Raw genomic sequence first — 57,671 nt, 5'->3', positions numbered from 1 at the left:
AAGGTAAGATCAACGGATAGTTCAGCGCCTTTAACTCATTGATGCGTGAGTATTCTTGACCATTACCAAGTAGGTTGGCTGGCAGTTTATGTTCTTTGAGTAAATGGGCTGCACGTAATTGGTCGTTGAGATTTTTGGTTTCAAAGATAATTTGCTTATCGGCTAAATTATCTAAACGCTCAAAGGCAATATTAAATTCGACTTGATTGTTTATTGCGCCATTGGCAGGTTTGTTTTTATTTTGGTTATACCAATTTGCATCGGCAAAGGTTTGCCTAATAAGTGCAATGCTGCCCATTAATGATGAGGGATAATCTTGTTCAGACGAACCTTTATCAAATGCCATAAAAGGTTGACTGCGGGCGCGATAAATCACTTCATTAGCCGTTTTGTCTGCTAATGAAAGGCTGACACCCGTCCCACGGAAGATACCGTCGAGTTTGCTACTTTGCACACTGGTGAAACCATTATTAATCCACTCTTTTGCGCGTTCTTTATTGGGGTAAATGTAATTAAACCATTCTTTTTCAGAATGAATTGCACCATTTTCCGCATTACCACCGATACGCTTTATATCATAGACGGGGCGAGTGAGCTTAAGTTTGGGATATTCGAACTCAATCCCATAATCAGTAAAAGGATCGATAAATCCGGGATAAATTGTATAACCACTCAAATCGATTCTAAATGCGCCAGCGGGAATGTCGTTGTGCTCAATAATGGCTTTAATTCGATTATTTTCAATTAATAAAGTGGCATCGCTTAAACGCTTTCCCGGGGCAATAATTAATTCAGCATGGGTAAATGCAGTGAGTTTACTGGATGTTGTTCCAGTATTGAGTTGGGCAAATGTTGTTTGTGATACTAAGCTAGCGATTATGCTGCAGCTTATCATTATCTTATTGTTTATCTGCATTATTTTATTCAATCGAGTGAGGGTGAACAAAGAGTAACTGAAAGCAGATGTAAATACTAAGGCTGAATTGTAACGTAATTTGAGCGGGAGTGAGGTGCGGAATTAACGGCTGTCGTTTAAGTTTGAAACGGTTGATGGATATAAAAAAGCTCGCAACTAATGCGAGCTTTTATGCAAACTAGTGTTGGCAATTAGCGCCATCACACTTGGTTGGATTAGATTAAGAAATCTTCCATAGAACGACCTTTGTTGATCTCGTTCTTAAATACGGTAGGCATACGGCCTTGGCCAGTCCATTGAACCATTTCACCGTCAACTTCAATTTGGTATTTGGCTGGACGAGGAGCGCGTTTCTTCGCAGCAGCTTTAACAGCTACGCCACCTAAGTCATCAATTGATAAACCAACGGCTTCCATTTGTTGACGGATTTCTTCAATCTTAGCATTACGAGCTGCCATGGCTTGTTCTTCTTCCTCAGCCATAGACTCGCGTTCTACTAAAATTTTATCTAATTTGTCGGCTAAATCACGTAACTCTTCAACGCTAAGTTCTTTTACTGCAGCTTTAAAACGACGGCCGTGAGTTAATATCTCTAAAAATTCGCTCATATCTATTTTCGTCCCACTCTATTTTTAATACAGGATAATGGTGAACAACACCTAAATGATAGAAACTAATATAGCTCGAATCAAATAAAATTATGCGTTTTAAGGAAATTAAATATTATTTATTTTTTGAACTTTTCTTATTCTCTCAAATAAGTGTCCAAAAAAGTGGCCGTTGCAGCGGATTAAAAAATACAAACAGGCGTTTGACTTTGGTTGACGTTAACGTTAACAGGACGTAAAGTTGCTCTATCCTGCATTGGTATTAACCAATGTTTTGTCCATGTACATGAAAGTGTAGGAAGGAAACCCTATGAAAGTATTGGTGCCCGTTAAGCGCGTTGTTGATGCCAATGTGAAGGTCAGGGTCAAAGCTGACAATACAAGTGTTGACACTGCAAACCTAAAAATGGCGTTGAACCCTTTTTGTGAAATCGCAGTAGAAGAAGCGGTTCGTTTAAAAGAAGCGGGTAGCGCTACTGAAGTGGTTGTTGTCAGTATTGGTAATAAAGCCGTGCAAGAACAACTGCGTACCGCGCTTGCATTAGGCGCAGATCGTGCAATTCATATCGATACTGAAGAAGAGCTCGTGCCAGTGTCTATCGCCAAATTGCTCAAAGCGGTACAAGACAAAGAACAAGCAGAGCTGGTGATTTTTGGTAAGCAATCCATCGATGGTGATAATAACCAAACTGGCCAAATGTTTGCCGCGTTAATGGATATGCCACAGGCGACCTTTGCTTCAGAAATCAAATTAGAAGCGAATACATTACAAGTCACCCGTGAAATTGACGGCGGCATGCAAACTCTCAAGCTGCCTTTACCTGCTGTCGTGACCGCTGATCTACGTTTGAACGAACCCCGTTACGCTTCACTACCTAACATAATGAAAGCCAAGCGTAAGCCATTAGAAGTATTTACTGTGGCAGACTTAGGCGTGACGTTAAAGAGTCACCAAACGATTGTGAAGGTCACTCCGCCAGCTGAACGTAAAGCGGGCATCATGGTAGCGTCGGTAGCTGAGCTAGTTGAAAAGTTAAAAAATGAAGCGAAGGTGATCTAATGGCCATTTTAGTATTAGCTGAACATGATAATGCTGCACTGAAACTCGATACGGCAAAAATTGTTACCGCCGCCCGTGCCATAGGCGATGAAGTACATGTCTTAGTTGCGGGTCACCAATGTGGCGCGGTTGTCCAAGCGGCGCAGGCACTACAAGGTGTTAGCCAAGTACTCGTTGCTGATGCCAGCGTGTATGAAGCGCATTTAGCGGAAAATTTTGCCAAATTGCTGGTGGACTTAGCGCCAAACTATGGTCACATTCTGGCCTCGGCTTCAAGTTTAGGTAAGGACACGCTTCCGCGCGTTGCGGCATTATTAGATGTCGCGCAAATCTCAGAAGTCATTACTGTTGTCAATGCAGATACCTTCGTGCGCCCTGTGTATGCGGGTAACGCCTTAGCGACAGTGCAAAGCCATGATGCCATTAAAGTGATGACAGTGCGCGCCAGTGCGTTTGACGCTGCGCCAGAAGGTAACAGTGCGGCTGTGACGACACTCGATAAAGTGTTTGAAGCGAGAACTCAGTTTGTTTCTCAATCGCTGACAGTTTCTGCCCGTCCAGAGTTAGGCAATGCTGGCATTATCGTATCTGGCGGCCGAGGCATGGGCAGTGGTGAAAACTTCGGCATGTTAGAGCAACTTGCTGACAAGCTCGGTGCAGCAGTTGGCGCATCACGCGCCGCAGTTGACGCAGGTTTTGTGCCTAACGATTTACAAGTGGGTCAAACCGGTAAAATCGTTGCGCCAAACTTGTATATTGCCGTCGGTATTTCTGGCGCGATTCAGCATTTAGCCGGCATGAAAGACGCTAAAGTCATCGTTGCAATCAACAAAGATCCTGAAGCGCCGATTTTTCAAGTTGCCGATTATGGACTCGTTGCAGATCTGTTTGAGGCGGTTCCTGAGCTGATTACAAGTCTCAGTTGATTTTATCTGTGATCTAGGTCACATTAAGTGGCTTTGCGGTAGCATCTGCTAAGCCGCTTATGTTTTTATGTGCCTCACGCCCGTGCAAGGGCGTTCTTAGAAGTAGAGGCGCGCCAAATATTAGTAGTGATCAGTAGGGTGATTCCGTTGATCGATTGCGAAAGGATTTGGTGCCGAAGTGGTTCGATTTATCACGATCAACTGCTGGGGTTGTACCTAATAGGTGCAGCACTGCCATAGTATTTTCCGATATGGATATTGGGAATAGTTACTATGGAGCGCTACTGATAGGACAGGTGACCTTGGGTATCTATTGCCTTTTCCCACCAGTTCAGTCGCCCTCCATTCGTATTTAACGAAGATAATAATCAATGACTGTTATGAATTATGCCGATTCGGCACTTTCCTTGTTGCCGCCTGCGGTGGCTATCGTGTTGGCGATCTTGACTCGCCGTGTACTGCTTTCTTTGGGGTTAGGTATTTTAATTGGTGCTTTATTGCTCAATCAATTTTCACCTTTAGCAACGGGTGAGTTTGTATTTAATGGCGTTAAAGGGCTTTTTTGGACTGATAAAGGTCTAAATTCGTGGAACTTATATATTCTCGGTTTCTTAATTGTACTTGGAATGATCACAGCGTTAATTACCGTAAGTGGCAGCGCGCGGGCTTTTGCCGATTGGGCTCGTTTACATATACGTAATAAACGTGACGCTAAACTATTGACCATGTTTTTAGGTTGCGTAGTTTTTATTGATGATTATTTCAATAGTTTAGTTGTTGGTTCGGTCGCTCGACCTGTTACCGATCGTTATTATGTTTCCCGCGCTAAGTTAGCTTATTTATTAGATTCTACTGCGGCGCCTGTGTGCGTTATATCTCCAGTTTCGAGCTGGGGCGCTTATATTATCGCACTCATTGGCGGGATATTAACTGCCCATGGTTTTGCTGATACGGGTCATTTGAGTATTTTTATTCAAATGATCCCGATGAACTTTTACGCAATCTTCTCCTTGTTATTATTACTTTTTGTTGTCTTTATGGGACTAGATGTTGGGCCAATGCGTGAGCATGAGCTCAATGCCCAACGTGGTAATTTATACGATGAGTCTAAAGGATTACCGCCTGGGGCGAACACGGATTTACCTGAAGCCGAAACCGGTAAGATTTTAGGTCTATTTCTGCCGATTACCGTGTTGGTATTTGCAACCCTCTATTTTATGATTAACAGTGGCGCTCAAGTACTCGCGGCGGAAGGGATTGAATTTAATATTATTTCTGCTTTTGAGAAAACCGATGTCAGTTCATCACTTTTCTTTGGTGCATTAATTGGTCTAGCGGTTTCGCTGATATTGAATTTAGTGCAAGGCGTTGAGAAATTGATGATAGTCAAAGGTATAGTGCAGGGTGCTCGCTCTATGCTGCCGGCGATTTACATCCTGTTATTTGCTTGGACAATCGCAGGTGTGATTGGTCAACTCGAAACCGGTAAGTTTATGGCGAGTTTAGCAACAGGAAATATTCCGTTCGCGTTTTTACCCGCCTTAATGTTTGTGCTAGCAGGTATTACCGCGTTCTCAACCGGTACTAGCTGGGGTACGTTCGGGATCATGTTGCCGATTGCTGCTGATATGGCGATGGGAAGTCACACTGGCATGATGTTGCCTATGCTTGCCTCTGTGCTGGCGGGTGCTGTATTTGGCGATCATTGCTCGCCGATTTCTGACACGACTATCTTGTCGTCTACGGGCGCCAGTTGCCACCACATCGACCATGTGGTGACTCAGCTACCTTATGCACTTATTGCGGCGTTTATTAGCTTAGTGGGTTATGTGGCACTTGGATTTACCGAGTCTGTTGTCGCGGGTTTAGTGGCTTGTAGTGTGGCATTTGTGATCAGTATTATCGTACTTAAAATCAAATCTAAAGGCACAATTAGCTAGACGTTAATTGAAACCTTTCGCTGCAAACGTTCACGACAAATAAGTCAAAATAAATCAGCCAGCATTATGCTGGCTGATTTATTTGGTTAAGGCTGAGTTTGTCTTTATCTTTATCTTTAGCCTATCGCATTAAGGCTACCAACTCTTAGCTTAACGTGCTTGATCTAGACCGCGGCGTTTAAGTAAGCCTTCTGTGGTTGGTTCTTGTCCGCGGAAGTTTTTGTAGGCGTCCATTGGCGCTATGCTATTACCCACTTCACGGATCGTTTTGCGGTACTTCATGCCGATTTCACGATTGAGCCCGCCTTGGGTTTGTACATAGGCAAACGCATCCGCCGCTAAAATCTCACTCCACATATAAGCGTAATAACTTGCCGAGTAACCGCCGGGGAAGGCGTGGGCAAAATAGGTCGACTTATAACGCGGAGGTACGGCACTGATGTTTAAGCCGTGCTTTTTCAGGGCATTGGCTTCAAAGGTTGGTACATCTTGCAGCGGGGTATCTGGGCTTAATGAATGCCATTCCATGTCTACTAATGCAGCGGCCATGTATTCCAGTGTGTCAAAGCCTTGGTTGAAACTGCCAGATTTCAGTAGTTTTTGCAGCAGTTCATCGGGAATGGGTTTGCCCGTTTCGTAGTGTTTCGCGTAGTTCGCTAACACTTTTGGATGGGCTGCCCAATCTTCTTCAAACGTCGATGGAAATTCGACAAAGTCGCGTGAAACCGAGGTGCCCGCCAGACTTGGATAATTCACTTTAGAGAACATGCCGTGGGTGCCGTGACCCATTTCATGGAACATAGTGGTGACTTCGTTATAGCTGACGAATGTGGGTTGACCTTCGGGCGCTTTTTTTATGTTCATCACGTTGACGACCACGGGTTTAGTGCCTTCGAGGAAGGATTGACCGACGAACGAACTCATCCAAGCGCCACCACGCTTACCTTCTCGGGCAAAATAGTCGGCGTAGAAAATGGCCATGCTTGAGCCATCGGCATCAAACATTTCGTAGGCTTTCACATCGGGATGGTAAACCGGTAAATCTGGGCGTGGTTTTAGGGTGACGCCATAGAGTTCTTTGAGTGTGTAGAATACGCCGTCTTCGAGAACGCGGTTAAATTCGAAGTATGGGCGAATGCTATTGGCATCGAGGGCGTATTTTTCTTGGCGAACTTTTTCTGCGTAAAATTCCCAGTCCCACGGTGCCAGTTCAAATTTCCCACCGGTTTTAGTGATCATCGCTTGAATGTCGGCCGCTTCTTTCTCTGTGTTAGCAACTACCGCAGGCACCATTGAGCCAAACATGCTGTAAACCGCTTCGGGTGTTTTGGCCATTTGCGGTGCTAATCGATAACTTGCCCAGTTTTCATAGCCTAATAGTGTTGCGCGCTCGGCTCTGAGTTTCGCTAAACGAGATACGAGTGACGCAGTTTCGTTTTCACCAGTTAAGCCACGGTTCGCTGAGGCTTCCCAAATGCGCTGGCGTAGCTCACGGTTTTCCAGTGATGCCAACACAGGTTGGCGAGTGGTGTTGGTGATGTTAATCAGATACTTGCCATCGTGACCTGCCGCCTTGGCATCGTTTGCGGCTGAAGTGATTTCACCGTCGGTTAATCCTGCAAGTTCACTTTTTGAATCCACCACAACGGCGATTTCTTTGGTTAAGCGTAATAAACGCTGAGAGAACTCATTCGTTAGTGTTGATTGTTCTTCATTTAACGCGCGGATTTTAACTTTTTGTTCATCTGTAAGTTTAGCCCCAGCCATGATAAAGCGTTGGTGATATACCTCAACCAAACGTACGGCTTCTGGGGTTAACCCTAAGTTGGCGCGGTCGTTATAGACGGCTTCGATACGGGCAAATAGCGCTAGGTTTAAGTTGATATTATCTGAGTGGGCCGCCATTTTGGGCGCCATTTCGCCTTGGATTTTACGCAGTTCTGGATTGCTGTTTGACCCTGCTAAATTATAAAACACGCTTGATGCACGGTTGAGTAGGGCGCCGCTTTTCTCCATAGCCACAATCGTATTATCGAAGGTTGCTGCTGCCGGATTATTGGCTATTGCGAGAATTTCTTGATACTGCTCTGCCATGCCTTGCTCTAGTGCTGGCGTGAAGTGCTCATTCTTAATGAGGCTAAAATCGGGTGCTTGATATTGCAGGTTACTGGCTTGGAACAGCGGGTTTTGGGTTTGTACCGAGATAACGTTAGGTGCTTTAGTTTCTGTGCTGCTGCAACCTGCCATGAATCCGGCGGTGAGAGTGGCGCCGATGGCGATGGCAATAAAACTTTTACGCATAATTGAGTGACTTCCTTTGAATTGTTGTTTTTTTAGGACTGTAACGTTAGTAACTTAAATAGGACTGAAAATGGCTTGTTATCGGGAATGTCTAAGTAAAAAAGGAGCCTCGCATTAGCGAGACTCCTTTGGCTATTTCCTTGCAGGGAAAATAGGTACCGCTTTTTACTTACTTCTTAATCACGCGATGATGAGATGATTAATTAGCGAGTAAACTTGTGGTATTTATCAATACCAGAACTTCTACCTGTGTCATGACATACTGCACAGGATTCAGAGGTCGGTTGTTTAAACCAGTCAGCAACCTTTGGTATGCTGATTTCACCACCGTTGCTTGCCATATGCGCCTTAGCTGAATCGCTAGTGTGGCAGGCATAACAGTTAGCGGTGACTGGGCTTGTCATTTTGCTACCTGGCTCAGCGATGTATTGATTTGGCACTTTGCTTAAATCAATCGCTTTTTCATGACAGGCAACGCAGCTAGTAGAGGCTTCAATCGCGCCTGCACCGTTAGCGGTTTGCGCTTGAGTTCCATCAGCTTTAACTTCACCGACTTTAGCGCCATTACCCCAGTGCCAGCTATGCACCATAGGACCAAAACCTGCGCCTAAGGCTGCTGAAGTACGTTCCATGCCGTTGTCATGGCAGGCGATACAAGCTTTACCACCTTCATCGAAGGCACCATTTTTGTGGAACGCAGTGGCATCGTTGTGACAAGTAGTACAGCTGTTAGTACTCGCTATCTCACGACGTTCGAAGCCAGAGACCTTTTGAGTGGTGACAGGGTTAACGACATCTGAGTAAGCCGTAAAGGATATGCCCATAGAACCATCATAACCTGTCGCTCTTAGGTTGCCATTACTTTGGTAGCGTTGCTTACCATCATATTCCATCCAACCAGCGGTACTGAATGTCACGCGGGCAGAATAAACATAGTTAGCATTCACTGCGCTGATATCCGTCAGTAAATGACAGATATTTTTAGTGCCGTCAGTGTTGTAACCATAGTAGTAGTTAGTACGGTTACCTGGACGACCCACTAAGCTGCCATTTTCATAGGAATGTAAATAAGCGCCCGCATAAACTACGGGTTTCTTAGCGTCATATACTAGCGGGCTAGAATAGTTAAAGTTGTCTTTAATGCTAAAGACGTTACCATCGGTGTCTTTCACTGTCAGCGTTGTACACCAGCCTGGGGCGGTTACTGCAGCCGCAGCACCTGTTGGTGCATAGTGGTCTGTCTTGGTAGAAATATCATCTACTTTAACAGGTGTTGATAGACTCAATTTATACTTAGCGCGAATCGCTTGGCGTTCGGTTATACCCGCTTTGCTTTCGTGCATAATGCGCAGATCCGCACCATTACTTGGGATAATAGCCCCTGGTACGCCACCACTGTCATGGCAATCAATACAACCGGGTCCAGCTACGTTGATGTTTTTAGGTGCTTCAACGTGACAAGATGTACAGTTTTGTACTGAAAAGTCTTTAGTAAAATCTTGGTGATTGATATGACCAATTTTAGATAGGGTGTTTGTCGCATAGCCACCCGTAGAGAAACCTTCAGCATTGACAACTGCGCGGCTAACTGAACCGTGACACACTAAACAGCCTTCCACGAAGGTGACTTCACTGTCCATGCCAGTAGCGACATAGCTTGCATGACGACGAGGGCTTGTTGAGTAGTCGATATGGCAAGAGTAACAACTATCAGTTGTGGTTGAATGGGTGCCTTCAGGTTTGTTAACGACCAGAGGTTTAGAGGTCGCAATACCATTATTACCACCGACACGTAACCAAACGATACCTTCAGTGCTTGGATTAACCCCTTTCATTGGTACTTTAAATTGGTAATGACCATCAGCTAAAGCGGTCAATTCAGCGCCGACGGTTGCTTGAGTTGCTTCACCGCCAATATGGACGTTATCTGCAACACCATTTTTATCAGCTTCGGTGCGGTTAGTGATGAAGCCTTTATCTGTTAGTGCAGCCACTTTGGCTTGAGCATTTAACAGTCCGTTGATTAGGTTATTGTTTTCATCTGTAATTTCAAATTCGTAAGTGATACTGCCTTCGCCAAAGCTATAGTTGATCACTTTGACGTTAGTCATAGTAGAACTGGTGACAGGGGGCGGTGTTCCAGGCTCACCGGGTGTTCCAGGTTCACCAGGTGTTCCAGGGATACCGGGCGTTCCTGGTGCTCCATCTACACCATCTTTACCATCATCGCCGCAGCCAACAAGGGCGCCAGTTAGTGCTAAGGCAACTAAATATGCCAGTTTTCTAGAGGTGAAAATTCTCATCATAATCTCCATTTGATCCAATATGCGAATAAAGGACGGAGTGGAGCACTAAAGTTTGCAGGGTAGATTAGTGCTTTGACCGTTGGTCTCAATTTGCAAGCTATCGAATACTTTTCTTTTTTTAATTGAGCACGTTTTGTCTCGAATGAAATATTACTGTTAAATTTGTGTTTGTTTTTTGAGCGCAAGCCCATTTATACCTATTGCTTTGGAGGTAGATCGCACTTTTTAAATTTAACTTTTACTAATTTTTCCTTATGAAACAACATTTAAGTTTCAGTTAAGCTTTCATTAACAATTGAACGGCATCGGGGCGTTTTTTATGTTTTTTGCAGGGAGGAGTATTAAATGAAGTGGACTAGAAATATTTCAGAAGGCGATTGGGGATTAAAATGATTGATAAGTTGGTGTCATTGCAGAATTTCATGATAAAAGCTTAGCGGCTGCTAGTGTTCTGATGTGAAGCGCAATGTTAGACTAGCGCTCAATTTGGCTCTGGTAGCAGACGCGTAAGCGCTAACGTTTTTTAAAGGGTATAAGTCTTGGCTCAATTGTATTTTTATTATTCGGCAATGAACGCGGGTAAATCCACTTCCCTATTACAGTCATCCTATAACTACCGTGAACGCGGTATGAATACTTTGGTCATGACAGCCTCCATAGACGACAGATATGGCAAAGGTAAAGTGGCCTCGCGTATTGGCATTGAAACCGAAGCACAGGTATTTAGTAGCCAAGATGATTTGACTCAAATGATTAGCGATGTGCATCAAGCCACGCCATTAAGCTGTGTGCTGGTGGATGAGTGTCAGTTTTTGAGTAAAGAACAGGTTAAGCAGCTGACGCATGTGGTCGATAATATTGATATTCCTGTACTCTGCTATGGCCTAAGAACGGACTTTCAAGGCGAACTTTTTAGCGGCAGTCATTATTTATTAGCTTGGGCCGATAAATTAGTTGAGTTGAAGACTATTTGTCATTGTGGGCGTAAGGCTAACATGGTGGTGCGTCTTGATGGTGAAGGCAAGGTGATGCGCGAGGGTGAGCAAGTGGCGATTGGCGGTAACGAAAGTTACGAGTCTGTCTGTCGCAAACATTTTCGTGAATTTATCTGGGATGCGCATGAATATGTGGGATGAGGCTTCGTTAATCGCGTGTGATTATTGAGCGACTCATTCTTTTTATGCGACTTAAATTAGTTCGTTTTGTTTTTAAGTCATACTGTCTGTTGCCTTAATCGCTGAAAATACCTTGATATCAACAAATTAATATTTGGCAAAATGTACTATCAGCTTAACATGAGTATTGATTAGTGGCGGTTGTGGGTAACAGGCACCCTTCTTTACAGTGAAGTTAGGTTTGATAAAGTGTGGAACATAATGGGTACTAAGACTAATTAATAGAGCCGGATAATGGCTAGATGAGTTTGATATCTTGCTTTACTGAGTGGCAACGGATTTGCTGAGTTGCATGAAAGATGAATATTTTAGTGTTTTTTTGGAGCTGTTTTGCCTAATTCCACATCTGAGATGAAGTTCGAAAATTATCGTCCTCGTCCACCACAACCTGAGCCTAAAGCTAAGGTTAAGCCGCCGCGTAAAGCCAGATCAAAGGGCAGGGTCTGGTTCTTATTTTTCATTCTGATTTGCTGCGCTGCATTGCTGATTGGACTTGAGGTTAAAACTTCGTTTTATCAAGCAAAATTCATCAATCAATATGCTAAGACGCTCACCTATGAATTAGAAAGCTCACCGAGCCAAGCGGTTATTTATCCTAGTTATGGTCCTTTTGATGAGCGCCATGGCTACAGTAAGTTACCTCAGTATATTGATAGGTTATTGCAACGGAATTTTCAGGTAACGCAACAAGTGGCGTTTTCGCCAGCGTTGCAGGAATACGCTCAACTTGGATTTTTTCCGCCTTACCACGAAAAGGCGCAATCTGGATTGACGCTGCTCGATTGCCGCAATACTGATTTATACGAATTTGCCTATCCTAAACGGGTTTATCAGGACGACGATAAGATCCCCAATGAAATCGTTAATACTTTACTGTTTATTGAAAACCGCGAGTTATGGACGACGGAAGAGAAACTCAATCCTGTGATCGACTGGCCACGCTTTGTGGTGGCAGGTATGAGTCAAATTGCTGAAATGGTTGGTATGAATGTCTCTACCGCGGGTGGTAGTACACTCGCGACTCAGATTGAGAAATTCCGCCATTCTTCCCAAGGTTTAACCTTGAGCATTAAGGATAAGTTACTGCAAATTGGCTCGGCCAGTGTGCGCGTGTACCAACAAGGTGAAAACACTGAACCTGCTCGTAAGCGCATCGTTCAAGATTATCTGAATACCGTGCCATTATCTTCGGCGCCAAATCATGGTGAAGTTCATGGTATTGGTGATGGATTGTGGGCGTGGTTTGGTACCGATTTCGATACTGCAAACAAGCTGTTAGCATCGCCGCAGATCAAAGGTAATGCCACCAAGCGCGGACAAGTATTCCGACAAGTGGTTGCCTTGATGATCGCCCAACGTCGTCCGTCCTACTATCTATTGCAAGGTCATGAAGATCTTGAAAACTTAGTCGATAGCCATATCCGTTTACTCGGCCAGTATTATTTGATTGATCGTGGTCTACGTGATGCTGCACTCGCGCAGAAATTGCAGTTTAAGGTCGCCAAGCCGCAACGTAATACCCAATCTGGCGCAGATAAGGGCGTGAACACAGTTCGCATTCGCACCGCAGGCATGTTAAATGTGGGGCTGTATGATTTAGACAGGCTCGATTTGACGGTCAATAGTAGCTTACACAGTGACTTACAGCAGAAAGTCAGTCACTACTTACGCAGTCTGGCGCAAGTGCCTACCGCGGAGAAAGTGGGTCTGCTTGGCGAACGGTTACTCGACCCAAGTCAACTGCAAAACGTACTGTATAGCTTTACGCTTTATGAGCGCACTGATACCGCCAACCGAGTTAGAGTGCAGACGGATAGTACCGATCAGCCTTTTGATATTAACGAGGGCAGCAAGTTGGAATTGGGCTCAACCGCTAAATTGCGGGTGATGGCGACCTACTTAGAAATCATTGCCGAAATCCACGACAAGTATTCCAAGAAACATGGGATTGAATTGGAATCCATCATTATCGAACCAAGGGATCATTTAACCCGTTGGGCGATTGATTACTTGATTTTGAATCCCGACAGACGTTTAGACCGCATGTTAGATGCGGCGTTACAGCGAGAATATTCAGCCTCAACCAGTGAACAGTTTTTTACCGGTGGTGGGTTGCATGTGTTTAATAACTTTAAAAAAACAGAAGATTTAAAAACGCCAACACTTTACCAAGCCCTGCAGGATTCGGTTAACTTGCCGTTTGTGCGTCTCATGCGCGATATCGTGAATTACAGCAGTAGTATGCAAAACGAGGGCAATATGGCCCAGTTGCTGCGTAATGATAAAGATCCGCGCCGTGACGAATATCTGCGAGTATTTGCTGATAGAGAAGGTAATACCTTCGTTACTAAGTTTTATCGCAAGTACAAAAAAGTGGCTGCGAATGAGCGTTTCGACATGTTTTTTGACGGTTTGTCCCAGTCGGAGCAGCAGTTGACGGCGGCGTATCGCTATTTACTGCCCGATGAACCTATGGCGGCATTTAAGGCTTTCTTGAAGCAAAGATTGCCGCAGGTAAGCTATACCGATGGTCGTATTAAGAGCTTATATAACAAGTACGGTCCGGATAAATATAATTTGCCAGATCAAGGCTATATCGCACGGGTGCATCCTTTGGAATTGTGGGTGCTGGATTATCTTAATCATAATCCTGATGCCAACTTGAACGATGTTAAGCAGGCGAGTGAAGCACAACGTCAAGAGGTTTACCGTTGGTTGTTTAGGACGCGGCATAAAAACGCCCGTGATGTACGAGTGCAAGTGATGCTTGAAGTTGAAGCCTTCCTCGACATACATCAACGTTGGGCGCGTTTAGGTTATCCCTTTGATTCTATGGTGCCATCCTTAGGCTCAGCGCTGGGTAGCTCGGGTGACCGCCCCGCAGCATTAGCTGAGCTGATGGGCATTATTCAAAATGATGGCTATCGTTTGCCCACAGTGCGTATCAATCAGCTGCATTTCGCCGCAGATACGCCCTATGAAGTGAGATTGCAGAATCAGAACACCCAAGGTGAGCGGGTAATGCGCCATGAAGTAGCACAAGCCTTAAAAGCAGCGCTGGCGAACGTAGTGCAAAACGGCACCGCACGTCGTTTAAAGGGCATTTTTACCGATGAAAAAGGTGGCATGTTAGCCATAGGCGGGAAAACCGGCACCGGTGATAACCGTATTGTGACTCAGATGCAGCAAGGTAAAAAAGTGGCGACTACGGCGATGAACCGCACCGCGACCTTCGTGTTTTATCTAGGTGACAAATACTTCGGTACTTTGACCGCCTTCGTGCCAGGCAGTAAATCCGATGATTTTAGTTTTACCTCGGCGCTGCCATTGCAGGTGATGAAGGGCATGATGCCTATTTTAGCTCCCTATGTACAAACCGAGCAGGGCATGTGTGTGGTGAACGAATAAAGGCATGAATTAATAAGTGCCACGCCAACGACAAAGAGTGTTCCTGATGAACACTTTTTGTCGTTTTAAGGCTTAAATTTTCTATCGATTGAGCTTATTGCTGTGGTTAAGGTGCTTTAGTTAAAGCGCTCTATTTAAAGTGCAGCGATTAAGATTACTGCGGCGATAACTGGTAAATTTTTGATTTAGCTTCATCGGTTACGAGATAAATCAGTCCATCTGGCCCTTGCACGACTGAGCGTAATCTTTGCCCTAATTCAGTTTTCAGCAGCCGTTCTTCTTTAATTATCTTGTCGCCATCAAGCACTAAACGCACCAGTGTTTTTCCCTTTAGGCTGGCGAGTAACAGATTATTTTGCCACTGTGGAAATTTATCACCTGTGTAAAACATAAAGCCCGCCGTGGCAATCGAGGGAACCCATTTGTAGACGGGTTGCTCCATTCCCGCCTTATGGGTGCCTTCGCCGATGTTGCCGCCGCCATAATTCTCACCATAGGTTATCACTGGCCAGCCATAGTTTTTAGCCGCTTGGTCGATATTGAGTTCATCGCCGCCCTGGGGGCCATGCTCGCCCGTCCACAATACTTTGCTGACGGGATTAATCGCCGCGCCCTGCATATTGCGATGACCAATAGACCAGATCTCGGGTAAGGCGCCAACCGTATTGACGAAGGGGTTATCCTTAGGCACTGAGCCATCGGCATGAATACGCACCACTTTGCCTAAATGATTGTCTAATGTTTGTGCGCTATCTTTTTCACTATAGCGATCACCGAGTGTGATAAACAGTGTGCCATCAGGCGCCCACACTAAACGAGATCCAAAATGGTGGCCGCTGTTGACTTTAGGTTGTTGACTAAAAACGCGGGTGAGATTTTCAAGCTTGTTACCATTGAGCGTGGCAAAACTGACCGCTGTGCTATTGAGCGTATCACCTTCAGCGGGTTCTGAATAACTGAAATAGATTTTTTTGCTGCTGGCAAAATCTGGCGCAAGCACGACATCAAGTAAACCACCTTGACCTTTGGCATACATAGGCGGTAAACCCGTTAAGGGTTCACCCACTTTGCCTGCGGTGCTGACAATGCGCATTCTGCCAGCACGTTCAGTCACTAGCATACTGCCGTCGGGTAAGAATGCCATACCCCAGACATTCTCTAACCCTTGGGCTATGGTTTTTACCTGAATATTACCCGTTTCCGTTTTGACGCTAATGGTCCCGGCGCTAGCGGTTTCGGTGTAAATAGCCGGTGAGCATGCAATAAGACACAGGGCAAGATTTAAGGTGCTTAGCTTCAAGGTCTTTGGCATTAATTTACTCAGTCTCAAGGTCCTCAGCTTCAAGGTCATCAGTTTCATCGCTATCCTTAATCACAGTGTTCTCCTATAGGATGGATCAGAGTAACAAGTCAGTCACATAAGGGCAATTTATCGGCGAGACCTTGTATCGAAAATTCGTCTGTCCAGCTTTTATGAGTTTAAGCTTCACAAATCAAAAGCCTAACGTATGAAAACTAACGCATGAAAAACTAGCGCATGAAAAAGCCTAAGGCCATCGCTAAACCGACGATCACAATAAAGCCGCGTAGCAAGGGCTGTGAAATACGGTAGGCCAGCGCCGCCCCCACATAACCACCGACAATCGCCATAACGGCAAGCAGCAACAGATATTGCCCATCAATCACATTGCCCGCGGCATAAACCACAACGGCGATGGCGGTGAGCAGGGCTGAAATCAGATTTTTAAGTCCGTTCATCCCATGTAGATTGGTTTGCCCCATCAGGCCAAAACTTGCGAGTAGTATGATGCCTAAGCCACCATTAAAATAACCGCCATAGATACACACCGCCGACAGCATTATCAGTGCCGTTATCGGACTTAACATTGGCGTCGAGGTGTTTTCGCCTTGCTCTGCGATTCTTCGTTTGAGTAACCAAGGGCCAACAATAAAGGCCGCGGTGGCCAGTAGAATCAGCCAAGGGATCAGCTTTGCGAAGACTTGCTCGCTGGTGGTCAGCAAAATACCCGCGCCAATACTGCCGCCAATTAAAGCAATTAAGATCAGATTTTTAAGGCTAAGACTCGCCGGATATTCGATATCCTTTCTAAAACGCCATGCGCTGGCGATATAACCGGGCAGCAGCGCGGCTGTCCCCGTGGCATTCGCCGCAATCGGTGGAACCCCGACAAACACTAACGCTAAAAGGGTAATAAAACTGCCACCACCAGCAACCGCATTGAGCATGCCACCTAAAAAGCCTGCGAGTGCAATAATAAGCCAGTCCATAGATACCGCTCCTTTGGGCAATAAGAGAGTTAAACAGAGCGCTAAAAATGTGTCTGTTATTATGAGTCAATCTAAGCACTCACCCTAACAGGATGATTTCGATATTGAAAGTCGCGTAATGATTCGTTACATATCGCCATTTGTGAAGGTGAAGATATAGGATGAGTGAGCAGGCTTTTATTTGCTTAGTGCTAAGGGGCTTGCTCCCAAATGCCAGACATAAAAATAACCGCTGCTATGGCTGCACTTTGCTCGGTAAAAACATCTTCTCCCCAGCAGTTTTGTCCACGTTCTTGGTAATAAACATGAAAGGTACTGAGCATAGGTGTTCGAATGCAATACCAACCATCGAAGGTATTCTTAGCAAAATTGACCCAATACTGCGCATCAGCAGCTTGGATTTGCTGAATGAGTAATTCATTTTGCGATAGCAAGGCCACAAGCTCATTCTGGGTGGTTATTTGATGCTCGGCTTTTATAGCCTCGAGAAGATTTTTAAGTTTTATCATGGGATCCTTTTCATTCATCGAGAGTATCTACATCACTTTTAACGAATGGCCGCGGAGATGGAGGATTGGATTAATGCTTCAAAAATATCTGTTTGCCCCGCTGGAATTAGCTGCCTGTGAATTTCGCGGCGTTTCGCACTGTCGAATAAGCGCTCCGCAACCCAGCCGGTTAAATAGAGTGAGGACAAGCAGCCACCCGCAGTGGCAATATTGCCATTAATCACGAGGGCGCAGTCTTCTACATCGACGCCCATGGCAACTAGGGCAGGTTTTGCATCGGGGTGAGTCGTTGCTGAAAGATTGTCGAGTAGTCCTAATTTGGCAAAGAAGAATGACCCAGCGCAGATACTGCCAAGCAATTGTCGTGTGGGATCTAATTTAAGGGCGGACATAAACTCAGTATCAGCAAGTGCCGCAGGTACGCCTTTGTAACCACTGCTGAATAATACCACGTCGGCATCAGCGACTTCGGCCACATGACCATCGGTTGCAACCGTCATCCCCAAGCTTGATATGTGGCTAGGTTTGGTCCCGAGTACTTTTACTGTCCAATCGGTTTTTGTACGGCCGAGAATATCGCGCATTAAGAAGAAATCGATATCGGTAAATTCATCAAATATCACAATCGCAATCTGGTACATAAGCTTTCCTCTGGCTTGTATTGTGGATGACTTAAGGCTTGAATATGCTCAACCTTAAGCCTTGGGTCCTCAATATGAATAGAATCATGATTTTATTGGTTATCCATTTTTTATGAAAATTTGGTTAATCAAAATCTTAACCAGCACTAAACGATGGCAGTCGCTTGGCGAAAATAGCATGGGCATCAAAATCTTGGCTTTGCATTCTGGTTAATGTGTTGGTTAACACCTCATCGGCAGCATCTTCAATCCGCTGTATCCCTAACGTTGCAACATAATCACTAAATGATGTGGATACTTGTTCAAACAAAGCTGTGATATCGCCAAAGGCTGGATGACTGAATTGTGGGTTAGGCAAACCCCTAAGGGATCGCAGTTTCAGCAGCATTAACGCTGTCAATGGTAAATATGTGTGCGGCCCACCATTGAACTCAAAAAAGCACTTTTTATCCCCAATAATTGCTTGTTCTACCTGATGATTACACAGGGTTTGCAGCATAGTGCTGATGAATTCGATATCCTGAGTGTCCCAGTTATCTAAAAATGGCGCATAGGGGAAAGGAGCCGTTTTTCGCAGTGTCACTTGCACTTCCGTGGCAAAAGGCGGCTCAATAACGCCCAGATAGCGCCCATACAGCAGCACCAAAAAATCGCCTATAAAACTGTGGGAGCGAATTATCCAGCCCGAGCGCCAAGCCATTGCGTTGGCATAATACAGCTCGTCGGCCTCAGTCTTAAGCCCTGAAAAAAGCATCAGCACCAGCCTGAATACATGGGTTGTATCCCAACTAGCATTAGTAAAACCACCGGTGTTTTCAACCGCAGTGCAGTATTTGTAATAGTCTATGGCGGTATCAAAATAGCCGTAAGCGAGCGAATGCAGCAGCGGTGCCGCCTCGAGTTTGCCTGATTCAATATACGTAAGTTGTGCCGCAAAATTCCAATGACATTCAGGTACACCAAACTCAGCTCCAAATAATTCCCACTGGCGAAAATCCTCATCAAACTCACGATATTGTTTCACTCTCTCGAAACCATCTGTCATCCCACTGTCGATATAATCGGTCAGTAAATACTGGTCATATTCAAAGACGTTTTTGGCATAATCGCGCATATGTTTACGACTGCGACTGCGCTTATTGAGAAACTTGGCTAACATCTTGAGCATCCTTATTATTTAGGCTGCGGCAAGTTTACCGCAACGGCGCTAAATATCACTATCTGTAGCACTTTTGAAGCAAGCATTAAGCGACTCCGTTGTAGCGATGGTGAACACACATTCACCAGCAAAGAACCTTGCTAACATATGGTGTTATCAGTTTAATGCACGACATTGTTCATTATTGAATATGCTGGGATGGGGAGTAAACCGCACTCTTGCGTTGGCGACCATCGGAAAAAGGGACTTTTTCGTTGAGCCCCCAAAGATGGATTTACGGCGTGTCGCCAGAGCATTAGTGCTGTTTATGGCGATAAGCTCTCAAAAAGTACCTAGACTGCAAAAGCTCACAGAAAACAAGGTTTGTAGTGAACAAGCTGGTGGTGAATTTTACTCATGGTTCTCCGCTTCGTGGGGACAACAAAAGCAACGAGGCCCAGAATCATTTTTTGGGCCTTGTTGGTATCGTAAAACGTCGGTTAACGCTCAAAATTCTTTAGGTTAAAGCTTCAAACTAACTTGAGTTTCAACCTTAGCCGCTATACGTTACTTGCGCACTTTAAAGAATGCTTAAAACATCATTTCTGGCACATGTTCTGGCACGATTAACTTACCGGCGGTTTTGCTGACGATTTCTTCGACGCTGACACCTGGGGCACGCTCGAGTAAATGGAAGGCGCCATCTTTGATTTCGATAAAGGCTAAATCTGTGACGACGCGTTTAATGCAGCCGTAACCTGTTAGCGGCAATTCGCACACGGGTAGCAGCTTAGAATTGCCGTATTTATCGGCGTGCATCATAGTCACGATAATGTTTTCGGCGCCCGCGACTAAATCCATCGCGCCGCCCATGCCTTTGATGAGTTTGCCGGGGATCATCCATGAGGCGATAGAGCCGTTCACATCGACTTCAAAGGCGCCGAGCACGGTTAAGTCCACATGGCCGCCACGGATCATGGCAAAGCTTTCCGCCGATGAGAAAAACGAGGCGCCTTTGACTGCGGTAACGGTTTGTTTACCTGCGTTGATTAAATCTGGGTCGATGGCGTCTTCGGTCGGGAATTCGCCCATGCCGAGTAGGCCGTTTTCCGATTGCAACATGACTTCCATGCCTTCGGGAATGTAGTTGGCCACCAGTGTTGGAATGCCAATGCCGAGGTTGACGTAGTAGCCATCTTTTAATTCTTTGGCGACGCGCTGAGCCAGTTGTTCTCTTGATAATGCCATGATATCTATCCTTTCTATTTGGCTTTGACGCTTTGGTCTTTACTCTTAGGTTTTACCCTTAGTTTTTACTTTAGGGAGCTAAGTGCCAATTGCGTTAACTGTGTTTCAAGGTTTTGCCAGCGTCTTTTATTTCGCGGCTTTTACCGTGCGCTGCTCGATACGTTTCTCGAACGTGCCTTGAATAACGCGGTCAACATAGATGCCCGGCGTGTGGATATGATCTGGGTCTAGCTCGCCTGGCTCAACAATAAACTCGGCTTCAACCACAGTGATTTTGCCCGCGGTCGCCATCATAGGGTTAAAGTTGGCGGCGGTTTTACGGAATACCAAATTACCCATGGTATCGGCTTTCCATGCACGCACTAAGGCAAAATCTGCGGTCAGCGACTCTTCTAATACGTAATGGCGACCTTTGATTTCGCGGGTTTCTTTGCCATCAGCGACTGGCGTGCCGTAGCCTGTAGCGGTGAAAAATGCCGGAATACCTGCGCCGCCTGCGCGGATCTTTTCCGCCAGCGTGCCTTGGGGCGTTAAAATCACGTTCAGTTCGCCAGAGAGCATTTGTTGCTCGAAAGTGGCATTTTCACCCACGTAAGAGGCTATCATAGTGGCGATTTGGCGATGTTTTAACAGTAAGCCAAGGCCGAAATCGTCAACGCCAGCGTTGTTTGATATCGCCGTTAAGCCGTTAACGCCCATCTTAACCATTTGATTGATTAAGCCTTCTGGAATGCCGCATAGGCCAAAGCCGCCGACCATAATGGTCATGTCGTTTGATAAGCCTGCTAACGCTTCTTCATAGCTGCTGACGACTTTATTGAGTCCTGCCATTGTGATGTCCTTTTATGCTTTAGAAAACGCGCGGGAAATAACGCGCGTTTTTAATAACGGTTGTTGGTGTCGTTAATGGTTTTTGTTTTATTTTACTAACAGGGCTGTGGCCACTTTCGAACCGTTTTTACGATTCAACTGCGTGCTGATCGCTTGCCCTGCTAGCGCGAGTTTTGGTAAATCGATACCCGTTTCGAATCCCATGCCGTGCAGCATATACACTAAGTCTTCGGTGGCAAGATTGCCCGATGCGCCTTTGGCATAGGGGCAGCCGCCAAGACCCGCAACCGAGGAGTCAAACACCCGCACACCTAAGTCTAAGCAGGCCAAAATGTTGGCTAATGCTTGGCCATAGGTGTCGTGAAAGTGTAGCGCCAGTTTTTCGACTGGGACGCGCTCAGCCACTGTTTGCAGCATTCTACGGGCTTTTTGCGGCGTGCCTACACCGATAGTGTCGCCGAGCGATATTTCGTAACAGCCCATTTTGTAAAGGATTTCAGACACACGGGCCACTTCACTGACCGCTATCTCACCTTCGTAGGGGCAGCCGAGCACGCAAGACACATAACCGCGCACCGGAATATTGTGTTTTTTTGCTAATTCCATCAAAGGGATAAAGCGTTCAATCGACTCTTCTATCGAGCAGTTGATATTGCGTTGACTAAAGCTTTGTGAGGCGGCGCCAAATATTGCCACCTCACTCGCTTTTGCATCCAGTGCTAGTTCAAAGCCTTTAACGTTGGGTGTGAGAGCGCTATACACCACGCCGCTTTGACGCTGTATTTGCTTGAGCACATCGGCAGAATCGGCCATTTGTGGCACCCATTTAGGTGACACAAAGCTGCCTGCTTCGATACGCTTAAGCCCCGCACCTGCCAGCGATTCAATCAAGGCGATTTTAGCTGCCGTCGGCACTGCGACTTCGTTTTGCAGGCCGTCGCGTGCGCCCATCTCGAAGATACTGACCCTGTCTTTGGCGTTCGCTGCTTGGCTTAGATTGGCTAACGACATCTTAGGCTTCCTTGATCGCGGTTGGCTCGTTTGTCTCTAACGGCTCAACGTTAAGCAAGGTTGCGCCATCGGTGACCAGCTCGCCCGCTTTAAAGTAGAACTCAGTGACTATGCCATCAAAGGGGGCTTCGATGGTGTATTCCATCTTCATGGCTTCCATCACCAGCAAACCTTGGCCCGCTTTAACTTGTGTGCCGACATCGACTAAATGGGTCACGACAGTGCCGTTCATGGGCGCTTTTAACTTGTCAGCATTGCTGGCTTGTTCTTCGACCACGAGTGTTTGCACTGCTTTAAAGTGGTAACTGCCAGAGGATAAAAACAGCGTAAAGTCATCACCTTGGGCACTAACGGGCACTTTACTCTTATGGCCGTTGATTTCTGCGAGCAGTAAATCTTGTTTCAGCTCGCCATTTAGCAACCAATCTTGTCCGTGCAGCGGTAGCTGATACATGCCGCCTAAATCGAGCATCACTAACTGCTGCAATTCATGGGTATCATCGAGTAGGGCAATATTGTGCTGGCTGCAGCTGTTGAGTCTAAAACCGCTGACTTGACCCCAAGGCGAGTAAGGATCGGCGCTGTTGACGGCCAGAGCTTTGGCGGCTTCTTTACGGGCAAGCACTTGATACAGTGCGGCAAAGGCAAGCGCAGTGTCGGCTTCGCTCGAGGCTGTGCCAATTAAGGTGTCGCCATAACGGCCAATAAAGTCAGTGCTAAAGTCGGCATTGGCAAACGCTGGGTGTTCGGCAATGTTCGCCAAAAACTCAATGTTGTGCTTAAGACCGCTGATTTGATACGACTCTAACGCATGCACTAAACGTTGCAGGGCGCGCGGGCGCGATTCATCCCAGACAATAAGCTTGGCAATCATAGGATCGTAGAAGTTACTGATCACATCGTTTTCGCGAATGCCCGAATCGATACGCACGTATTTACTTTGCTCGGGTTCACGTAAAAAGTTGAGCTTACCGCTGGCGGGTAAAAACTCATTCTGTGGATCTTCGGCATAAATACGCACTTCAAAGGAATGGCCGTGGATCCGCACTTCATCTTGCTTAAGGGGCAATGGCTGACCACTGGCGACCAGCAATTGCCATTTGACTAAATCTTGGCCTGTGACCATTTCAGTCACGGGATGCTCAACCTGCAGACGGGTGTTCATCTCCATAAAATAGAAGCTATTGTCTGTGTCGAGCAGAAACTCCACAGTACCCGCGCCAACATAGTCGATTGCTTTGGCTGCCGCGACGGCCGAATCACCCATTTGGGCGCGCAGTGCATCGCTTAACCCTGGAGCCGGCGCCTCTTCGACCACTTTTTGGTGGCGACGTTGAATCGAGCAATCGCGATCCGATAAATAAATCGCGTTGCCAAAGGTGTCGGCAAACACTTGCACTTCGACGTGGCGTGGTTGGCGTAAATAACGCTCCATCAATAATTTATCGTTACCAAAAGAAGATGCTGCTTCACGGCGTGCCGAGTTTACGGCTTCCATGATTTCGCCTTCATTCTCGACGATACGCATGCCTTTACCGCCGCCGCCATAAGCCGCTTTAATCAGCATAGGGAAGCCGATTTTCAGTGCCTCCGCTTTTAAGGTCGCATCGGTTTGGTCATCGCCGTGATAACCCGGCACTAAGGGCACATTTGCCGCTGTCATAATGGATTTGGCGGCGCTTTTGCTGCCCATGGCATCGATAGCATCACTGCCTGGGCCAACAAAGGCGATGCCAGCGGCTTCACATTTACGGGCAAAGTCGGCATTTTCAGACAAGAAACCATAACCTGGGTGAATCGCTTGTGCGCCCGCTTTTTTGGCGATATCGATAATCAAATCGCCCTTTAAATAGGAGTCTGCCGGCGCGCTGCCGCCTAAATAGAAGGATTCGTCGGCCATGGCGACATGGCGCGCTTCTTTATCGGCATCGGAATATAGGGCAATGGTGCGAACGCCCATGGCATGGGCCGTTTTGATGATGCGACAGGCGATTTCACCGCGGTTAGCAATCAATAGTTTGGTAAACATGTGCTTGGTCAACATCAAAGGGCTCCTTGGGTATCACTTGGCTTTTGCACGGGCTTGGAGGGCGTTGAGTGTGCTTGTTGCCAGTTAGGCTGACGTTTCTCAAAAAAGGCGTTTAAGCCCTCTTGGCCCTCGGTCGATACCCGAATGCGGGCAATACGCTCGCTAGTGTAATCAATGGTTTTTTGGTCTATCACGCCGTCTTCAAGATGCGACAGCAGTGTTTTTACCCATGCCATGCCTTGCGGGCTATTGGCTCGTAACGCGTCAATCATAGGCTTTGCGGCGGCGTCTAAGTCATCGCTGATCTCATGAATGACGTTAAGTTTTAATGCGGTTTCTGCACTAAAACGCTCGGCGGTCAGCATGTAGCGGCGCGATGTGCGGTTACCCATAGCGCGGGCAACGTAAGGGCTAATTACTGCTGGAATTAATCCGAGTTTCACTTCGCTCAAGCAAAAGCTGGCGCGCGTCGTGGCGATAGCGATATCGCAGGCGCAAATCAGCCCCAGTGCGCCGCCAAAGGCTGCACCTTGCACTAGTGCAATGGTGGGCTTAGGAAAGGTATCAAGATCCTGCATCAGTTTTGCTAAGGCTTTGGCATCATTTAGATTTTGCTCAAAGTCCATTTTGGCTTGCTTGCGCATCCAATTGAGATCGGCGCCGGCGCTGAAGTTTTTGCCGTTCGCTTTGAGTACCAGCACTTGGCATTGCTTGTGTTCAGCAAAATAGCTAAGCACAGCAATCATCTCGCTAATCATCACTTCATCGAAGGCGTTGTGCACATCGCTGCGGTCAAGGATAAGCTCGGCAACGCCGTGATTGAGCGCATGGCTCACGTGCTGCAAGTTGCTTAAATCCTTTGCGTCGCTAGCGCTGTTTAATGTGTCTGTCATTATTCTTTCCCCTATCTTCTTGTGTGACATATGTTTTTCACATGTGTCTTTACATACGGAACACACCAAAGCGGGTGTCTTCGATAGGAGCATTTAATGCTGCCGATAGGGCAAGGCCGACCACATCGCGGGTTTGCGCTGGGTCGATAATGCCGTCATCCCATAAACGGGCGCTGGCATGATACGGATGACCTTCTTTATCGTACTGGGCGACAATTGGCGCTTTAAAGGCTTTTTCATCCTCAAGCGACCATTCTTCACCTTTACGGGCTAAACCGTCGCGGCGCACTGTGGCGAGAACGCCTGCGGCTTGCTCTCCGCCCATCACAGAAATACGGGCGTTAGGCCACATCCACATCATGGTCGGTTCGAACGCGCGGCCACACATGCCGTAGTTACCCGCGCCGTAGCTGCCGCCGATAATCACAGTAAATTTAGGCACATTGGCGCAAGAGACTGCGGTCACCATCTTGGCGCCGTGTTTGGCTATGCCTTCGTGTTCGTACTTTTTACCCACCATAAAGCCGGTGATATTTTGTAGGAACAGCAGCGGAATTTTGCGCTGGCAGCACAGTTCAATAAAGTGCGCGCCTTTTTGCGCCGACTCAGAGAACAGAATGCCGTTGTTGGCGACAATGCCGACGGGGTAGCCGTGAATACGGGCAAAACCGCATACTAAGGTTGCGCCATAGTTGGCTTTAAACTCGTCAAAATCAGAATCATCGACGATACGGGCAATCACTTCTTTAACATCAAAGGGCTTTTTCAAGTCGGTGCCGACAATGCCGTACAGTTCGCTAATGTCGAACTTTGGCGGTTTGACAGGGCTTAAGAGTGATTTGATTTCTTTTTGATGATTTAGGCGTGATACCGCGCGGCGAGCAAGCTCTAACGCGTGCTCATCGTTTTGGGCTAAATGATCCGCTACGCCGGAAATTTTAGTGTGCACTTCGGCGCCGCCTAACTCTTCGGCGCTGACTTCTTCACCTGTGGCCGCTTTGACTAATGGTGGGCCGGCTAAGAAGATAGTGCCTTGATCTTTTACGATAATCGATTCATCCGCCATGGCCGGCACATAGGCGCCGCCTGCGGTACATAAGCCCATCACCACTGCAATTTGGGGGATGCCCTTAGCGGACATTTGTGCTTGATTGTAAAAGATGCGGCCGAAATGGTCGCGGTCGGGGAAGACTTCATCTTGGCGGGGCAGGTTAGCGCCGCCAGAGTCGACTAAATAGATACAAGGCAAGTGACAACGGCTAGCAATATCTTGGGCGCGTAGATGTTTTTTAACGGTAATCGGGTAGTAAGTGCCGCCTTTAACTGTAGCGTCGTTGGCGATGATCATGCACTCAACACCGCTCACACGGCCGATACCAGCGATAATGCCCGCTGCGGGCACTTCTTCGTCATAAACTTCAAACGCCGCAAATTGCGATAGCTCTAAAAAGGGCGAACCCGCATCGAGCAGTTTTTCAACCCGCTGACGTGGCAGCAATTTACCGCGGGATAAATGACGCTCCAGCGCCACAGGGCCACCGCCGAGTTCGATTTTATTGAGTTTAGTTTTGAGATCGGCCACTAGGGCGGCCATATCGTCTGATTTTGCTTTAAATTCATCGCTACGGGCGTTGATACGACTGCTTAATTGCGTCACTTTGATTGTCCTTATAAAGCGGAAACTCGGTATCACCTTGCTCGAATGGGTGGCGCAAACTGTAAGTTACAGTGAGGTGCTACCCATTCACTTGTGAGAGATTATTTAAACTCGCGTTATTTCGACTCATTGAACAGTTCGCGGCCAATCAGCATGCGGCGAATTTCTGAGGTGCCGGCGCCGATTTCATACAGCTTGGCATCACGCAGTAAGCGGCCTGTGGCGTATTCGTTGACATAGCCATTGCCGCCTAGCAGTTGAATTGCATCCAGTGCCATTTTGGTGGCGAGTTCTGCGCTATAAAGAATGGCACCTGCGGCATCTTTACGGGTGGTTTCACCGCGATCGCAGGATTTTGCCACGTTATAAACATAGGATTTGGCGGCATTCATGCCTGTGTACATGTCGGCTAACTTGCCTTGCACTAGTTGGAATTCACCGATGGATTTGCCAAATTGCTCACGCTCGTGGATGTAAGGCACAACGATATCCATACAGGCATTCATGATCCCCAGCGGGCCGCCAGACAGTACGACGCGCTCGTAATCTAGGCCGCTCATCAGCACTTTTACGCCGTTATTGAGTCCGCCTAAAATGTTTTCTTCTGGTACTTCTACATCTTCAAACACCAGTTCGCAGGTGTTAGAGCCGCGCATGCCGAGTTTGTCGAGCTTTTGCGCTTGGCTAAAACCTTTCGAATCACGTTCAACGATAAAGGCGGTAATACCGTGTGCGCCTTTGGTTAAGTCGGTTTTCGCGTAAATCACATAGGTGTGTGCATCTGGACCGTTAGTGATCCACATTTTGTTGCCGTTTAAGATGAATCGGTCGCCTTCTTTACGGGCATGCAACTTCATCGAAACCACGTCAGAACCCGCGTTTGGCTCACTCATGGCCAGCGCGCCAATATGCTCACCGCTCACCAGTTTTGGCAGGTACTTGGCTTTTTGCGCTGCATTACCGTTACGATTGATTTGATTGACACACAGGTTTGAGTGGGCGCCGTAACTTAGGCCGATAGAAGCGGATGCGCGGGAGATTTCTTCCATTGCGACGACGTGGGCTAGGTAGCCCATGTTCGCGCCGCCGAACTCTTCGGGTACAGTTACTCCGAGCAGTCCCATTCCTCCAAGCACAGGCCAAAGTTCATTGGGAAAGGCATTGTCGTGATCCACTTTCGCGGCAATTGGGGCGATTTCATTCGCGGCAAAATTCTGCACTGCATCGCGCAGCATATCGACGTCTTCGCCTAGGCCAAAATTTAGACTTGTGTAGAGAGAGTTCATTGCTTGTGTCCTTTCAGATGTTCTAATTTCAGATTGTTATAGTTTTTATGATTTTTAGGTGCTTGAGTCTTTTAAATCTTGTACTTAAATCCGTAGTCGTTATCGCTATCAAATTGATTTGATTTTGTGTCAACGGGGATTTAGGCTTTTGCCGTTTTGTTATCTTCTAAGGCTAAACGGCACTGCTGCTCGGCGGAATTGAGTTCCATTAATACGACTTTGATGTCGTCCATTTGCTGTTGTAGGGCGGATTTCTTTTCTTCCACTAGCGCCAGCATGGTATTGAGCTGTGAGGTGCTGCTCTTGTCGGCATCGTATAATTCGAACAAACGACGGGTTTCTGCCAAAGAAAAGCCCAAGCGTTTACCGCGAAGAATGAGCTTGAGACGCACCCTGTCTTTGAGGCTATAAATACGGGTTTGGCCGCGGCGTTTAGGTTTAAGCAAACCTTGGTCTTCGTAAAAACGAATACTACGAGTAGTGATATCAAACTCTTTTGAGAGATCACTGATCGAGTAAGTCGTTTGTGGTGTGTTCGTTGCGCTCATTCATGCACCCTAAATAATCAGTTTTAAGCAAGATATATGAAGTTTACGTAAAGGTAAAGATTTTGGCTTTTATTCTGTTGGCAAAAAAGTGTCAATCCCAATTGCCATAAGCCTGTGCAGCGAGATTAAAACGTGTGCTTTAAATTAGTGTTCTCACATAAAACCACAAATATCTTCTGGTTATAGGCTAACGTCTAATAGTGGGCTTTAGACCTCCTTGCTAATAATAGAAGCAGGAAGGGGTAGTTATTGCGGCTGACGATGTGAGTCGCAGTCCTGATTGGAGGACATATGTTGACCGAACAGCAAAATGCATCTGTAGCGCAAGCCACAAATCAAAAACAGAACCAACAAAAACATCAAGCGTTGCACCAAGCATCCTTGCTTAATAAAGCCGAATTCTGGGGAGAAGCGGCGAAGACGCTCGATTGGATTAAACCGGCGCAAACGGTGCTCGATGAATCGCAGGCACCGTTTTATCACTGGTTCGCCGATGGTGAGATGAACACTTGTTATAACGCCGTTGACCGCCATGTGTTGGCAGGACGCGGTGACCAAGTAGCTATCCAGTATGTGAGTCCTGTTACTGATACTGAATACGGCATTAGCTACGGGGAGTTACATGCTCAAGTGAGCCGACTCGCGGGCTTTATGCAATCCATTGGTATCGATAAGGGTGACCGTGTGGTGATTTATATGCCTATGGTGCCCGAAACTGCCTTCGCTATGTTGGCTTGCGCCCGCATAGGCGCGATTCATTCGGTAGTTTTTGGTGGTTTTGCCGCCAATGAACTCGCGACTCGGATTAACGATGCTAAGCCTAAATTGGTCTTGTCGGCATCTTGCGGCATTGAGCCTTCGGGCGTGATCCCTTACAAGCCTCTGTTAGATAAAGCGTTAGCGCAGTCAGTGCATCAGGTTGATCACTGCCTAATTTTGAATCGTAGCCAGTATCAGGCCGATTTACTTGAGGGTCGTGACTTAGATTGGCAAGCCGCATTAGCAACTGCACCTAAGGCCGATTGTGTCGCCCTCAAGGCTACCGATCCCTTGTATGTACTTTATACCTCAGGCACCACGGGTCAGCCTAAAGGTGTGGTACGCGATAATGGTGGCCATGCCGTGGCTCTGGCTTGGTCGATGCAGCATATTTACGATATTCAAGCGGGTGATGTGTTTTGGGCTGCGTCCGATGTGGGCTGGGTTGTGGGTCACTCTTACATTGTGTACGGGCCGCTGCTGGTGGGCGCAACCACGTTAATGTATGAGGGCAAACCTGTGGGGACGCCAGATCCTGGCGCATTTTGGCGCACGATTGCCAAATATAAGGTTAAAAGCTTCTTCACCGCGCCGACGGCTATTCGCGCAATCAAGCGTGAAGATCCTGACGGTGAATATCTACAAGGTGTTGATTTAAATTGTCTTAAAAATGTGTTTTTGGCGGGGGAGCGTTGCGATCCCGATACCTTAGTCTGGGCGCACACTAAACTCGCTAAACCTGTTATTGATCACTGGTGGCAAACCGAAACGGGCTGGCCTGTAGCGGCAAACTTGATGGGTACAGCACCGGTTACCATTAAACCAGGTTCGCCAGCTTTACCTGTGCCGGGTTATGCGGTTGAAGTGCTGGACGAATTAGGTGAGCAAGTTGCGGCCAATACTTCGGGTAATGTAGTGATTAAATTGCCTCTACCGCCGGGAACCTTAACGACACTGTGGCAAAATGATCAACGCTATCAAGATAGTTACTTGTCTATGTATCCGGGTTACTACTTAACTGGCGATGCGGGTTATACCGATGAAGACGGCTATCTTTACATTATGAGTCGTATAGATGACATCATAAATGTAGCGGGGCACAGGCTATCGACGGGACGCTTCGAAGAAGTGTTATGTCAACACCCTGATGTGGCCGAAGCCGCGGTAATTGGGGTAGATGATGCGCTTAAGGGCCAAGTTCCCCTCGGATTAGTGGTACTCAAGAAAGGCGTGACGATCAGTGATGAAGAGCTGCATAAACAGTTAATAACCCTGGTACGCCAAGAAATTGGTCCCGTCGCCTCCTTTAGGTTAGTGAGTGCGATTCAAAAATTACCTAAAACGCGCTCGGGTAAAATTTTACGCGGTACTATGCGAAAAATTGCCGATAATCAGCAATATACTGCGCCAGCGACCATAGAAGATCCACAGACCTTAGAGTTAGTGCGTACCGCGCTCACTCGCATGGGTTATGCCGATGCCTTAGTGTAAGAGATTGAGCGTAAAGGCTTTTATAGAAAGAGTGTAAAGGTCTTATCGAGAGTTGAAATATTAAGGCGATAGTAAACTGACCAAGCTTGCTATCGCCTTTTTGCGCGTGGCATTTCTTATTTCGGCAAAATCAAAGATTGAAATTTTCACCTCAAATTTGCTAGTCTTGCATTCTCATCACGTACAGCTATATCACCTACAGTTTTACTGTAATCAAATGGCTTAGGGACGACCCTAAATACGCCTAATCTAACATGGGGACGACCCCTTTATGGGAGTTCACTATGAGTTGGTTCTTATTAGTTCTTGCGGGTTTATTTGAAATTGGTTGGGCTATAGGGCTTAAATATACCGACGGTTTTACGCGTTTGTGGCCAAGTATCTTTACAGTAGCGTCGATGGCAGTGAGTGTGTTGCTACTAGGACTCGCGGTTAAGCAGCTACCTATCGGTACGGCTTACGGTGTGTGGGTCGGCATTGGTGCTATGGGTACGGCGATTGCGGGAATTATCCTCTTAGGAGAAGGCGTTAGCTTACTTAAAATTGCCAGTTTGATCTTGATATTACTGGGTGTTTTAGGGCTTAAACTTGCCCATTAATTGACGGTTCTATTAGGGCGTGTTGACGTTTCGAGATTAAATTTTGTTCGCTCTGGCAAGCTCGTGATCACGAAACGAGGAGTGACGTGTAGTTATTCTACTCAAATGACGAGTGACAAAGAGCAAGAGCTTGCCAGACGAACCCTTCGGGCAGCGTTTGGCTGGCGTTTCTGCTGCGTTATTGCCCGTTTATGTAGAATAACTGCACTGCACGGGCTTTGCCTTGCATAAAAGCCAGCCAACTCGCTGCAAAAACAACCCTGAAACGTCAACACGCCCTAGATAAAATGAGACCTAAACGATTGGTACTTTCGGCACAATCGAAATTGCCAATCGTATGTCTCTGGTAATTAAGTTACAAAGATCGGTATAATTACCCCTCAAAATTGGTTAGCTCTAACCTCTGTGACCCGTGGGAATAATATAATGCAAAACCACAGCAATCTTAATGATATCGGCGTAATTGGCCTTGGTGTTATGGGTAAAAACCTTGCGCTAAACATCGCAGATAACCAATATCACGTCAGCGCGTTTGACCTCGATCCTGTTAAAGTTAATGGTGTTATACAGCAAGAAAAACAGGAACGTGCTGGACTCGAGTCTCGCATTCTTGGCTGTGCTAATCTTACCGAAATGTTAGCCAGTCTCACAAAACCCCGTATTTTTGTGCTTTCTGTTCCCGCGGGTGCACCCGTCGATGGTGTCTGTAGTGCTTTGATTTCTGCCGGAATTGAGTCCGATGATATTGTTATCGACACAGGTAACAGTTTATGGACTGACACTGTTGAGCGTGAAGCGCGCTACAAAGGTCAGTTTGTATTTTTCAGCTCTGCGGTTTCGGGCGGCGAAGTCGGTGCGCGTTTCGGCCCCTCACTTATGCCTAGCGGTGATATCGATGCATGGCACCATGTTGCGCCGATTTGGAAAGCGATTGCCGCTAAGGTTGATGCCAAAACTGGGCTACCTATCGAACGCTTCGAGCCGGGTAATCCCGTGACAGAAGGCGAGCCATGCACGACTTATATTGGCCCCGCGGGTTCTGGCCATTATGTGAAAATGGTGCACAACGGTATCGAATACGCTGATATGCAGTTGATTTGCGAAGCGTATCAAATGCTGCATGACGGCTTAGGTATGAGCGCTGCAGAAGTCGGCGATGTGTTTGAACGCTGGAACAAAGGCAGTTTAAACAGCTATTTGATGGGGATCAGTGCCGAAGTATTAAAACAGGCCGATCCATTAACGGGTAAACCGCTGGTGGAAATGATCTTAGATAAAGCGGGCCAAAAAGGCACGGGTTTGTGGACGGCCGTGAGCAGTTTACAAATTGGTTGCCCTGCACCTACGATTGCTGAAGCTGTGTATGCGCGCGCCGTAAGTACCCAAAAATCCTTACGTCTACAACTCAGCCAGAAATTGGCTGGGCCAAATGCACCTGGTATCGATGACGCACAAAAAGCACTGTTGATTGAAGCCCTTGAAAGCGCGTTATATTGCGCGAAAGTGTGTTGTTACGCCCAAGGCTTCCAGTTGATGGCGATGACGGCTCATGAACAAAAATGGCAGTTAGACTTTGCTGAAATTGCAAAAATTTGGCGTGCGGGTTGTATTATTCGCGCGACTTTCTTGCAATCAATCACTCAAGCCTATGAAGACAAATCTGATCTTAGCAATCTGTTGATGGCGGACAGTTTTGCGTCAGCCTTATCTGAAAAGCAAGGCCTATGGCGCACTGCGGTAGCGACTGCGGTAATGCAAGGTATTCCAGCGCCGTGTATTAGCTCAGCACTGGCATATTACGACAGTTACCGCTGCGAAACATTACCGGCAAACTTGCTCCAAGGTCAGCGTGATTTTTTCGGTTCCCATACATTTGAGCGTATCGATACCCCAGCCGGCGAGAAATATCACTTAGATTGGAGCGCTAAAGAGCGCACCTTAGCTAAGGTTTAAGCCTAAGGTTTAAATCTAATGTTTAGCCTGTTATTGAAATGAAAGACGCCCCTTATCGAGTGGCGTTTTTGTTTATGGTCGATGATTTTATAACGGGCTATAACTTTTTGACTTCAATTCATTTTAAGTCACTAAGCTAAATCTTAAGCTTGAATTCCTAAGTATTCAGCTCAGATGAAAAGGCGATCAGCTTTTGCCAGAGTGCTTGGGCGACGGGGCCTAAAGGTGAGTGGGGTTTTCGCATCACATAGTAATCGAGTTGAATGTTGTTTTGCCTTTCACGCAGATCCAGTGCAATCAACGCGCCCTGTTTGAGTGAATCTTCAATCATATAGTGCGGCAGCTTGCCCCAGCCCATACCACTTTGAATAAGCATTTTCTTAGTATAAAAATCATTAACATACCAACGTCGTTGCCCCGCCTGTACCCCAAACTCAATATTCGCAGTGCCTGAGCCTGTATCTTGGATCACGATTTGGTATTCATTAACGAGCTCTCGTGCGTAGGTCAGTGTCGGATGACGCTCAAGCATGCGCGGTGCTGCAACATCGAGAAGGCTACCGGAAAAAAGATAGGCTAATTCTAAATGGCTCGAACGTATGGGCTCAATTCCGCCTGCGGAGATGATGATTTCAGCTTTATCTTGATTCAGCGCTTCGAGTGCACCAGTTAAAAACTCTTGTTTGAGAATAATTTGGGTATAGGGAAACTCATTTTGAGTCAGCTCTAAAATCGGCAAAATTCGAGCGAGATTAAAGGAGGCTTCAAAAGCTAAGGTGATGCTTGCTTCGTTACCTTTGGCTAAATGCTTCGCTACTTGCTTCATTTCTTGCGCTTCATTCAGTACCCGCAGGGTATGTTGCAGCAGTTTTCGACCTTGCTCAGTGATGGCGAGTCGATAACCTTCGCGATTAAACAGGATAAGATCGAGTTGGGATTCTAACTGTTTGATACTTTGGCTAATGGCGGGTTGGGTTTTATGTAGCTTGTCACTGGCAGCTTTGAGTGAGCCCGCCTCAGCTACGGTTTTAAACATCAGCAGTTGGTCTAAGGTCACAAGGATTGCTCGCAAGTTATAAATTATTAGTTTATGAGATATTAGATTTTATTCCATATTTATTTATCTTTTATCGGCTCATAATCGATTCCATTCTCACTCGTCGTCTGCGAATTTATGCCCAAGACTGACGGCAAATATCACGTTTAATGGGGTGTGTGCGATGCGATTTTCAAACTTATGTGATACTAAGGGTTCAAGTATCAATGGCTTAGTTGCAGAGGTTGATACACAGAAGTTATTCCTTTGTGCCAATACACTCAATCGCGCCGCTGCAACCGTCACATTGGCGATGAGCATAGTGTTTTTCATCTCGGGATTTGCCAAGTTATTTGGCGTGTCTATGTTCCATGTTCCGTTCACATTAATGAATCTTCCCACTGGTTTTGGTTATTTTATTGGTTTGATGGAAGTGATTGGTGCCCTTGGGTTGTGTCTACGTGACTACCGAGTGCTATCGGCGAGCGGTTTACTGGCGATTATGATGGGGGCGATTTATTTCCACTTTAACTATGAAGCGCCGATTAATGCACTGCCGGCATTGAGCTTATCGGCAGGACTCTTTCTGATTATTAAACTCGATGAAATTATTGAGCGTTTAGTGCGATTTCAGCGGCAGTTGGTGCAGAGTCGTTCCGCATTTTAAGCATGCATTGAAGTGTTGTGTAGAACAGTGAGTTAAGTGAGAAATGCTGAGTTTAAAGCCAGTAGTACAGATATAAGTTAATCAACACGAGAGGATTATGATGCAAGTTAACGCGAGTCGTATGCCTGTGCTATTTGTGCCCCATGGTGGTGGCCCTATGCCTTTGCTCAATGATGTTAATCATAGGGAGTTGCGTGCATTTTTAACTTCAGTAACAGCGCCAATGCCAACTCCGAAGGCGATTGTGTTGATCACTGCCCATTGGGAAGAATCTGTGGTGGCTTTGTCGAGTAGCCCAAAGCCAAGTATTTTGTATGATTACTATGGATTTCCACCTGAGGCTTATCAGCTGACATATCCTGCACCCGGTGAGCCAGAATTAGCCGTACAGATTGCGAATATGCTCGCGGATAAGGGCATCGCCGCCCGCTTAGATAGCGAACGCGCATTTGATCACGGTACCTTTGTACCACTTAAGTTAATGTATCCTGAGGCGAATATTCCTGTGGTGCAGATGTCGTTAGTCCACAGCCTCGATCCTAAAACCCATATAGCGATTGGGGAGGCTTTAGCGCCGCTGCGGGACCAAGGGGTGTTGATCGTGGGGTCTGGCATGTCGTTTCACAATATGCGGGCTTTTTTCTCAAGCGATCTCACAGTGCAAAGCCGCAGTGCAGAATTTGATCATTGGTTGACGCAAACTTTAACGGCAAGTGTTAGTTTTGCCGAGGTAAAAACAGCATTAACTCATTGGCAATCAGCCCCTGAAGCGCGTTTCAGTCATCCGCGGGAAGAGCATTTATTACCGCTACATGTGTGTTTTGGTGCAGGCCATAATGGTTCATCCCATGCCGAACGCAACTTTAATGGTATTTTGTTAAACACTTTGATCTCTGGTTATATTTGGCAATAAATGGGGGTAGGATTTCCCTCGTCGATAATAAGCCAAATTGAAGTCGTGCAGCATCCAATAAAAAAGGTTCGTATCTATCGAAGATATGAACCTTTTTATATTCAGCATTGAGCTGTGGTGTAGCATTAGCTTAGCGGATTTACTCTTATGCGGTAAAAACTAAACCCACGCTAAACAAGGTACTGAAAATCATGGTTAACTTAGCTGTGCGGCCGAGTAACGGATTTAAGGCTTCACCAGAAACCGCATAAAAATCGCTACTGAGTTTACGGGCAATAAGCAGAGATAATCCCGCAAGTAGTACTGGTAAACCGGGTAGAATACCGAATAAAAAGCCAGCGATGACTAGGCCAAAGGGCAAATAGATTAAGGCTTGATAAAGCACTTTTGCCTGAGCTTCGCCGATACGTACCGCTAGAGTATGCTTGCCCGCTTGGGTGTCGGTACGGATGTCGCGAGTGTTATTCACCAACATAATCGCAGCGTTAAATAAGCCAATTGCACAGCCTAATAACCAAGCATTAATAGTCGTATCGCCTGCCTGCAAATAATAACTGCCCACCACTGCAACTAAGCCAAAAAAGACAAATGCCGCGACTTCACCGAGCCCATGGGAGGCGAGGGGATAGGGGCCACCACTGTAGCCAAGAGCACCTAAAATAGCGGCTGCGGCGAGAATGGCGATGGGCCAGCCTCCGTGCCAAATCAGATATGATCCCACGGCAAGCGCCATTAAGAGACAAAATATCATGGCATTGCGAACGCTTGTTGGTGAAATTAAACCACTTTGAGTCACGCGAACGGGCCCTAAGCGCTCGTCTGTATCTATGCCGTTTTTAAAATCAAAATAGTCGTTAGCGAGGTTGACGGCGATTTGTAATAAGACAGCACACAACATTGAAGTGGCAGCGATTAACCAGCTGTAACTCTCAAGATGCAGGGCGAGAATGTTGCCTATCAGTAGGGGACCTATGGCCGCGGGTAGCGTACGGGGTCTTATTGCTAAAATCCAAGGATTCATGGCGTCCAGTCGTTATTGGTAAATGGAAATGGTACCGAGCAAGGGCTCAATTAGCGCATAGCATAACAAGATTTAACACGAAAGTGAGCACTATCTAATAAACGCATTTAACAGAGTTTGAATTGGCGCACATATGTTCACTGATGCAGGATGAGATTTGTCGTTAAGTTCAAAGAAAATCAAAAAAGTCTGTGTTTCCATAGTTAATGTCGATGGAGGCTTTGTGCTGTCCATGACATAGGCGTAACGCTAAATACTCTGTTTAGTAAATAGCATAGGCGGTTGTTACCCTATGCTCGTTATTTTTTGCCGCTACAACAATGCCGATAAGGACATATTTGGATGCGTTTTGACAATAAGGTGGCATTAGTCACTGGGGCTGCGGCTGGGTTAGGTCGAGCGTATGCCATCATGTTGGCTGAACGGGGGGCAAAAGTGATACTCGTCGACCAGCCGTTATCGTCCTATGAGTCAATTTCCACCGACGGCACTCAGACGAGCCAAGCCAACTTAGAATTAATGCAGACCTATTGCAGCATTATTAAACTTGGTGGAGATTGCATTTATTTTGTGCTTGATGTGAGTCAGCGAAATGAAGTGAACTGCATGATCGAAGAGGTGATCCTACGCTGGCATCGCATTGATATCTTGATTAATAACGCGGGCGTTTATGGTGCTTGTCCCTTTGAGCACATTAAACTTGAGCAGTGGCAACGGCAATTGGATGTCGATCTCAATGGCAGCTTTTATCTCACTCAAGCTGTTTGGCCCTATATGCAACAACAGCATTTTGGCCGGATAATGATGACAACGGGAGTTTCGGCCTTGTTCGGTGACTTGCATCAAGTTGGTTTTAGTGCGAGCAAGATGGCGCTGGTTGGCATGGTGAATAGCTTATCATTAGAAGGTGAAATTCATAATATTCGAGTCAATAGTTTATGCCCTCAGGCCGTAACCGCGATGACGGCCAAACATTTAGCGAGTGCGATTCAGCCGCTATTTTCCTTTGAATCATTAACGGCTACTACGGCTTTCTTGGTGAGTGAACAGGCGCCAAATGGTCAACATCTACTCGCCGGAGCGGGCAGTGTTAGCCACGGCATGTTTGTCGAGTTTCAGCCTATGTATTTTAATGAAGGTCTTTTTACGCCAGATAACCTCGCGCAGCAGTGGCCACAGTTACACCAATCCTTCCCCGTGACTTTGCACTCCTGTGGAGAGGATAAAGTGTTGTCTTGGTCTAAGTTAAGTGCGCTAGAACATCACATTAAAATCGATTGATTCATCATGCTTGTATTTGAACTAAGCCTGCATCTATAGCGATTTAAATGCAGTAAATGGCCGTAGATGCTAACCACAATAAACAACATAGATAATCCAGCGTGCCTCGTTTAATTCCTCACCGTTGGAGTGATGATTTGATTGTGAATAATCGATAGAAGACTGGTCAGCCTAAGGCTAACTGAGTTACCCTTTAAGATTAATTGCTAATTACGCAGTAGGATCCCATGAGTCAGGTATTAGACGATCTTTTATCATTACTTTCCCTTGAGCAAATTGAAATTGGCCTCTTTCGTGGTCAAAGCCAAGATCTGGGTTTTGGGCATGTGTTTGGTGGTCAAGTGATGGGCCAAGCACTGAGCGCCGCAAAACAGACAGTAGCTGCTGAGCGTAAGATCCATTCATTACACTCCTACTTTTTACGTGCAGGTGACGAGAAGTTGCCGATTGTTTACGAAGTAGAAAATATGCGTGATGGCGGTAGTTTTAGCGCTCGTCGGGTTAGTGCTATTCAAAAAGGTCGCCCTATTTTTCATATGACCTGCTCCTTCCAAGAACCTGAGGAAGGCTTTAGTCATCAAGCCGCTATGCCGCAAGTGCCCGGACCTGAAGGTTTGTTGAATCAGCAGGAATTGGCGCTGACGATGCGGGATAAAGTACCGCCGAGCATACTTGAAAAGTTTATGGCCGATGCGCCAATTGAGATGCGATTGGTCAATCCACTGCACCCTTTTGCGCCTAAAGAAACCGAGCCGTACCGTTATGTTTGGATGAGGGCTAATGGTCCTATGCCAAATGATGCCCATATCCATGAATATTTACTCGCCTATGCCTCAGACTTTAACTTTTTAGTCACGGCAGCTCAGCCCCACGGTGTATCCTTCTTAAGTCCTGGGGTACGAATGGCGACGATCGACCATGCGATGTGGTTCCACCGCCCGATTAATATGGGAGAGTGGTTGCTTTACAGTATCGATAGCCCTAATGCTAGCGGTGGCAGAGGTTACGTCAGAGGGCAGTTTTTCAATCAACAAGGCGAGTTAGTGGCTTCTTCTACCCAAGAAGGCCTGATACGCATGGTAAAAGGACGTTAGTATGTATCTGAAAATAAAATCGTTTATATTGTTCTCTCTCATGGCTGTCTTGCTCAATGGCTGCGTGACTGTAACACCTGAACAACCGATTATCATCAATGGCGCAGCTGGCTATCTAGAGAAGATCCCATTACCTCAAGGCTGCCAAATCATTATTGCCATTATTGATTTGAATACTCCAGGTGTTATCGTCGCACAAAAAACCTTCAATATCGCCAGAGCACCTGTGCCATTTAAATTTACACTGCCCGCTAAATCGATCGATAAAAGTATCCAATATGGCGTAGTGGCGATGATCAAGTTTCAAGACCAAGTGATCTTCCAAACCTATGACAGGTTCCCAGTTATCAATAATGATAAGTTCACGACAGAAGTGTTAATGAAAGCGGTTATGGCGAATTAACCACTGGCCATAACTGCAATAATATTGTTTTTATATTGATGAAGATTTAGCCCTTTCAATTCGATATTGAAAGGGCTTTTTTGTGGTCAATAATCCGCTTGCTATGCTGTAAATGTGAGATTAAGTATTAATTTGCTCTATACAGGATTAAGAATATTAATGCATAAGTTAGTTAATTTTTATAAGGGGTATCATTTTGTAAAATATTATACAAATACAAAATGCATACAATTTGTTAATTTAACGTTTCGTTTTTTGGTGATCTGTTGTTTCAGCTTATGGTATTTTGTGTTTATTTTGTAACTAATGATATTTATAAAAGAGAGTATTTATTTACGGGGATTTATTCTGTTTAACCTAATGCTATTTTTGAGCCGACACTTAAAGGTTAATTTTAACGCTATGATTTAATGTTTATTATTTGTTTTTATCGACTTTATACTACGACTTATCGTTGGGACATAAAACAGTCGGATAAAGGTTCTATGGATTTATTTTAACAAGGTATGAGGTTGTTCATCATTTACCGAATTACGTTCTGTTAATTTGCTGTTTTAATTTGTATCATCGCGTGTTACAAATTGTCGCGATAAAACTCAGTGATCATCATCACAGTAAATTGAATGGTTATTCATAAAAAATGTCAGTTACGGGTGATGTTTTTGGTTGTCGCAGCGTTTTCATGCCACCCAAACCTGAGTTTTATAAATCATACAACTTATAAGAATTAGGGAAGTCACAATGAAAACTAAAATAGCATTAGCAGTGTCTATGGCACTGTTATCGTCGGCGACAAATGCACAAACCGTATTATCACCTACGGGTGAAACCCTGCAGTTAGATATTCCAAGTGAATTACAAGTCACTTCATTACGCGGTAACGCTGCCGGAGCGGAGGTTAAGTTTGTACCAGAAGCAGATTTAGGTGAGGGTGAATATACTTATATCGTCCGTTTACGCGATAGTTCGGTTGCTAATTACCAAGGAACTATTCCAGGATTGAAAGCGACTAGTTCACAAAGAGTGCAGGTAAACGGTACTTCAAAAGTTGCTGTGAACGGTAAACTTGATGCTTCTAAAGCTGAAGTCAAAAGTTATGTTAGTTATTTGAAAGTAAAACAGAACCGATTTTTAGCTAACGCGAGTGCGGCTATTGGCACCAATCTGCAACCATTAACGACATATCAGTATGCGTTAAATGGTATGGCGGTTCGCATGACTCAAGCTCAAGCGAAGAAAATGGCTGAGTTACCTGAGGTTGCGTTTGTTGAGCGCGAGCGCATGGAGCAAATGGAAACCGACGTCAGTCAAGCGCTTATCGGTTCTCCTAATGTATGGGATGGCAGCGCGACGGGCACGAAAGCCATGGGTGAAGGCGTGATCGTCGGTATTATCGACTCAGGTATTAACTCAGATCATGCTTCTTTCGCTGATGTTGGCCAAGATGGCTATGACCACACAAACCCATTAGGTCAAGGCATCTATATTGGTGATTGTAAAACTGATTTCGCGAGCATGTGTAATGACAAGTTGATTGGAGTTCGCAGTTACTCTGAGATAACAAATAACTACGACGATGCAAAAGTGTTTGGTGACACCCCTCCAGCTAAAAATGGTGAGGATTACGGTGGGCATGGTACTCACGTTGCGAGTACCGCAGCAGGTAACATCCTAGTGAATGTGCCTTATGTGCAAGGTGAAACAGGTAAGTTAGAAAGCGATGGCATTGCGACAGGCCTTGAATTTAAACAAATCTCAGGTGTGGCCCCCCACGCGAACATCATAGCCTATCAAATTTGTAATCCGGGTAATGCGGGCGACACTTATTCAGGGTGTCCAAGTGCACCGATTTTAAAAGCCTTAGATGATGCGATTAAAGATGGCGTCGATGTGCTGAACTTTTCTATCAGTGGTGGTGGAAACCCGTGGAATAGTGCGACGGAACAAGGTTTTTTAGCCGCGCGTAATGCGGGGATTTTTGCTGCAGTGGCTGCGGGTAACACACGTGCTGCGACAAGCACGAGCCCTGCGATTAATCAAACACCTTACTCTACGCCTAAAAATGCACCTTGGTATACTTCGGTCGCTAACTCGACTCATAACCGTGACATAGTACGCGCCGTGGAATTTAATGGTAAAAACTATCATTACACTGCTGGTTCTGGTCCGGTTCAAACTGAAGTGCTCAAAGGTGTTCCCCTTTATGCTGGCGCAATTGATGCGACCAATTTTGAAGCCTGTAAACCGTTCCCAGCAGATGCCTTTAAAGACAAGATCGCCGTTTTAAGACGCGGTGTTTGCTCATTCGATATCAAAGTGGCCGCCGCAATGGAAGCTGGCGCTAAGGGTGTGATTGTTTTCAATAGAGATGGTGAAAATAATGCGCGTCTGACTATGTCGGGGCTGGATAAATTGAATATTCCAGCGGTATTTATTGGTGATATTGATGGCTTAGAATTGATTGCTGCTATGGCGGCAAATCCTGCTCTTGAAATCATGCTGTCTCCAACCCCTAAAGTTGCCAGTAAAGAAGCGGATGTTTTATCTGCCAGTTCATTGATTGGACCTAACCTGACTAACGATGTACTCGTACCCTATGTCGCTGCACCGGGCAGTGACATCTACGCTGCTTATTCCGACCAACAGTTTGGCCATGATGAAACAGGTACAGATCCTGCTGATTTCACTTTGATGTCAGGTACTTCAATGGCGAGTCCTCACGTTGCCGGTGCTGGTGCGTTACTTAAATCGCTGCATAAGGATTGGACGCCAGACAACATTCGTTCTGCGCTAATGATGACGTCAACGACAGCCCAAGCCATGAAAAAAGCCGATGGTAAAACCGTTGCTGATCCGTTTGACGTAGGAGCCGGTCGTATTCGTGTTGATTTAGCGGCAAAAACGGGCTTAGTGATGGATGAAAGTGCCTTAAACTACGAGATTGCTAATCCTTCGACAGGTGGCGATCCACGTAAGCTAAACATTCCAAGCATGGCTGATTCACGTTGTATTGATACTTGTACTTGGACACGTATTGTTACTGCAACGGCTGATGGTAGCTGGACTGCAAAAGGCGTTTCCGCAACGGATAAATTCGCGTTAACTGTGACGCCAGAAAGCTTTAATCTCAAAAAAGGTGAAAGCCAAACGATTACAGTGACTGCGGATGTGACTGACGTCGGTGCAAGTTGGGGCTTTGGTAACTTAGTATTAACGTCCGATACTTTCCCAACGGCTAATATGCCGATCGTAGCTAAGATAGCTAAACGCGATTTACCTGCTTTGGTTAATGTTTCAGCCTCACGTGATGCAGATGAACGTAATTTGGCGCACTTGAAAGCGATTGATCTACCGGGTGTTGCGGCGACAGTGACTGCACTTAAATTAAGCGCTACTTATGAATCAAGTGTGAAACAGGATTCAAATACCGATAGTGCATTTGATGATTTGGCCGATGGCGTAAAAGTATTTAGCTTTAATGTTGAAGATAAAGCTTTATATTTCAATGCATCAATCGGTAATACAACCTCTCCTGACTTAGACATGTTTGTGATACTCGATAAGAAAGACGGTAGCAAGCTTTCTATCGCGGCATCTTCTGCGTTTGGCGGTTCAAAGGAAAGTGTATCCATTAAGAACCCAGTGAAGGGTGAGTATATTGTCGTTGTACAAAACTATCAGGCATCTGCAGCCGATGCGGATGATGCCTTTAGTTTGAAACAAGTAACCTTATACGATGAAGCGGGTGATAACTTAACTGCAAATCTTACGGGTGATCATAAAGATTTCAATGTCAACTTAGCATGGAAACAAGCGATGCTAGTGGGAGATGCTGGCATAGCTATGCTGACGCTGACCACCACTGATGACAAAGTCGCACCTGTTAAAATTCCGGTCGTATTTGAGCGCGTTAGTGATGACGTATTACCTCCTCTAGGCAGTACTGTTTCTGGTGAATTAACACCTGGCACCGCTAAAGTGATGAAGACACGTATTGAAGCGAACAAAACGCAAGAAACCCGTGTTTACACCCTAGAGGCGTTATTACCAGAAGGTCACGAAGTGGCTAATATTAGCCATCAAGGCGCACAAGTGGGCAATAAGATCACTTGGACTATCGAAATGGCCTCAGCTGCTGCGGCATTAGATGTCACCTTTGACTTAGTGCCACGTAAGGCGAGTCAAGGCAACATAGTGGCATTGACCAACAAAGTGAATAACGACTCGGCTGAAATCTTGAAGCAGGAGTATCAATTTGATGTTCCAGAAGTGGCGCCAGTAGCTGTGATTGAAGCTCCTGCCACTGTCCAAGAAGGTAAACCTTTGTTCATCGATGCGAGCAAGTCGTCGGATGCCAACAATGATCCTTTGACCTACAAATGGACTCAGTTAGGGGGCGCCAGCTTTAACTTTGACGCTAATGCGGCCAAGCTTAATCTCGTTGCACCAAACGTGAGTGGCTCTGCTCAGACGGTTTCATTCCAACTGACAGTGTCTGATAACCACGGCAATAAAGATTCAAGTGTTGTGTCTGTATCTGTGACTGAAACACCAGCCAAGAAAGATGATGGTGGTGCCTTAGGTTGGTTAAGCTTGTTGTTGCTACCTTTTGCTTTTGGTCGTCGTAAACAAGGCTAAACCCTCAGAGTAAAATCGGAAGGTTTAATGGTAAGAGTGAAGGGCTGATATTGATATCAGCCCTTTTTGTATTTGCTGGTTTGGGTTAGCGATTTGACATTAAAAAATCGACAAAGGCGCGGTCTGCTTGGCTGACGGGGCGCTGCTTTTTCCATGCAATATGGAGGTTTAAAAATACCGGTGGATCGAAGGGTTTGGCTAAAATGTCATCTTTTGAGCTTATCGCCATCTCAAGTACACTGGTGATCCCAAATCCTTGGGAAACAATCTGTTTAATCAGATTAATAAGATTGGTCTCGAAGGCAATATTGGGCTTTTTGCCTAATTCTTTGGCTTGAGAGAGTATCCACTCACGGTGGAAATAACCTGTTTTGAACATCACTAATTCATGGTCGAAAAAGTCATGTAGACTCACAGCGCTATGTTCTGCTAAAGGGTGTTCAGCACCCATGGCGATCACCATTTGCTCACGGATCAACAGCTGACTATCAAATTCGGGTTGTAGGTCTTGGGCGGTAATGATCGCAATATCCACTTCTTCCTGTTGCAACATGCGCAGTGCATCCCGCGTCCCGCCTTCAAACAGTGATAGTTTCAACTCGGGGTATTTATGCCGAAAAGCCATTAAGCGCGAGGGGAGATAGAAAGAACCCAGCATGCCCGGCACGGCAATGCGGACCTCTCCCGAGGTGAGATTGGCCATGGCGCGGATTTGCGCTTCGGCCTGCTTAACTTGTTTTAGGATCAAAGTGGCGTGTTGATGCAGGACTATACCTTCGGCCGTGAGTGTGAGCAGTTTATCATTCTTGTTGCTCGTACGATTGACTAAGGTGACGCCGAGTGCGACCTCTAAGCGCTTGATACTTTGACTTAACGCGGGCTGAGCCATATTCAGTTTCTTGGCTGCGGCGGTAAAGCTGCCGGTATTGGCAAGGGCATCTAAATGTTTGAGTTGGCGAATATCCATTAATCGGGCTCGTACTATTTTATCAGTGGCAAGAAGTGTACTTTTGGTGCGCTATTTCTATAACAAAAATCAATGATTACGATAGAAATTATCTATTATTGTTATGTTATGCCCAGTGATAATCTTTGTCTATCCTATGAGTGATACTTGGTCGAGGCTCCCGTGCAAGCCGTATTAGATACTATGATTGACAATAAACAGCGTGACACCCGATTGATGTGGGCGCTCTGCGTCGCTTCAGTGGTGGTCTATATCAACTTGTATTTAATGCAAGGCATGTTGCCGCTGATTGCGGAACATTTTGCGGTATCAGGCTCTAAAGCAACCTTGATCCTGTCGGTGACCAGTTTTTCCTTAGCCTTTTCATTGCTCTTGTATGCGGTACTGTCAGATCGTATCGGTCGACACACTCCAATTATTGTCAGCTTGTGGTTATTGGCATTGTCTAACTTACTATTAATCTGGGCGCCGGATTTTAATGGATTAGTGCTAGTGCGATTGCTACAAGGTGCATTACTCGCTGCCGTACCTGCGATTGCCATGGCATACTTTAAGGAGCAATTATCACCGAGCACTATGCTGAAAGCCGCAGGTATTTATATTATGGCGAACAGTATTGGCGGGATTGTTGGACGTCTGCTCGGTGGTTTAATGTCGCAGTTTTTATCTTGGCAAGAATCTATGTGGTTGCTGTTTCTCGTGACGTTAGCGGGGGTGGCTTTAGTGAACTATTTGCTGCCTTCACTTGCCGATGCGCAGTCGATGTCACCCAGTAACACTGAGCCTTCCTTATCAAAACGCGCCCGTTTAGCGCAAGATCTTCATGGCTTTAGTCATCATCTCACCGATGCGCAAATGCGTTTAGTCTACGCGATTGGTGGTTTGACCTTCATGATGATGGTGAATCAATTTAGTTTTATTCAACTGCATTTGATGGCTCCACCCTATGAATGGAGTCGTTTCCAAGCTACCTTGATTTTCCTGTGTTATTCCAGCGGCACTGTTGCGTCATATTTTACTGCTAAATGGCTCGCCAAATTTGGCCAACATAAGTTGTATCAGTGGTCTTGGTGCGTGATGTTACTCGGTAGTTTATTGACCCTGTTTGATACGACCTTAACCATTAGCTTAGGTTTTTTAATGACCGCCTGTGGGTTCTTCCTTACCCACAGTTGTTGTAATTCCTTTGTTGCAATGCGGGCCAGTCGTGATCGAGCTAAGGCAACATCACTCTATTTATGCTGTTATTACTTAGGTGCTGCGATTGGCGGCCCTTATTTGATGATGTTTTGGCACGAGGCACAGTGGCGCGGTGTGGTGATGGGATCGTTAACCTTATTAGCCTTGATCGCCTTAGCTATCACCCGTTTGCATTACCATCAAACTCATGTCAAACGGGCGTTGGTCTAAAGCTTAAATATGCCTTTTAGTCATCGGAATTAATGTACTGTTTGCGGTCTAAATCGTATTTACGCATTTTGTCGTAGAGGGTTTTTCGGGGCAGTTCTAGCTGCTCCATTGTCTGCTTAATACTGCCCTTGTTGTGGCTAAGTGCTTCTTCAATCAGTACCCGTTCAAAAAACTCTACCCTTTGTAGCAAGGACATACTCGAGTGCAGGCTTGGAGTATTGCCTAATGTGCCAGCAAAGGCGGCTTCTCCGCCCAGCAGCACAAAGCGTTCGGCGAGATTACGTAACTCACGCACATTGCCTGGCCAGTCGTGGGAAGTAAGTATCGCGTTTTGCTCCGCATTTAAGGCGATAAGCGCTTTGTGATAGCGTGCCGATGCGACGCGGGCAAAGTGTAAAAAGAGTAACGGAATATCTTCACGGCGATCTCTCAGGGGAGGGATGGGCACAGTCACCAGATTTAAGCGATACAACAAGTCTTGGCGAAATTCCCCGGTGTCACACAGACCTTTTAAATCGACTTTTGTAGCCGCAATCACGCGAATATCTAAGTTGATGCTCTTGTTAGAGCCTAAACGTTCAACCTTACGATCTTCAAGCACTCGCAGCAGTTTTACTTGCAGCGACAGTGGCGTACTCTCAATTTCATCTAAAAATAACGTGCCACCATTGGCATATTCAAACTTACCAATGCGCATCTTATCGACGCCGGTAAAGGCACCCGCTTCGGCGCCAAAGAGCTCACTTTCAATCAGGTTTTCGGGGATCGCACCACAGTTTATGGCGACAAAGTTGGCTTGGCTGCGGCTACTGTGGTCGTGTAAATAGCGGGCAACAAGTTCTTTACCTGTACCGGTTTCGCCTTCAATTAACACATCCGCAGGCGTATCTATCACTTGCGTTATGATGTGGCGCATACGGTTGATGCCGACACTGTTACCCAAAATACGAGGGCCCGGTACGCTTTGGCTTTCGAGATCCTTTTTAAGCTTGCGGTTCTCTAAGGTCAGACTGCGTTTTTCTAAGGCGCGTTTAACCACATCGAGTATATGTTCGTTATTAAAGGGTTTTTCGAGAAAGTCGTAGGCGCCTTGTTTTAACGCATTGACTGCCATGGCAATATCACCAAAACCAGTGAGTAGGACAACGGGGAGATCGGGATCTTGCAGACGGATTTGTTGCATTAAGCTGATGCCGTCTAATTGTGGCATGTTGACATCCGATATCACCATTCCCGCCCAATCTTTATGCAGCAACTTAGCGATACCTTTGGGTTCTGTGGTGGCAAGCGCCTTAATGCCCTCCAGTTCAAATAGTTGAACGAGAACTGTGCCTATGTGCGGCTCATCGTCGATGATGAGAACAGAATAATCTTGAATTGAATTGGGCACACTCATAAAACTAACGTTCCTCGAGCAAGTAAATAGGTAAAATAATCTGGAAAATAGCGCCACCCTCTTCGGCATTGGCAACGTTAATTTGGCCTTGCATGGATTCGATAATACGTTGTGAAATCGATAAGCCTAGCCCCAGTCCGTGCCGTTCGTTGGTGGTAAAGTAGGGTTCGAAGATTTTCTCCATTTGGCTTTCACGTACACCAGGGCCTGAATCTTGGATACTGATGCAAAACTTATCTTCACTGGTCACGCGGATAACCAATTGGCGTTTAACCGATTGTTGCATAGCGACAATGGCGTTGCTCATAATGTTGACAAACACTTGTTGTAATCTAACCTTATCGCCCCAAACCTGATAGTTGCCGTTGGGTAATTGCACATCGAGTTCAACACCCTGTTTATCAATTGCAGGTTGAACTATGGTCAGGGCTTGCTTGATACAGCGGCCAATATCGGTTGCGCTATCAGCGCCTTGGCTCTTGCGGGTAAAGCTTTTAAATTGCCCAACAATATCGGCTAATCTATCGGTAAGTTCAATAATAATCTTGATATTATCCAGTGCCTTATCTTGCATATCACGGGCGAGAAAAGTTTGGGTATTTTGGGCATAGCTGCGAAGTGCCGCGAGTGGTTGATTGAGTTCATGGTTAATACTGGCAGATAAACTGCCTATCACTGTCAGTTTTGCCGCTTGGATCAGCTCATCTTGAGTATCTTTGAGTTGATTGTTGGCCTGCTGTAAGTCCTGAGTGCGTTCTTCAACTCGCTGTTCTAATAGGCTTTGCGCTAGTTGCATTCGGTGTAGATTGCGACGGCGCTCGGCGTTAAATAGGATGCTGAGTGCCAGCAAAAGATAAATACTGGCTGACAGTAACATCAGTGCGGGCAAAGAGGTCAGTAAAGGTTTGATTGGCGCTAAGATGTGTACTCGCCAGCCTGCCTTCGCCATTGATTGGTGGATGTCCATGTATTGTTCATGGTCTGTACCCGTTTGCAGCTGGTAGAGCATAGCTTGACTACCACTTTCATAGGGCGGCTTCATCAACAACTCTCCTATGGGACGTTCTGCATAGCGTTTAGAGGCATTAAGGGCATATTGCTTGGCTTGGGTAAGCGGGGTTAGTGATTTTAACCGCCATTCATCGATACTGGAAATAAAGACGATATCTTCAGGATCACTGATAAGGAACTGATACTGACCCGCAATCGCGATACTGGTACTTTGTTGCTCTATGTCGGCAATATTAACTTTGACTATGATGGCCCCAAGTATGCCTTTACCACCTTGTTGATAAATAGGGTAAGAGAAATAAAATCCGCGCTTATCTGAGCTGGTACCCACTGCGTAATAACGGCCTAGATTGCCCGAGATAGCATCTGTGTAATAGGGTCTAAAGGAGTAGTCCTTGCCAATAAAGGAAAAACTTTGTTGCCAGTTACTGGCGGCAATGGCGATACCTAAGGCATCGATCAGATAGATATCGGATGCTTCGGTGACATGCTGAATTTCTTCGAGATATAAATTAAGCTCTTGGACTTTATCAGGATTCTGCTGGTCGTTCAGGACATTGGCGAGCATTGGGTTAGTCGAGAGCACGTGGGGAATACTTTCGTAGCGCGATAGTGCACCATCGAGAAAACTGACTAATTCCTTTAGTTGTTTCTCCGATTGCTTTTGGATCTCGATTTTACCTTGATGCAAATGCACCCAGTAGGTCAGTTTGAGGGTTGCAAATAGGCCTGCAAGTAACACAACGGTCAGAAAGAGGCGTTTCTTGGCCTTAGGCGTCATGGGCAACATGGTGGTTATCCTGATAAAGCAACGGGATCAATAACTGATACTGCGCATAATAAAACAAAGCGAGCCTGACTAGGCTCGCTTAAAATCTATCTGTAATCAAGGGGTAATCTCACAACCTTGAATTGCAGACTAATATCCACGCATCGAATCCAACCATTCAGGTAAGAAGAGTGAAATCTGTGGTACGTAAGTAATCAGGGCTAAGAAGGCTAGCATCACGAGTAACCAAGGTAGAACCGACTGAATCACCCAACCAATACTGCGTCCCGTGATCCCAGCGGTGACAAAGAGATTGAGTCCCACCGGCGGCGTTAGCATACCGATCTCCATGTTCACGACCATTATGATACCTAAGTGGATAGGATCTATGCCTAATTGCGTTGCAATAGGGAACAGAATTGGCGCCATAATGAGTACAATCGCCGATGGCTCCATAAAGTTACCGGCAGCAAGCAACAGTAAGTTAACGATGATCAGGAATCCCCAGGCGGGTAAACCCATGCTAACAATATACTCAGCAATAATGTGAGGGATACGTTCTGTGGTTAATACATGCGCAAATAGCATAGCGTTAGCTATGATAAACAGCAGCATGATACTGACCTTGGCACCATCGCGCACAACATGACGTATGTCTTTGTCGATAGGCGTTTTAATCAGTCCTAAGAACATATGGCCTAAGTTACGCGCAGTTGCTTTGGCTAAGTTTTCACCTTGATTACGCCATGCCACGTCTTTTAATGGCCCGATATCACGGTAGCCAAATACTGCAATAAGGTAAGCATATACACAAGCCACAGCTGATGCTTCGGTTGGGCTCGCAACGCCACCATAGATAGAGCCTAATACGATAAAGATGAGTGCTAATCCACCCATTGCCTTGGCACTTGAAATCCCCAGTTGTTTAACGCCAGGAAAAGGACGTGAGGGCAAGTTTTTAAAGCGGGCAACGATATAAATGACGATCATCAATATAAATCCCATCATTAAACCTGGGATTAAGCCTGCCATAAACATTTTTGCAGCCGATACTTCCGTTGCTGCGGCATACACTAACATGACGATTGAAGGTGGGATCAAAATCCCGAGAGTGCCAGAGGTCGTGATCACGCCTGCAGCAAATTTTTCGGGATAACCTGCTTTTACCATGCCGACTATGACGATAGAACCAATTGCCGCAACAGTCGCAGGAGATGATCCAGAAACCGCAGCAAACAGCATACACGCCATAACGGATGCCATCGCTAATCCACCACGGACATGTCCAATACTGTCCATGGCAAAATCGATAATCCGTCTAGCAACACCACCCGTTGATAGGAAGGCGGATGACAGAATAAAGAAGGGGATAGCGAGTAAAGTGTAATGCTCTGATGAAGACTCATACAGCTTGAGTGCAACTGAGGCTAAGGAATCATTCGAGAACAATAAAATCGTCAGCATGCTGGAAAAACCTAATGCAATAGCGATAGGCATACCGAGAAACATACATACGAATAGGGCGGTAAATAGGGTTGCAATAGCCATTATTTAGCCTCCTTTTGGTCAGAGACTGGATCTACTTTAGCGTTTTTAGCGCTCTCATCGATTAAATGCATACTTTCTTTCGCTTCATCGGCAAATTGGAAGCCTGAGACTTGGTCACGCAGAATGGCGATAAAGAGTTCGACGAAACGCCAAGTCAACATAAAAAAGCCAATAATTAAAATACTTTGAGATAACCAAATCGGTATTGCGCCATCTTCAATATCGATTTTTAAAGTGTTCCAAGCAAAATCTGGATCAAGGCTTTTTAATATAAATTGTGGGAAATGTATGTCTTCCATAGGCAAACCGATTTGATACATTTGGCTTAAATAATCCCAACTGCCTTTTAAAAAGAGTCCGCAATAGACTATACAAACAAAGGCGGTAATAAGAGATACTATCTTTTTAGCCTTTGGTGCTAAATTTTTAACAAACGCATCGACACCAATATGGGCACCGACTTTAACCCCATAGGACATACCAAATAACACAAACCAACCGCAAAAGGTTAATGTAAGTTCTTGGATCCAAAGAAAACCCGTGTTGAAGAAGAAGCGAGCGACTACTTCTGAAAACACTAGCAGCGTCATCAGAGTGATCAATAAATTGAGCACACCTTCTTCAATATAACCAAATATTCGCGATATCACAGCCATAATCCCCTCGCTGAAATGGCCGCCTAAGCTCGGTTGAGCTTAAGCGGCTATTATCATTATTATTTATTTGCAGCTACAGCAGCATCAATCACATCTTTACCGATTTGATCTTCAAACTTAGCCCAAACAGGTTTCATTACCTCAACCCATTTTTGACGTTCAGCAGGAGACAGGGTCACTAACTGTGAACGTTTAGAATCAAGGATTAACTGTTTGTCTTCATTGTCTTTTTCAGCGGCAATCTTGTTACCTAATGCGATAGATTCGTCTAAAGCTTCTTTGATGATCTTACGTTTGTCAGCAGGTAGACCTTTCCAGAAAGTGTCAGAGGTCACGACCATATAGTCGAGAACACCGTGATTACTTTCAGTGATTTGGCTTTGCACTTCATAGAACTTTTGTGAATAAGTATTTGACCAAGTGTTTTCTTGACCATCGATAGCGCGGGTTTGCAGTAGGGTAAATACTTCAGAGAAAGGTTTTTTCACAGGGATTGCACCAACAGCATCAAACTGGGCTGCTAGAACATCAGATGCCATAACGCGGAATTTCAAGCCTTTTGCATCAGCAGGATTTTTAAGTGGTGTGTTAGATGAGAACTGTTTCATACCATTGTGTAAATAACCCAGACCGACAATTCCTTTACGGCTCATGGAGTTCAGTAATGTTTGACCAGCTTCACCTTGTTGGAAACGGTTCACGGCATCCATATCATTGAATAGGAAAGGTAAATCGAATATTTGTAGACGTTTAGTGTAACGCTCAAACTTTGAGAGTGAAGGCGCGACAAATTGTACGTCGTTTAACAGCAGTGCCGCTAGTTCGTTGTTATCCCCAAATAACTGTGAGCTAGGAAATACACTGACTTTGTATTCACCTGGTAAACGTTGTTCAACGAGTTCTTTAAATTTAAGTGCCATTTGGCCTTTAGGTGTGTTTTCTGCCACTACGTGTGAAAACTTAATTTCAATCGGTTCTGCAAATACGTTAAAACTGGTCGCAAATACGGAGGCAACAGCGAGCATTTTGACTAAGGTTTTGAGTGGACGGGTCAATCCAGTTTGTTGATTCAATATCATCTTGAGTTCCTTTTTCTGTTGTTAGGATTTGTCCTCAGTCTTGGTTAGTTTGTTACCAAGTTTGAGTAGGAATACAGCCTTGATTTCCCTGAGGTCTGTCTTACTAAAGGCAAATACCACGCCAACTTACACTGGCTTCTGTAAGTGTTTGGTTACTAAAGTGTAGTTCATTTGATGTTTGTCACACTTTTAGTTTGGTGGGTGAGATCTCGCTCACAGTGATTTTGTGTTTGGGTGGAAACCCACCCATAGTGAAGATCGGCCCCAAATTGACGGCTCTTGTCGTTGCAGATAAATTAAACAAACTTAGTTATTTTGAGATCAAAAAAAGCCGTAAAAGTATGCGATATAACGACAAATATTGTGGTGGGTTGCTTTAGGAGAAGCAGTGTAGGTGAGATGTGAAGTCTAGGGAGGTTAAGTCGATAGCTATCGTAGTCAATCAAGACACAATTCATTTGATGACTGTTAGTCATCCTCTAAAAGAATACGTTTAAGGATAGCATCGCTAGGTAACAAGGCTAAATGGCCTTGTTCATCAAAGTACCAACCGGTAATAAAGCCTTTTTGGCGCATGCTGACGAGATTATGCATGACTTCCCGCGCTTCTTTTAGAGCCGTTTGCTCATCGCAGGCGTGGGTATGCTTTAAATAAGTGGCAATATTGGCAAGAGAAGCGGATTGACTGACGCTGGCCATAATGTTGATCTCCAAAAATGCTAAAGCAGAATGAAATCAGGCTGAGTGTCGATAGTCTTAGTATTTAACGAAGTATAAAATGCCGAACAGCATAATTTATCACTCGCTGATTGAGATCAAGCATAGTTGAGTCAGCGCGCGGGTAAAGTTTATTGGGGGAGGAATATGGTGGTCGCTACTGGGCTCGAACCAGTGACCCCCTCCTTGTAAGGGAGGTGCTCTCCCAGCTGAGCTAAGCGACCTGGGATATAACGTGTGTATTGCAGAATATGGTGGTCGCTACTGGGCTCGAACCAGTGACCCCCTCCTTGTAAGGGAGGTGCTCTCCCAGCTGAGCTAAGCGACCTGGGATATAACATGTGTATTGCAGAATGTGGTGGTCGCTACTGGGCTCGAACCAGTGACCCCCTCCTTGTAAGGGAGGTGCTCTCCCAGCTGAGCTAAGCGACCTGCGCATTCTTAAACTACACAATTTTTAAGTCATTCTCCACTAAAGAATGGTGGTCGCTACTGGGCTCGAACCAGTGACCCCCTCCTTGTAAGGGAGGTGCTCTCCCAGCTGAGCTAAGCGACCTGGGAATGACTTTTACACGTTAATACATTAAGTTATATGGTGGTCGCTACTGGGCTCGAACCAGTGACCCCCTCCTTGTAAGGGAGGTGCTCTCCCAGCTGAGCTAAGCGACCTGGGATATAACATTTTGTATGGCATAATTTCTTTGTAGAAAATATGGTGGTCGATACTGGGCTCGAACCAGTGACCCCCTCCTTGTAAGGGAGGTGCTCTCCCAGCTGAGCTAATCGACCTCGCTGTGTGGAGCCGTATTATAGGGAGGTTCGATCTAGTGTCAACGCTTTTTAGTGAAAAAAGAATTGGTCGCGCTATTTTTGTCCACATTGGCTTAATGCTAATCACGCCGCCGATCAAAGTGTTATTTAATTCGCCAGTCAATGGTACGTAATTTGGACGCTCGCGATTAAATACGAGTTGAACTCATCCCATTCACCTGACTTTTTTGTGGTAAAAGTGCTGAGGAAGTGAGTGATTTATAAAAATTAGTGCATTAATGGCATGAGTATATTGATAGTGTATAGATGCGCGTGTTCGATGGCGCAGATATTTATAGTCGAAGGAATATAGGTGAGAGATTTAGGGGTTGGAATATAAAGCCTGAAAAATCATCTCAAGTGTTAGCATTAATCAATGGTGGTGATAGCAATAGTGCCACCTTTATATATCGCTTTATATTGGCTTCCCTATATAAAGGAGAGGGATTCGCGGCACGATTTAACTAGATAAGTGATACTGTGAAGCTTGTCCCATTTGCAGCGCCTGCTTTGACTGTTAGAATAAGCACACTTTTTTTATCGTGATTGTCTTTATCTAGACGACTTTATATAGGTTAGTGTCCCATTATGACAACTAAGACGCGTTTTGCCCCTAGTCCTACCGGTTTCTTGCATGTTGGTGGTGCCCGTACTGCACTTTATTCTTGGTTACAAGCCCGTGCCAATAACGGTGAGTTTGTATTACGTATTGAAGACACTGATATTGAGCGTTCGACTCAAGCCGCTTGCGATGCGATTTTAGAAGGCATGAACTGGCTAGGTTTGACATGGGACGAGGGCCCATATTACCAAACTAAGCGTTTTGACCGTTATAACGAAATCATTGCTCAAATGTTAGAAAAGGGCACAGCGTATAAATGTTACTGTTCACGTGAGCGAATCGATGCCTTAAGAGAATCACAGGCTGCTAACGGTGAAGCACAAAAGTATGATGGTTGCTGTCGTGACTTACCCGCTCGTGAGACTGATGAACCATTTGTGGTGCGTTTTAAAAATCCAATCGGTGGTTCAGTGGTATTTGATGACCATGTTCGTGGTCGGATTGAATTTTCTAACGATGCATTAGATGACTTGATCATCGCCCGTACCGACGGCGTACCAACCTATAACTTCTGTGTGGTGGTTGATGATTGGGATATGGGGATCACTTGTGTGGTGCGTGGTGAAGATCATATCAACAATACCCCGCGTCAAATCAACATTCTTAAAGCATTAGGGGCGCCGATCCCAGAATATGCACACGTATCTATGATTCTAGGTGATGACGGCGCTAAGTTGTCCAAGCGCCATGGCGCTGTTAGCGTAATGCAGTACCGTGACGATGGCTATTTACCAGAAGCACTGCTGAACTATTTAGTACGTTTAGGTTGGTCACATGGCGATCAAGAGATTTTCTCATTAGAAGAAATGAAGCAATTCTTTAAGTTGAGTGACATCAACAAAGCCGCTTCTGCTTTTAATACCGATAAACTGGTGTGGTTGAACCAACACTATATAAAGAGCCTAGATCCAGAATATGTGGCAACACACTTACAATGGCACATGGACGATCAAAAAATTGATCTGTCAAATGGCCCAGCATTAGCTGAAGTGGTCACTGCATTAGCTGAGCGCGCTAAGACTCTAAAAGAGTTAGCCGCATCTAGCCGCTATTTCTATGAAGATTTTGCTGAGTTTGATGAAGCACAGGCGAAAAAGCATTTACGCGGTGTTGCGTTAGAGCCATTGCAACTGGTGCAACAGAAATTATCAGCATTAACTGAGTGGACAGCTGAAGCTATTCATCAGGCAATTGAAGATACTGCGACTGAATTAGATGTGGGTATGGGTAAGGTCGGTATGCCTTTACGTGTTGCAGTAACAGGGGCAGGGCAGTCTCCAGGCTTAGATATCACACTATTTTTAATTGGAAGAAGCCGTTCTGAGCAAAGAATATCCAAAGCGATTGAATTTGTAGCAGATAGAATAAATTCCTAAAAAAACGAGTTGACACTTTTAGGTGCGCTGCATAGAATGCGCCACGCAGTTGAGACACAGTCGAGCAAATGCTTGCAGTGCACTTAAATGTAGTTCGATAGGTTTGGGGTTATAGCTCAGATGGGAGAGCGCTTGCATGGCATGCAAGAGGTCCACGGTTCGATCCCGTGTAGCTCCACCAAACTTACCGTAGATGTTAAACGGGAACCTTTTCTAGTGAAAAGTTCAAATTAATATGTCCGGGGTCCCCTTCGTCTAGAGGCCTAGGACACCGCCCTTTCACGGCGGTAACAGGGGTTCGAATCCCCTAGGGGATACCAAATCTTGGTTCCTAGCAAATAACTAACGTGTTGTTTGGTAAGAACAAAGTCTAAATTTATGCTGATACATATACTGCTAAAGTTAGCTGTGTTGACAAAAATTTGGGGCTATAGCTCAGCTGGGAGAGCGCTTGCATGGCATGCAAGAGGTCCACGGTTCGATCCCGTGTAGCTCCACCAATTTACTGCCTTATTAAGCAGAAACGAAAGTTTAAATTAATACACCCAAGGCACACTTCGCTACTTAGAAAAGTGCCTATGAGACCGTAGATGTTAAACGGGAACGTTAAGTTCAAATTAATATGTCCGGGTCCCCTTCGTCTAGAGGCCTAGGACACCGCCCTTTCACGGCGGTAACAGGGGTTCGAATCCCCTAGGGGATACCATCTATATTTTATAGAGAGTGGTTCCTAGC

Annotated in this window: 43 protein-coding genes, 10 tRNA genes and 1 riboswitch (1 of these 54 running past the window's edge); of the genes, 21 read left to right on the top strand and 32 right to left on the bottom strand. The window is 45.7% G+C overall.

Going from position 1 to position 57,671, the window contains the following annotated elements:
* Positions 1-916, bottom strand: the start of a protein-coding gene (locus tag KO533_RS06450) for an amidohydrolase family protein (protein ID WP_219253351.1). 2,174 nt of this gene lie to the left of the window's left edge; 916 of the gene's 3,090 nt are visible here — the first part of the coding sequence; it begins with the start codon at positions 914-916; its stop codon lies beyond the left edge, outside the window.
* Positions 917-1,131: 215 nt separating this feature from the next.
* Complete coding sequence (locus KO533_RS06445) at positions 1,132-1,524, bottom strand: H-NS family nucleoid-associated regulatory protein (RefSeq protein ID WP_028761125.1); 393 nt, start codon at positions 1,522-1,524, stop codon at positions 1,132-1,134.
* Positions 1,525-1,834: 310 nt separating this feature from the next.
* Here KO533_RS06445 and KO533_RS06440 point away from each other — a divergent pair, with 310 nt between their 5' ends.
* The 3 genes from KO533_RS06440 to KO533_RS06430 all read left to right on the top strand — a co-directional run bounded on the left by KO533_RS06440 (position 1,835) and on the right by KO533_RS06430 (position 5,450).
* Positions 1,835-2,584, top strand: a complete 750-nt coding sequence (locus KO533_RS06440; protein WP_028761124.1) for an electron transfer flavoprotein subunit beta/FixA family protein — start codon at positions 1,835-1,837, stop codon at positions 2,582-2,584.
* Positions 2,584-3,510, top strand: a complete 927-nt coding sequence (locus KO533_RS06435; RefSeq protein ID WP_028761123.1) for an FAD-binding protein — start codon at positions 2,584-2,586, stop codon at positions 3,508-3,510. Before KO533_RS06440 ends, KO533_RS06435 begins: the two co-directional genes overlap by 1 nt.
* Before the next feature lie 95 nt (positions 3,511-3,605).
* Positions 3,606-3,802, top strand: a riboswitch (Lysine riboswitch).
* A 79-nt stretch (positions 3,803-3,881) separates the two neighbouring features.
* The gene (locus KO533_RS06430) at positions 3,882-5,450 is read left to right on the top strand and encodes a Na+/H+ antiporter NhaC family protein (protein ID WP_219253350.1); all 1,569 of its coding nucleotides are present in this window, start codon (positions 3,882-3,884) and stop codon (positions 5,448-5,450) included.
* Positions 5,451-5,600: 150 nt separating this feature from the next.
* Here the strand turns inward: KO533_RS06430 and KO533_RS06425 are convergent, their stop codons facing one another.
* Together KO533_RS06425 and KO533_RS06420 are read right to left on the bottom strand one after the other, a co-directional pair.
* Positions 5,601-7,751, bottom strand: coding sequence for a M3 family metallopeptidase (locus KO533_RS06425; RefSeq protein WP_219253349.1), 2,151 nt, complete (start codon positions 7,749-7,751; stop codon positions 5,601-5,603).
* A 203-nt stretch (positions 7,752-7,954) separates the two neighbouring features.
* Entirely contained in the window at positions 7,955-10,054 is a 2,100-nt protein-coding gene (locus KO533_RS06420) for a cytochrome c3 family protein (protein ID WP_105252040.1), read from the bottom strand.
* Positions 10,055-10,596: 542 nt separating this feature from the next.
* Between KO533_RS06420 and KO533_RS06415 the strand changes: the two genes are divergently transcribed.
* Together KO533_RS06415 and KO533_RS06410 are read left to right on the top strand one after the other, a co-directional pair.
* Positions 10,597-11,193: a thymidine kinase gene (locus tag KO533_RS06415; RefSeq protein WP_028761119.1), complete on the top strand. Its 597-nt coding sequence runs from the start codon at positions 10,597-10,599 to the stop codon at positions 11,191-11,193.
* Positions 11,194-11,562: 369 nt separating this feature from the next.
* A complete protein-coding gene (locus KO533_RS06410) occupies positions 11,563-14,640 on the top strand; it encodes a transglycosylase domain-containing protein (RefSeq protein WP_219253348.1) in 3,078 nt (1,025 codons plus the stop codon).
* 154 nt (positions 14,641-14,794) lie between these two features.
* On the opposite strand, the gene KO533_RS06405 is transcribed toward KO533_RS06410, so the two are convergent.
* The 5 genes from KO533_RS06405 to KO533_RS06385 form a co-directional block, all read right to left on the bottom strand.
* Positions 14,795-16,000 carry a PQQ-dependent sugar dehydrogenase gene (locus tag KO533_RS06405; RefSeq protein WP_219253347.1) on the bottom strand — a complete coding sequence of 402 codons (1,206 nt, stop codon included), beginning with the start codon at positions 15,998-16,000 and terminating at the stop codon, positions 14,795-14,797.
* A gap of 170 nt (positions 16,001-16,170) precedes the next feature.
* On the bottom strand, positions 16,171-16,929 hold the full coding sequence (locus KO533_RS06400; RefSeq protein WP_105252043.1) for a sulfite exporter TauE/SafE family protein: 759 nt from the start codon (positions 16,927-16,929) through the stop codon (positions 16,171-16,173).
* Between the two features lie 191 nt (positions 16,930-17,120).
* On the bottom strand, positions 17,121-17,438 hold the full coding sequence (locus KO533_RS06395; RefSeq protein ID WP_113941014.1) for a cytoplasmic protein: 318 nt from the start codon (positions 17,436-17,438) through the stop codon (positions 17,121-17,123).
* Between the two features lie 38 nt (positions 17,439-17,476).
* Positions 17,477-18,079 (bottom strand): DJ-1/PfpI family protein, encoded by a 603-nt coding sequence (locus tag KO533_RS06390; RefSeq protein WP_113940987.1) that lies wholly within the window; start codon positions 18,077-18,079, stop codon positions 17,477-17,479.
* 136 nt (positions 18,080-18,215) lie between these two features.
* The gene (locus KO533_RS06385; protein WP_219253346.1) at positions 18,216-19,238 is read right to left on the bottom strand and encodes a hypothetical protein; all 1,023 of its coding nucleotides are present in this window, start codon (positions 19,236-19,238) and stop codon (positions 18,216-18,218) included.
* A 268-nt stretch (positions 19,239-19,506) separates the two neighbouring features.
* On the opposite strand from KO533_RS06385, the gene KO533_RS22620 reads away from it, so the two are divergent.
* Entirely contained in the window at positions 19,507-19,743 is a 237-nt protein-coding gene (locus tag KO533_RS22620) for a hypothetical protein (RefSeq protein WP_251073368.1), read from the top strand.
* Between the two features lie 65 nt (positions 19,744-19,808).
* Here the strand turns inward: KO533_RS22620 and KO533_RS06375 are convergent, their stop codons facing one another.
* The 8 genes from KO533_RS06375 to KO533_RS06340 form a co-directional block, all read right to left on the bottom strand.
* Positions 19,809-20,465 carry a 3-oxoacid CoA-transferase subunit B gene (locus tag KO533_RS06375; protein WP_219253345.1) on the bottom strand — a complete coding sequence of 219 codons (657 nt, stop codon included), beginning with the start codon at positions 20,463-20,465 and terminating at the stop codon, positions 19,809-19,811.
* Between the two features lie 126 nt (positions 20,466-20,591).
* Positions 20,592-21,296, bottom strand: coding sequence for a CoA transferase subunit A (locus KO533_RS06370; RefSeq protein WP_219253343.1), 705 nt, complete (start codon positions 21,294-21,296; stop codon positions 20,592-20,594).
* 87 nt (positions 21,297-21,383) lie between these two features.
* The gene (locus KO533_RS06365) at positions 21,384-22,307 is read right to left on the bottom strand and encodes a hydroxymethylglutaryl-CoA lyase (protein WP_219253341.1); all 924 of its coding nucleotides are present in this window, start codon (positions 22,305-22,307) and stop codon (positions 21,384-21,386) included.
* Position 22,308: 1 nt separating this feature from the next.
* The gene (locus tag KO533_RS06360; protein WP_219253339.1) at positions 22,309-24,351 is read right to left on the bottom strand and encodes an acetyl/propionyl/methylcrotonyl-CoA carboxylase subunit alpha; all 2,043 of its coding nucleotides are present in this window, start codon (positions 24,349-24,351) and stop codon (positions 22,309-22,311) included.
* Complete coding sequence (locus tag KO533_RS06355; protein WP_173497690.1) at positions 24,351-25,229, bottom strand: enoyl-CoA hydratase-related protein; 879 nt, start codon at positions 25,227-25,229, stop codon at positions 24,351-24,353. Before KO533_RS06355 ends, KO533_RS06360 begins: the two co-directional genes overlap by 1 nt.
* A gap of 49 nt (positions 25,230-25,278) precedes the next feature.
* Positions 25,279-26,886 carry a carboxyl transferase domain-containing protein gene (locus tag KO533_RS06350; RefSeq protein ID WP_105252050.1) on the bottom strand — a complete coding sequence of 536 codons (1,608 nt, stop codon included), beginning with the start codon at positions 26,884-26,886 and terminating at the stop codon, positions 25,279-25,281.
* 116 nt (positions 26,887-27,002) lie between these two features.
* Positions 27,003-28,172, bottom strand: a complete 1,170-nt coding sequence (locus tag KO533_RS06345) for an isovaleryl-CoA dehydrogenase (RefSeq protein WP_219253338.1) — start codon at positions 28,170-28,172, stop codon at positions 27,003-27,005.
* Between the two features lie 140 nt (positions 28,173-28,312).
* Positions 28,313-28,720, bottom strand: a complete 408-nt coding sequence (locus tag KO533_RS06340) for a MerR family DNA-binding transcriptional regulator (protein WP_006082318.1) — start codon at positions 28,718-28,720, stop codon at positions 28,313-28,315.
* A gap of 291 nt (positions 28,721-29,011) precedes the next feature.
* Here KO533_RS06340 and KO533_RS06335 point away from each other — a divergent pair, with 291 nt between their 5' ends.
* The 3 genes from KO533_RS06335 (at position 29,012) to gndA (ending at position 33,522) form a co-directional block, all read left to right on the top strand.
* The gene (locus KO533_RS06335; protein WP_219253336.1) at positions 29,012-30,970 is read left to right on the top strand and encodes a propionyl-CoA synthetase; all 1,959 of its coding nucleotides are present in this window, start codon (positions 29,012-29,014) and stop codon (positions 30,968-30,970) included.
* 284 nt (positions 30,971-31,254) lie between these two features.
* Positions 31,255-31,569: a quaternary ammonium compound efflux SMR transporter SugE gene (gene sugE, locus KO533_RS06330; protein WP_028761104.1), complete on the top strand. Its 315-nt coding sequence runs from the start codon at positions 31,255-31,257 to the stop codon at positions 31,567-31,569.
* 426 nt (positions 31,570-31,995) lie between these two features.
* On the top strand, positions 31,996-33,522 hold the full coding sequence (gene gndA / locus KO533_RS06325; protein ID WP_219253334.1) for an NADP-dependent phosphogluconate dehydrogenase: 1,527 nt from the start codon (positions 31,996-31,998) through the stop codon (positions 33,520-33,522).
* 157 nt (positions 33,523-33,679) lie between these two features.
* Here the strand turns inward: gndA and KO533_RS06320 are convergent, their stop codons facing one another.
* Positions 33,680-34,579: a LysR family transcriptional regulator gene (locus KO533_RS06320; RefSeq protein ID WP_028761102.1), complete on the bottom strand. Its 900-nt coding sequence runs from the start codon at positions 34,577-34,579 to the stop codon at positions 33,680-33,682.
* Between the two features lie 163 nt (positions 34,580-34,742).
* Here KO533_RS06320 and KO533_RS06315 point away from each other — a divergent pair, with 163 nt between their 5' ends.
* Positions 34,743-35,225: a DoxX family protein gene (locus KO533_RS06315; protein ID WP_219253332.1), complete on the top strand. Its 483-nt coding sequence runs from the start codon at positions 34,743-34,745 to the stop codon at positions 35,223-35,225.
* Positions 35,226-35,322: 97 nt separating this feature from the next.
* Entirely contained in the window at positions 35,323-36,138 is an 816-nt protein-coding gene (locus KO533_RS06310; RefSeq protein WP_219253331.1) for a class III extradiol ring-cleavage dioxygenase, read from the top strand.
* A 145-nt stretch (positions 36,139-36,283) separates the two neighbouring features.
* On the opposite strand, the gene KO533_RS06305 is transcribed toward KO533_RS06310, so the two are convergent.
* Entirely contained in the window at positions 36,284-37,159 is an 876-nt protein-coding gene (locus KO533_RS06305; protein WP_028761099.1) for a 1,4-dihydroxy-2-naphthoate polyprenyltransferase, read from the bottom strand.
* 342 nt (positions 37,160-37,501) lie between these two features.
* Between KO533_RS06305 and KO533_RS06300 the strand changes: the two genes are divergently transcribed.
* The 4 genes from KO533_RS06300 to KO533_RS06285 all read left to right on the top strand — a co-directional run bounded on the left by KO533_RS06300 (position 37,502) and on the right by KO533_RS06285 (position 44,575).
* The gene (locus KO533_RS06300) at positions 37,502-38,440 is read left to right on the top strand and encodes an SDR family NAD(P)-dependent oxidoreductase (RefSeq protein ID WP_219253329.1); all 939 of its coding nucleotides are present in this window, start codon (positions 37,502-37,504) and stop codon (positions 38,438-38,440) included.
* A gap of 227 nt (positions 38,441-38,667) precedes the next feature.
* The gene (tesB, locus tag KO533_RS06295) at positions 38,668-39,534 is read left to right on the top strand and encodes an acyl-CoA thioesterase II (RefSeq protein WP_028761097.1); all 867 of its coding nucleotides are present in this window, start codon (positions 38,668-38,670) and stop codon (positions 39,532-39,534) included.
* Position 39,535: 1 nt separating this feature from the next.
* Positions 39,536-39,937: a YbaY family lipoprotein gene (locus tag KO533_RS06290; protein WP_131523152.1), complete on the top strand. Its 402-nt coding sequence runs from the start codon at positions 39,536-39,538 to the stop codon at positions 39,935-39,937.
* A 741-nt stretch (positions 39,938-40,678) separates the two neighbouring features.
* Positions 40,679-44,575 (top strand): S8 family serine peptidase, encoded by a 3,897-nt coding sequence (locus KO533_RS06285; protein WP_173243969.1) that lies wholly within the window; start codon positions 40,679-40,681, stop codon positions 44,573-44,575.
* Between the two features lie 85 nt (positions 44,576-44,660).
* Here KO533_RS06285 and KO533_RS06280 read toward each other — a convergent pair whose 3' ends face one another.
* Complete coding sequence (locus tag KO533_RS06280) at positions 44,661-45,542, bottom strand: LysR family transcriptional regulator (protein ID WP_028761094.1); 882 nt, start codon at positions 45,540-45,542, stop codon at positions 44,661-44,663.
* A gap of 162 nt (positions 45,543-45,704) precedes the next feature.
* Between KO533_RS06280 and KO533_RS06275 the strand changes: the two genes are divergently transcribed.
* On the top strand, positions 45,705-46,952 hold the full coding sequence (locus KO533_RS06275) for an MFS transporter (protein ID WP_113941015.1): 1,248 nt from the start codon (positions 45,705-45,707) through the stop codon (positions 46,950-46,952).
* A gap of 16 nt (positions 46,953-46,968) precedes the next feature.
* On the opposite strand, the gene KO533_RS06270 is transcribed toward KO533_RS06275, so the two are convergent.
* The 12 genes from KO533_RS06270 to KO533_RS06215 all read right to left on the bottom strand — a co-directional run bounded on the left by KO533_RS06270 (position 46,969) and on the right by KO533_RS06215 (position 54,917).
* Positions 46,969-48,348 (bottom strand): sigma-54 dependent transcriptional regulator, encoded by a 1,380-nt coding sequence (locus tag KO533_RS06270; protein ID WP_028761092.1) that lies wholly within the window; start codon positions 48,346-48,348, stop codon positions 46,969-46,971.
* Between the two features lie 4 nt (positions 48,349-48,352).
* Positions 48,353-50,149: an ATP-binding protein gene (locus tag KO533_RS06265; RefSeq protein ID WP_028761091.1), complete on the bottom strand. Its 1,797-nt coding sequence runs from the start codon at positions 50,147-50,149 to the stop codon at positions 48,353-48,355.
* A gap of 129 nt (positions 50,150-50,278) precedes the next feature.
* Entirely contained in the window at positions 50,279-51,676 is a 1,398-nt protein-coding gene (locus KO533_RS06260) for a TRAP transporter large permease subunit (RefSeq protein ID WP_028761090.1), read from the bottom strand.
* Positions 51,676-52,332: a TRAP transporter small permease gene (locus tag KO533_RS06255; protein ID WP_173497702.1), complete on the bottom strand. Its 657-nt coding sequence runs from the start codon at positions 52,330-52,332 to the stop codon at positions 51,676-51,678. Before KO533_RS06255 ends, KO533_RS06260 begins: the two co-directional genes overlap by 1 nt.
* Before the next feature lie 59 nt (positions 52,333-52,391).
* On the bottom strand, positions 52,392-53,411 hold the full coding sequence (locus tag KO533_RS06250) for a TRAP transporter substrate-binding protein (protein WP_113941003.1): 1,020 nt from the start codon (positions 53,409-53,411) through the stop codon (positions 52,392-52,394).
* 468 nt (positions 53,412-53,879) lie between these two features.
* Positions 53,880-54,110, bottom strand: a complete 231-nt coding sequence (locus KO533_RS06245; RefSeq protein WP_105252063.1) for a hypothetical protein — start codon at positions 54,108-54,110, stop codon at positions 53,880-53,882.
* A 166-nt stretch (positions 54,111-54,276) separates the two neighbouring features.
* Positions 54,277-54,352 (bottom strand) — tRNA-Val (locus KO533_RS06240).
* 28 nt (positions 54,353-54,380) lie between these two features.
* A tRNA-Val gene (locus tag KO533_RS06235) sits at positions 54,381-54,456 on the bottom strand.
* Positions 54,457-54,484: 28 nt separating this feature from the next.
* Positions 54,485-54,560 (bottom strand) — tRNA-Val (locus KO533_RS06230).
* Between the two features lie 48 nt (positions 54,561-54,608).
* Positions 54,609-54,684, bottom strand: a tRNA-Val gene (locus KO533_RS06225).
* A 37-nt stretch (positions 54,685-54,721) separates the two neighbouring features.
* A tRNA-Val gene (locus KO533_RS06220) sits at positions 54,722-54,797 on the bottom strand.
* A 44-nt stretch (positions 54,798-54,841) separates the two neighbouring features.
* A tRNA-Val gene (locus tag KO533_RS06215) sits at positions 54,842-54,917 on the bottom strand.
* A gap of 609 nt (positions 54,918-55,526) precedes the next feature.
* On the opposite strand from KO533_RS06215, the gene gltX reads away from it, so the two are divergent.
* The 5 genes from gltX to KO533_RS06190 all read left to right on the top strand — a co-directional run bounded on the left by gltX (position 55,527) and on the right by KO533_RS06190 (position 57,642).
* A complete protein-coding gene (gene gltX, locus KO533_RS06210) occupies positions 55,527-56,936 on the top strand; it encodes a glutamate--tRNA ligase (protein ID WP_105252064.1) in 1,410 nt (469 codons plus the stop codon).
* Between the two features lie 105 nt (positions 56,937-57,041).
* A tRNA-Ala gene (locus KO533_RS06205) sits at positions 57,042-57,117 on the top strand.
* Between the two features lie 63 nt (positions 57,118-57,180).
* Positions 57,181-57,256 (top strand) — tRNA-Glu (locus tag KO533_RS06200).
* Between the two features lie 104 nt (positions 57,257-57,360).
* A tRNA-Ala gene (locus tag KO533_RS06195) sits at positions 57,361-57,436 on the top strand.
* A 130-nt stretch (positions 57,437-57,566) separates the two neighbouring features.
* Positions 57,567-57,642 (top strand) — tRNA-Glu (locus KO533_RS06190).
* The last annotated feature ends 29 nt before the right edge of the window (positions 57,643-57,671 follow it).

The sequence above is a fragment of the Shewanella sp. NKUCC05_KAH genome (assembly GCF_019345585.1).
In the GTDB taxonomy this organism is placed as follows: domain Bacteria; phylum Pseudomonadota; class Gammaproteobacteria; order Enterobacterales; family Shewanellaceae; genus Shewanella; species Shewanella oncorhynchi.
This window is presented reverse-complemented; position numbering and strand designations above follow the sequence as displayed.

Coding starts and splice junctions, on each gene's coding strand:
- KO533_RS06445 (WP_028761125.1), bottom strand. CDS start 1,524: ATGAGCGAATTTTTAGAGATATTAACTCACGGCCGTCGTTTTAAAGCT.
- KO533_RS06440 (WP_028761124.1), top strand. CDS start 1,835: ATGAAAGTATTGGTGCCCGTTAAGCGCGTTGTTGATGCCAATGTGAAG.
- KO533_RS06435 (WP_028761123.1), top strand. CDS start 2,584: ATGGCCATTTTAGTATTAGCTGAACATGATAATGCTGCACTGAAACTC.
- KO533_RS06430 (WP_219253350.1), top strand. CDS start 3,882: ATGACTGTTATGAATTATGCCGATTCGGCACTTTCCTTGTTGCCGCCT.
- KO533_RS06425 (WP_219253349.1), bottom strand. CDS start 7,751: ATGCGTAAAAGTTTTATTGCCATCGCCATCGGCGCCACTCTCACCGCC.
- KO533_RS06420 (WP_105252040.1), bottom strand. CDS start 10,054: ATGAGAATTTTCACCTCTAGAAAACTGGCATATTTAGTTGCCTTAGCA.
- KO533_RS06405 (WP_219253347.1), bottom strand. CDS start 16,000: ATGAAACTGATGACCTTGAAGCTGAGGACCTTGAGACTGAGTAAATTA.
- KO533_RS06400 (WP_105252043.1), bottom strand. CDS start 16,929: ATGGACTGGCTTATTATTGCACTCGCAGGCTTTTTAGGTGGCATGCTC.
- KO533_RS06395 (WP_113941014.1), bottom strand. CDS start 17,438: ATGATAAAACTTAAAAATCTTCTCGAGGCTATAAAAGCCGAGCATCAA.
- KO533_RS06390 (WP_113940987.1), bottom strand. CDS start 18,079: ATGTACCAGATTGCGATTGTGATATTTGATGAATTTACCGATATCGAT.
- KO533_RS06385 (WP_219253346.1), bottom strand. CDS start 19,238: ATGTTAGCCAAGTTTCTCAATAAGCGCAGTCGCAGTCGTAAACATATG.
- KO533_RS22620 (WP_251073368.1), top strand. CDS start 19,507: ATGGATTTACGGCGTGTCGCCAGAGCATTAGTGCTGTTTATGGCGATA.
- KO533_RS06375 (WP_219253345.1), bottom strand. CDS start 20,465: ATGGCATTATCAAGAGAACAACTGGCTCAGCGCGTCGCCAAAGAATTA.
- KO533_RS06370 (WP_219253343.1), bottom strand. CDS start 21,296: ATGGCAGGACTCAATAAAGTCGTCAGCAGCTATGAAGAAGCGTTAGCA.
- KO533_RS06365 (WP_219253341.1), bottom strand. CDS start 22,307: ATGTCGTTAGCCAATCTAAGCCAAGCAGCGAACGCCAAAGACAGGGTC.
- KO533_RS06360 (WP_219253339.1), bottom strand. CDS start 24,351: ATGTTGACCAAGCACATGTTTACCAAACTATTGATTGCTAACCGCGGT.
- KO533_RS06355 (WP_173497690.1), bottom strand. CDS start 25,229: ATGACAGACACATTAAACAGCGCTAGCGACGCAAAGGATTTAAGCAAC.
- KO533_RS06345 (WP_219253338.1), bottom strand. CDS start 28,172: ATGAACTCTCTCTACACAAGTCTAAATTTTGGCCTAGGCGAAGACGTC.
- KO533_RS06340 (WP_006082318.1), bottom strand. CDS start 28,720: ATGAGCGCAACGAACACACCACAAACGACTTACTCGATCAGTGATCTC.
- KO533_RS06335 (WP_219253336.1), top strand. CDS start 29,012: ATGTTGACCGAACAGCAAAATGCATCTGTAGCGCAAGCCACAAATCAA.
- sugE (WP_028761104.1), top strand. CDS start 31,255: ATGAGTTGGTTCTTATTAGTTCTTGCGGGTTTATTTGAAATTGGTTGG.
- gndA (WP_219253334.1), top strand. CDS start 31,996: ATGCAAAACCACAGCAATCTTAATGATATCGGCGTAATTGGCCTTGGT.
- KO533_RS06315 (WP_219253332.1), top strand. CDS start 34,743: ATGCGATTTTCAAACTTATGTGATACTAAGGGTTCAAGTATCAATGGC.
- KO533_RS06310 (WP_219253331.1), top strand. CDS start 35,323: ATGATGCAAGTTAACGCGAGTCGTATGCCTGTGCTATTTGTGCCCCAT.
- KO533_RS06305 (WP_028761099.1), bottom strand. CDS start 37,159: ATGAATCCTTGGATTTTAGCAATAAGACCCCGTACGCTACCCGCGGCC.
- KO533_RS06300 (WP_219253329.1), top strand. CDS start 37,502: ATGCGTTTTGACAATAAGGTGGCATTAGTCACTGGGGCTGCGGCTGGG.
- tesB (WP_028761097.1), top strand. CDS start 38,668: ATGAGTCAGGTATTAGACGATCTTTTATCATTACTTTCCCTTGAGCAA.
- KO533_RS06290 (WP_131523152.1), top strand. CDS start 39,536: ATGTATCTGAAAATAAAATCGTTTATATTGTTCTCTCTCATGGCTGTC.
- KO533_RS06285 (WP_173243969.1), top strand. CDS start 40,679: ATGAAAACTAAAATAGCATTAGCAGTGTCTATGGCACTGTTATCGTCG.
- KO533_RS06280 (WP_028761094.1), bottom strand. CDS start 45,542: ATGGATATTCGCCAACTCAAACATTTAGATGCCCTTGCCAATACCGGC.
- KO533_RS06270 (WP_028761092.1), bottom strand. CDS start 48,348: ATGAGTGTGCCCAATTCAATTCAAGATTATTCTGTTCTCATCATCGAC.
- KO533_RS06265 (WP_028761091.1), bottom strand. CDS start 50,149: ATGTTGCCCATGACGCCTAAGGCCAAGAAACGCCTCTTTCTGACCGTT.
- KO533_RS06260 (WP_028761090.1), bottom strand. CDS start 51,676: ATGGCTATTGCAACCCTATTTACCGCCCTATTCGTATGTATGTTTCTC.
- KO533_RS06255 (WP_173497702.1), bottom strand. CDS start 52,332: ATGGCTGTGATATCGCGAATATTTGGTTATATTGAAGAAGGTGTGCTC.
- KO533_RS06250 (WP_113941003.1), bottom strand. CDS start 53,411: ATGATATTGAATCAACAAACTGGATTGACCCGTCCACTCAAAACCTTA.
- KO533_RS06245 (WP_105252063.1), bottom strand. CDS start 54,110: ATGGCCAGCGTCAGTCAATCCGCTTCTCTTGCCAATATTGCCACTTAT.
- gltX (WP_105252064.1), top strand. CDS start 55,527: ATGACAACTAAGACGCGTTTTGCCCCTAGTCCTACCGGTTTCTTGCAT.